Raw genomic sequence first — 57,671 nt, 5'->3', positions numbered from 1 at the left:
AAAAAGCGATAGTAAAGGCACGATTGAACCAGAAGTAAGTGTGACAGCTTATTTATTACCAGACAAGAATGACGGTGGTGTTAAATTAGCTGCAGAATTAGATGTAACGTTAACTGATATGACTCAGGAAGAAGCAGAAACTTATGTTGAAAAAGCGCATAACTATTGTCCATATTCTAAGGCTTTAAAAGAATCAATCGATATTGAAATTCAAGTCAGTGTCAACTAAATTAACGAAGATAGAAAAAGCTTATAACCCTTAAAGTACAAGGCGTTATAAGCTTTTTTGATTTATACAATTTGCGATTAGCTTTATTATTTATTTTTACTTATTAAATTTCTAATTGCTTTAACAATATAACCTACAGCTAAAGCTCTGAATACACGTTGAATAATATTTTTCATCCTAAGACCTCCCAAAATACAATTGAAATGTTTTAATTTGCGTTATTTTCTATTTACCCAATTTTAAGACAAAATATAGATGATTTTGCAAATTCATAAATTTTATAAGAGGTTAAAGTCTATTTCTCGAGGATAATCAATCCATCTTCATCAGCTTTGTTGAAAAATATTGTTAACAATCCACTAATAATCGCAATGATATAGGGGATACCAGTCCAAAAGAAAATAAGGTGAAGTATTCCTTGTAAAAGCTGATTTGAATAAAATTTGTGTATACCACACCAGCCTAAAATAAACGCAAGTACGACGTAAATGACTTTATTTACTTTCATTATTCCATATCCTTTCATAAATTATAGTTAATACGGTAATTATCTCTTATCTTTTACGATACAACAATTGATTTAAAAGAGAAAAATTAAATAGTATTAACTTCGAAATTTTAGATTTTATCATTTATAATTAAAATAAATAATTAATGAAGCTGAGGAGATTATATATGATTAGAAAAGCAAATCCAAACGATATTCAAAAAATTGCAGAATTGTGTTACATCATTTGGCAAGAACTAGAAGTTGATATGGTAAAAGGTATTGAAAAGGAACGTTTACTGAAAGTAATGGAGCAAAGTATGATTGAGGTACCTTACAGAGGTCATTATAGCAATACATGGATATATGAAATAGATGGAGAGGTAGCAGGGTGCTTAATTGCATATCCTGGCAATAAGGAATTAGAAATGGAACGTGCGTGGCTAGATATGACGTTAGACGATGATATTAGAGCATACGGATCGCCGATGCCGATGAAAGAAGCTAATGATGATGAATGGTATATAGAGACAGTCGCAACATTTCCACAATATCGTGGAAGAGGTGTTGCCACACAGTTAGTTAAACATGTGCTAAATGCATATAAAGATGGAAAATGGAGTTTAAATTGTGATGTAACTAATGAAGGCGCATTAAGTGTGTATAAAAAGTTGGGATTTGAAGCGAATAGTAAATTTGATCTATATGGTCATATACATTATCACATGGTTTATAAAGCGAATTAAAAAAGCCGAGACATGAATATATGTCTCGACTTAATTCAGCTTATTTACAGTGGTTAACAGGGAGGAAAATGTATACGTCCGAGTCATGGGAATGTGACACTAGCACGTTCTTAAATACCACCAAGTAATGCGCTAACATAAATACCTAATGCATATAGTAAACCAAAGAATGTATTGGTTTTACCTGTCGCTGCCATCGCTGGCATCATTGTTTGAGGTGTATCGTTTTTCTTGAATCTACGCACGGCTTTAATTGGCATTGGGAATGAAAGTAATGCTAATAAAAAGAAGATTGAACCACCAGGGATAAAGAAAGTGATATAAATAACAAGTACATAGGCAATAATATACATGAGGCCTAAGAAGCGTACTGAATTATTTTTGCCTAATAAGATTGGTAGTGTCTTTCGACCACTTTCTTTATCTTTAACACGATCTCGAATATTGTTGGCCATATTGATAAGACCAATAGTGATTACAATTGGAATGCTTATCCAAACAACAAAGCTTTGTAAATTGCCAGTTTGAATAAAGAATGCAATTAATATAATAATCATACCCATAAACACACCAGAAAACAGTTCGCCGAATGGTGTCCATGAGATTGGTAAAGGACCACCAGTATACAAATAACCAACTGCCATACAAACTAGACCAATTGGCAGTAACCAGAATGAGCTTTGTATTGCAATGAAAATACCTAATAACGCAGCTATAATATAGAATGCAATGGCTAAATTCATTACTAATTTGGGACTCATACCATTTCGAACAATGGCGCCTCCGATGCCAACTGAAGTATGGTCATCTAAGCCTTTTTTGAAATCATAGTATTCGTTAAACATGTTCGTTGCAGCTTGTATTAATAGACAGGCAATTAACATAGCTAATAAGAGACTTAGTTTTAAATGATCTTCACTCCCCAGTAAGAAGAGCTTAGCTGAAGCAGTACCAACGAGTACAGGTACGACAGCAGCAGTCAATGTATGTGGTCTCATTAACTGCCAGTACTTTTTGACAGTTGAATATTGTTGATATTGAGATGACATAATGATTTACCTCGAATTCTTTAAATTTATGATATTTTTTATCTAATATATTTTAATAGAATAAGGTGTAAAGGTCAAATTACGTAAAAATTTGTAGTAACGAAATAAGCTAGAAACCATACACACATTGTGAAAAGTGGTACAATATTATAATGAGTGTAAACTGATAAATGAAAGAAGTGAAATAGATGACATTAGACCTCAGGGAAAGTGAAATTGTCGAAGCGGTATACGAAAGTAATCATACTTGGGTTTCAGTAGAAGCAAAAATAGACTATGAATTAGATCCTACAGTATTATTCCATTTGACTGAAGAAAATGCTGGAGACCGTTTTTATTACAAGAAAAATGACAACAAAACTTCATTCTTTGGCTATCATGCTATTACTAGATTTAAAAATGATTTTGAAAATAAACAATCTATTTTTCGAGAATGGCAAAAATACAAAAGTGATATTGAATTAATACATCCGAGCTCCGATAAACATCATCTGAAGATTTGCGGAGGTTTCCAATTCTCAATGCATAAATCTGGTGATGAGTGGCGAGAATTTGGTATTAATCATTTTATACTACCAGAAGTATTAATAACTATGGAAAATGGTGTTTCTTATATTACTTATACTGTAAAAGCAGAACAATTTGAAATTGAACAATTTAAAGCGTTGATTGCACATTTAACTCAAAATACAATAGATTCTGAGTTTGAAATTGGTAATATTAAACGCATTGAAGATATATATAAAGATGAATGGCGTGATTTAGTTAAGGATACAATTGATGTATTAGATGAACATAAAAAAATTGTATTAGCGAGAAAACGTTTGGTTATGTTTGATAAAAATATCAATATACCGTATATCTTACAAAAAGCATCACAAGGTGAACATAATAGTTACTTATTTGTCTTAGAGTCACAGGATAGTATATTCTTCTCGCAAACACCGGAACAATTAATGGAAGTTAACAATGGTATATTATCTACCAAGGCTGTTGCTGGAACAATCAAACGTACACATCAAGATGAAGTAGATAAAGAAAATATACAGGCTTTCTTAAATGATGATAAAAATTTAAACGAACATCGTTTCGTAGTAGAAAGTATATTAAACGATATAGCACCTTATGTTAGAGATATTACTTTTAACGAAACACCGCAGATATTAACCAATGATCATTTATATCACCTATATACAAAAATTAAGGGTCAATTAGAAAATGATTCATATATTGGATTGTTAGACAATTTACATCCAACACCAGCGCTTGGAGGCTATCCAAAAGCTGAAGCAATTGAATACATTGAACAAAATGAATTCGGTACGCGTGGATTATATGGTGCACCTGTTGGATATATAGATATGAATGATGATTGCGAGTTTATTGTAGCAATTAGATCCATGCTAATTAAGAAAAACCAGGCCACATTATTTGCTGGTTGTGGCATTGTGAAAAATTCTGATGCGGATAGTGAAGTCGAAGAAACTGCAGTTAAATTTAACCCTATGATGAAAGCTTTAGGAGTCGAGGAATATGAATAATCATACAGATGCATTAACAAAGCAGGTCTTTACAATTGTTTCTGAATTATATGCTTATGGCATTAGAGAAGTAGTTATAAGTCCTGGATCGCGTTCTACACCACTAGCAATTGCTATAGAAGCGCATCCCAAATTGAAATCGTGGATTCATCCAGATGAAAGAAGTGCAGCCTTTTTTGCAATGGGTTTGATGAAAGGTAGTGAAAAACCAGTCGCTATCCTTTGTACATCAGGAAGTGCAGCTGCTAACTATACACCTGCGATTTCCGAAAGCAGTTTGAGTCACTTACCATTAGTTGTACTTACAAGTGATCGACCTCATGAATTAAGAGGCATTGGTGCACCTCAGGCAATAAATCAAACGAATATGTTTGCTAATTATGTGCAGTATCAGTTTGATTTTCCAATTGCTGAAAAGAATGATAATGAAGATATAATGGCGAATACAATTAAATTCCAATTGCAAAAAGCGAGTCAATTTCTTTATGGCCCACATCGAGGACCCATACATCTTAATTTACCTTTTAGAGAACCATTAACACCAAATACTGAAAAAGTAGAATGGTTAACTTCAGATACAAAGATATTGCCACACTATCAAAAAACAACGAGTTTAAATGAAATTAGTGCAATGATGAAAAAAAGAAAAGGTTTAATCATTGTTGGTGATATGCAACATCAAGATGTGGATCAAATTCTTACATTTTCAACAATCCATGATATGCCAATTTTAGCTGATCCATTGAGTCAATTAAGACGTGAACACCATCCGAATGTGGTTACGACTTATGATCTATTGTTGAGATCAGGTTTAGAATTAGAGGCTGATTTTGTCATTCGTGTTGGTAAACCTGTAATTTCGAAAAAATTAAATCAATGGTTAAAAGTAACAGAAGCATTCCAAATATTAGTACAAAATAATGATCGTCCGGATGCATTTCCGATCACCCCACACGTATCATATGAAATGTCTGCTAATGATTTCTTTAGACAATTATCAGAGATGCCAACAGTTGAGCGTAAGCAATGGTTAGAGAAATGGCAAACAGTGGAAAAACATGCAATAGTAGAAATCAAAGATCATTTAAGAACTGCTACAGATGAAGCTGCTTATGTGGGTAATGTATTAGATAAATTAACCAAGGATGATGCTATATTTGTGAGCAATAGTATGCCAATTCGTGATGTTGATAATCTATTTATTGATTGTGAGGCAGAAGTATTCGCGAATCGTGGTGCGAACGGTATAGATGGTGTCACATCTACGGCGTTAGGTATGGCCGTGCATAAAAAGATTACATTGTTGATTGGAGATTTAGCATTTTACCATGATATGAATGGCTTATTAATGTCTAAATTGAATGATATACAACTCAATATCGTCTTACTTAATAATGATGGTGGCGGTATCTTTTCATATTTACCTCAAAAAAATGAGGCAGATGCATATTTTGAAAGATTGTTCGGTACACCAACTGGATTGAATTTTGAACATACGGCGTTATTATATGATTTTGCATTTGATCGATTTGATACGATTGAAGCCTTTAAATATGCAGATTTATCGCAATTTGGTTCACATATTTACGAAATCATGACACATCGAGAAGATAACAAACAGCAACATCTTAAACTCTATAAAAAGTTGAGTGATATTATCGATGTTACATTATAAATTTCATCAATCAACCGTACCAACAGACAAATTGTTAGTCATGTTGCATGGCTTTATTAGTGATCAACAGACATTTGATCAACATATTCATAGTCTAAATAAAAATATAAATATTTTAACTATTGATTTACCGGGTCATGGTGCAGATCAGTCTGATTTAGAGCATAAATGGGATTTTCCTTTTATAAGTCATGAGTTAGATCAAACGTTGCGATTATTTACAAATTATCAAATTTACTTACATGGTTATTCTATGGGTGGTAGAATTGGACTTTACTATGCTTTATATGGTCAAGCGCAATTAACAGGGCTTATACTAGAAAGTACATCTCCTGGAATTGAAAACAGTGATGAGCGACAAGAAAGACAGCTAGTTGATCAAGCTAGAGCAAAAGTGCTTGAAATAGCTGGCTTAGAGGTGTTTGTGAATGATTGGGAAAAATTACCGTTGTTTTATACGCAGTATGAGTTAGATAAATCAACAAGAAACGCAATTCGTGATATGAGATTACGTCAAAATCCAATGCGTTTAGCCAAAGCTTTGCGTGATTATGGAACTGGACAAATGCCGAACTTATGGCCACAATTAAATCAAATTCAAATACCGACGTGTATCATAGTAGGTGAATTAGATGGTAAGTTCTGTAAAATAGCTAAAAATATCGTTTCAGTTATGCCAAATTTTGAAATGCATGTTGTTGCTAATAGTGGACATACAATTCATGTGGAAGAAATGGCAGAATTTGATAGAATAGTAATAGGTTTTATTAATAAGGAGGAGCAAAATGACTAGACAGTGGGAAACAATTAGAGAATATAAAGAAATTAAATATGAATTATATGATGGTATTGCAAAAGTTACAATTAATCGTCCTGAAGTACGTAATGCATTCACACCAAATACGGTACAAGAAATGATTGATGCATTTACAAGAGCACGTGACGACCAACGTATTTCTGTCATTATTTTGACAGGTGAAGGAGATAAAGCGTTTTGTTCTGGCGGAGACCAAAAAGTCCGTGGCCATGGTGGTTATGTAGGCGATGATCAAATTCCACGTTTGAACGTTTTAGATTTACAAAGACTTATTCGTGTAATCCCTAAACCTGTAGTTGCAATGGTTAGAGGTTATGCTATCGGTGGCGGTAACGTATTGAACGTTGTATGTGATTTAACAATTGCTGCAGATAATGCTATCTTTGGCCAAACAGGACCTAAAGTAGGTTCGTTTGATGCTGGCTATGGTTCAGGTTATTTAGCTCGTATCGTAGGACATAAAAAAGCACGTGAAATTTGGTACTTATGTCGTCAATATAATGCTCAGGAAGCATTGGACATGGGCTTAGTCAATACGGTTGTTCCTTTAGATCAAGTTGAAGATGAAACAGTACAATGGTGTCAAGAAATGAAACAACATTCTCCTACAGCATTAAGATTCTTAAAAGCAGCTATGAATGCTGATACGGATGGATTAGCTGGTTTACAACAAATGGCAGGAGACGCTACTTTACTTTATTACACAACGGATGAAGCTAAAGAAGGTAGAGATGCATTTAAAGAAAAACGTGATCCTGATTTTGATCAATTCCCTAAATTCCCATAAAAATTTAGGATGTGAAAGTATTGTAATAGGATTACCTGAGCTAAAGCTCAAGCATAAGAACTACTTATTCACATATAATGTGAAAGTAGTTCTAAGTTGTACTTTATATCTACTGGTAATTAAGAAAAGAGTCTGGACATTTTGACATGTGCCAGGCTCTTTTTTATTAATTTTAGAATATCAATTGTATTTAATAATTAATAATAATATTAATATTCAAGCGTACTAATATTGGTAGATTATGATTTGTTATTGTGAGTTAGTTAAAAATTTTAGAATGTAAATTCAAAATATTTACCTTAATGTTTTAGTTTTTCTTTTCAAAATAATAAATGGTGGTATATCTTTATATGTGAAAACTTTTTTACAATTAATTATTAAATTTGACTATTATTAAAACATCTATTAATATTATTATTAATAGATTGGGGGAGACAGATGACTTCAAACGATTATGATCAAATGAGAAAAGAAATGTGCTATTTATTTTATATTACTAGTAAAGAAGTAGTAAATAGATTTAATAAGTATTTAAAGCAATTTGATATTAGCTTTCCGAATTATATTGTCTTACTTTATATTGAAAATGATAAACCTATATATATTAAAACCTTATGTGATGAACTTTATTTAGATTCAGGTACAATCAGTCCAATTATTAAACGTTTAGAAAAAAAATCACTTATTGAGCGTATGAGAACGGAAGAAGATGAGCGCAGAGTGAAGGTTCGATTAACTGAAAAAGGATTAGAATTGAAAGATCATTTTCCAAAAATATCAGAGGATGTCATTCAACAGTTTAATATGAAGAGGGAAGATTCTCTTGCTTATTATGAAATTTTAAAAACGTTCGCTGAACAAAATATATATATAAATGATGAAGAAAGATAAATATAACAAGATTGAATAGCTGACGAGCAGCACTTGTTTATAAAAAAACCGAGTAAAAGTTATTAATAGACATAACTTTTACTCGGTTTTTAATTTAATTATATTTATTTTTAAGGTAATCTTCTAATCTTCTCATGGCTTCTTTTAAAGCATCAAGTTCGTATGCGTAAGATATACGAACATGCCCCTTTCCAATATCAGTAAAAGATGAACCAGGTACAATTGCAACATGAGCATTTTCCAGAACATCTACACAAAAGTCAAAATCGTTTTCTGTAAAGCGTTGAATACTTGGGAAAATATAAAAAGCACCTTCAGGTTTGGCATCGAGTTCAAAACCTAATGATTCAAGTTTTTGTATAAGGAAATTACGGCGTTCAATATATGCTTGGTTCATATATTGTGGTGCTTCAAGTCCTTCGTTCAATGCAGCGATACAAGCAATTTGTGCTGGTACATTTGCACAAATACAATTGTAGGCATGCATAAAAGTTAATTTTTCAATAAGATATTCTGGACCTATTAAGAATCCAATGCGAATACCTGTAGCAGAGTGAGATTTACTTAAACCACCAACTAATAATAATTGTTCTCTAATAGATGGGAATTCAGCGAATGATGTATGTTTGCCAGTAAAAGTGTTTTCAGCATATATCTCATCACTAATAACAAATATAGGCATATGCTTTAAAGTTTCAGTTAGTGCTTGAACCTCATTGTGGTTCAAAATGACGCCCGTTGGATTAGTAGGGTAGTTTAGTAATATGGCTTTGGTCTTCGCAGTTAAATGTGCCTCTATAGCTTCAGGTGTGACTTTATAATTCGTCTCTGTGGTATCAATATAAACCGGCACGCCACCTAATGTTTTGATAAGTGGAATATAGCCAGAATATACTGGACCTGGTATTAATATTTCATCACCTTCATCAATGATGCTTCTTAATGCAGTATCTAATGCTTCACTAGCACCGTTGGTAATAATAATTTCTTCGGAACTATATTTAAATCCATAACGTTGATGGAAATATTGGCTAACTGCATTTCTTGTTTCCACTAGACCTTTATTATGTGAATAGCTTGTTTGATTTTCATTTATTGCCTGGATATAAGCAGATTTAACAACATCAGGCATTGGAAAATCTGGTTGACCAATTGTTAAATTAATACAGTCTTTTATACCGCTAATACGGCTTGAAAATTGACGAATACTTGGTGCACTTAAATGTTTTGAATTATTATTTAATGATAGTTTCATTGTATAAATCACCTCAAGATTTAAAAATACCAAATTTAATTTTATATGTAGAGTTAGAGCGAGAATCAAAGATAGCTTTGGCTTTTGATTCTCGCTCCACAAGCATGTCGATATAAAGTTATAATGGATAGCAAAAATTTATATCATGCTTATTTTTTAATGATACTTGCTATAAAGCGATTGCGTTAATTAATGGTTACGCATCATTACTTTAAATATATCATATCGCGTTTCACAGTACCTTTATTCTTTGAATTTAGAAGGGGATTGTAGATTAATAATTGGATTTGTCCATTTTGATACAAAACGTGTTGATAATGCATAGACAATAATCGTCGTAAAGAGCAGTAAATAGACATAAGTTAATATCGATACTGAATCTTTAAATGGATAAATACCGAATCCACGTATAACCCCGATGACTAAACCATGTAATAAATAAACATACATTGTTCTACGTCCAATATAAGTGTAAAACTTTTCTTTTTCTGGTATTAGATTTAAGAAAGAGAAAAGTGTTATTAAAATTATGAAATAAAGTAATAACCTTTTAATAGGACTGTATAAGTCTTGTTTACCTTCGAGTGACATATAGGGTGAGTCACCTAATAACCTATCTGCATTAATAGGATGATATGTATAAGTAACATAAAATACAATCAAAATGATGATAGAGATTGGAACAAGTTTTTTATTTTTTAAAGTTTGGATATGCTTATTCGTAAACAGATAACCTAAATAAAATATTGGAAAGAACATGATGGTTCTTGAAAAGCTTAGATAATTATCGATATTTGATGAATAACCCGCAAATAATGAGATAATTATAGCAATCGGTAAAACATAGTATGGTTTATAATCCTTCACGATTACTAATATAACGTGGAAAAAGAATAATGTAAGTAAAAACCATAATGCAAATACTGGATCGAATGGATCAAATTTCACACTATCTTCTTTACCAGTTAAATAATAGTAAAAAGAGAAAAAGCCAAAGAAAATAACGTAAGGAATTAATAGTTTTTTAGAGACTTTTTCTAAATAACCAGCTTGGCCTGCTTTTTTTGCAAAATAACCAGAAATAAATAAAAAGCCCGGCATATGAAAGCTGTATATTGTTAAATACAATGAAGAAAGATGTTTACTGGCTTCTGTATATGGCTGTAATAAATGGCCAAACACAACAAGAAAGATTAACATTGCTCTAGCATTATCGAAAAAGTAATCTCTCTCTTTCAATTGTGACATTATTTTGCTCCTTTTATATATGCGATAAATTTTATATGCGCTACTTCTAATTTATTATAAAACATATGAGAAATGCAACAAAATAGTACAATTTGTCTTTTATTATTGTATATTAGGAAGAATACTATTATAATATTAGAAAATAAAATAGTGTATTTAACCTCTTAAGAATTTAATTTAAAGTAGTGGAGATGACCAACATGTATAAACAACTAGAACAATTAATTACACTGACGAGCAATGATCTTAATTTAGTAAGTAGACGATTTGGACAACGTACAGATTTAACTTCAGAGCAATTGGAGATGCTAAGAATTTTATATAATTATAAAAAGTTATCTCAATATGATTTAACAATGAAGATTAATAAAGAACAATCTATCGTATCACGTTGGATCAAGAAGTTATGTCAAATGGGTTATATCACGAGCAAACAATCCAATAAGGATATGAGATGCAAAGATTTAATGGTGACAGAGAAGTCAAAAGCTTTAGTCGAACAAATAAATGAAGTTAGGATAGCGCTAATCGAAGCACGATGTCAAAATTTAACAGCTAAAGATATTGAAAGCTTAAATCAGTTATTAAAAAAATTAAATGCACATCATACATATTTTATTAAATGAAATATAAAATAAACGAAGCGTAGGTGATATATAGCACTTTTTTGAAAAGTGATGTATTACCTACGTTTCGTTTAATATCTTTTGTTATTTATAAAGCATAAAGTGATTTTTACTTTTTAGTCATCAAATACCAAAAATTGGGATACAGGTAAAGCTGATAAACATTTAATAATGTCTCTAAAAAGTAGTACGATTATTTATAAGTATCTACGTCGAAGTATTTACCTAATTTACCCATTGAATCATAAAACCCTTTAATACGTGTAGCATTATGTGCTGCCCATGCTACATCTGTTGCATATTGATGAACACCTGGATTTTCAGGGTTCCAACGCATTTTGTAAAGTGTGTTTTGACCTTGATTGATATATGAGCCAGCGATGAATTTAGCACCACCAACAATTGCTTTTTTAACAGTATTCCAACCATTATTCTTGGCTGTAGCGAAACCTTGTTTAACAGCATCGCTATCAACAGCACCAATACCAAACATATTATAGTATTTATCTTTGCCATTAGTTACGACTTTACCGTTAACAACATCTCCGCCATTAGCTAGTTTAGATGTACCATTACCAGTTTCAAGTAGGGCATGTGAAATTAAATATACTTCATTGATATTATAAGCTTTGGCAGCTTCGCTAAATGCTTCACCTTGGCCTTCTAAAATACCTTTACCAACTAATAGTTTATCCAAATCAGCTGAAGAAATATTTTGTGATTTATCTAAACGTAAGAATTGATATTTTTGAGTTGGATCTTTAATTAATTTGCTAGAATCCATAGCATTTTTAATTTCAGTTGCAGAAGCATCTTCCCATTTACCAGCTGTATGTTGAATTTGTGGTTTGAATTTCAATCCTTTTTGGATAGCAACTGCTTGATCAAGTGTAAGACCTGATTTGTAATATTTCACTAATTCTTTACGTAAGTCATCTTCTTTTACCCAAACAACTTTACCATTAGCTAATTTACCATGGTACCAAGTGACACCATTAATGACTTGTTTTTCATATACAGTGAAAATACCTTCATAAAAGTCTTTCAATGAACCAGCAGCTTTTCCTGTTAATGGATCAATATAATAACTACCTTTTTGGTTATGAATGATGTAATCATATTTTATAGGTGTTACAGCTGATTTTGTAACGCTAGGTGTCTTCGTGGTACTATTTAAATCTTTTGCAGCAATCCAACCAGTTTTATTATTAACAATACCGTAGATATATTCATCTTTGTCAACGTAGACTGATTTTGATGCATTAAATTGATTGTTTTTTACATTTTTTAAAGTATCTAGTTGTTGTGATTTTGTACCCCAAGGGACAGCATAAAGACCATTATTTGTAGCTTTAACAGTATATTGACCATTTTTAGCCGTTGTCTTACTTAAGTTACGTGTATTGATATCTTTTGTATTAACCCAACCGATTGGTGTGTTTTGATTTGTATTTTGGATTAAGACATATGTGTTATTGCCTTGTGTACGTTGTTTAGTAACAGTAAATGTTTTACCTGAGAATTTAGATGCATCTTTACCTTTTGGATCATAAACTGTTGTTTTAATTCCAGAATTAGTAGCATTTAATTGACCAATCTTACTTACAGTTTGTGTTTGAGTTGCTGCTGGTTTCTTAGCAGTCTCTTTAACTGTTATATCTCCAGTTTGCATCCAACCTAAATTAGTATTGGTTTTATTATCAGTAATTAAATAAAATGCATTGCTACCTAAAGTTGCTTTTTTACTTAATTTGTATGTTTGACCATTCACATATGATTTTTGTACACCTTGCTTATCATATACAGATGTATATACACCATGATTAGATTTAGCAACTGTACCTTGTTGATTAGTTAAATTAGATACAACTAACTTGGCAGTCGTAGACGGCTTGCTTGGCGTCGTAGATGGTGCTGTTAATTTACTTAAGCTAACCCATCCAGTTAAATTATTTACAGTACCATAAATATAGTTTGTTTTACCAATTTGTTGTTGCTTAGTTGCTTTAAATGTTTGAGCTGATTTACCTGAAACAGAACCTGCTTTTTGACTACTTGTTCCCCAAGGAACTGTATAAATCACTTCTCCAGGATTAATTTTATAAGTTTTATTGATTTTTGCAGCGGCTTTAGCGGCGTTATAACTCACATCACCTTGATGTACCCAACCAATTAAAGTGCCTTTGTTATAGTCAGAAACTAAATAGTATTGTTCTTTACCTAAAGTAGCAGATTTAGTAACTTTAAGTGTTTGGTTTACACGATCAGTCTTTTTACCTTTTTGGTCATAAACGGTTGTGTATAAACCATCATTTTTTGAGTTGATACGGCCTACGCCATTATTTTCAGTAACTTTAACGGTACCTGATTTTGATGGGGGAGTTGTGCCTGTGTTTCCAGAACCAGTGCTACCACCAGTACCACCTGTACTGCCAGAAGAAGTAGTACCCCATGCTGCTGCTTGACCAGTTTTAATTAAATATTTTTCATAAATTAAATCGTAAAGTTCATCATAGCTATAATTATGTGCTGCTAAGTAACCATGAGGGTCAGAGTGGTCAGAACCACCTAGATAATTGCTGACTGCTTGGTGAGTCCATACCGTACCAACACCATCATATTCAGCACTGTCTGGGACTAAACCATAATATTGTAGGTTAGTTGCTGCGTAGTCTGCATAATTATTTATTGAACGTGCAAAAGAGTCATAGTCATGCGTATGAACTAATTCAACATGTATAAAACGATCATTTGCTTGTGGACCGGCACCCCATGCTAAGTAGTCAGTATTTGCAGTTTCAATAATACGATCACCATCTACATATGCATGAACAAAAGCGCTCGTGTAATTATTCTTCATATAGTTAATCTCACCAGTGATAGTTGAATTATCATTAGCAGTATCATGCATTACAATACCTTCAGGTTTGCCATAACGGTAATTATATTGAGGTAAGTAATTTGCTATATCTTGTTCGTAATTTGGTGCTTTAAAATTATTTTTACGAATATAGTTATTAATTGATGAATTAACTTTTGGTGAATATTTAGGTAATGCCGCACGTGTTGTTGCTTCTTTAGTTACTGCAGAACGTGTTGCTACTGCAGTATTAGCACTAGTAGTAGCTACTCTAAGCTTAGGTGTTACTTTTGCACTAAATGTAGCTGGCTGTACTTTGTTTTCTGCTGTAGAAGCTTCTTTAGATGATGTAGATACTTTGGCATTATCTTGCTTGTCATTAGAAATAACGTCATCTTCTTTAGAAGTTGCTTTGTCATCTTGAGTGGCAGATTCATTTTGATCTGCTATATCAGAAGCGTTAGCGTCACTATAAGTGTCGTCTTGTTTATCACTAGAAGCAACGTCTTCATTAGAAGTTTCTGCTTTATCATTTTGAGCAACAGATTCGTTTTGATCTGCTATATCAGAAGCGTTAGCGTCACTATGAGTGTCGTCTTGCTTAACATCAGAAGAAGCAACGTCATCTTCATTAGAAGTTTCTGCTTTATCATTTTGAGTTTCAGATTCGTTTTGATCTTTCACATCATCAGAAGCGTTAGCGTCACTATGAGTGTCGTCTTGATTAACGTCAGAAGAAGCAACGTCATCTTCATTAGAAGTTTCTGCTTTGTCATCTTGAGTTTCAGATTCATTTTGATCTGCTACATCAGAAGTGTTAGCGTCACTATGAGTGTCGTCTTGCTTAACATCAGAAGAAGCAACGTCATCTTCATTAGAAGATTCTGCTTTATCATTTTGAGTCTCAGATTCGTTTTGATCTTTTACATCATCAGAAGCGTTATCGTCACTTTGAGTGTCGTCTTGTTTAAAGTACGAAGAAGCAACGTCTTCATTAGAAGTTTCTGCTTTGTCATCTTGAGTTTCAGATTCATTTTTATCTGCTACATCAGAAGTGTTAGCGTCACTATGAGTGCCGTCTTGCTTAACGTCAGAAGAAGCAACGTCTTCATTAGAAGTTTCTGCTTTGTCATTTTGAGCAACAGGTTCATTTTGATTTGCTACATCAGACGAATTTTCATCTGTATTTGTTTCTTCAGCATTCGAACTCACATCATTAGATGTCTGTGATGCTTCATTAGTTGAATTTGTTTCTGATTGTATTGAGTCAGTGTTGTTTTCTTCATTCTCTTGGTTGTTATCTTCAACAGAAGTTTGCTCAGTATCTAAAGATTTCGTGTCATTATCTGATGAAACATCTTGTTGATCTTCTTGAACGTCTGTTTCCTGATTATATGTATCTTGATTTGATGTTTGTTCAGAAGTTTGATCATTCAACTCATCTAACTGCGCATCATAATTTGTATCTTCATTTGAAGATGCATCTTTTACTTGTGTAGGGTCTTGGTATGTTTGTGTACCTGAAATGTTAGTTGTTGGTTTGCTAATTTCAGATTTAATTTGTTCACTTTGGTTAAGTGCTTTTTCGTCATCCAATACATTTTTATTCGGAGTTTGATCTTGTGTATTACTTGCTGCTTGAGCATGATGAGTTGTCAAAGCTGTACCTGCTAATGTAAGTGCTACAATCGAAGGTACCTTATAAGTGTTCTTTTTCTTAGCCATTTAACTGCCCCTTTAACTATATATATTTGTATCCTATTATAATACGACGAAAGACCTAGAGGCTGGTTTTTACTGTTTTGTAATATAAAATTAATCTAAAGCCAGTATTAAAAAATTATAAAGCTAATAGAAAAGCGTTATAACGCCTAATTTACATTATATTAAAATATTACACTTTCTGAAATATTACAAAATTTAAATGAAGAATAACTGTAATATTCGGATGAAAAATTTTTAAATTATTTTTGTCATAGCAATGTGTTCGATATTTTCTTCCATAAAGATATCACCAATAGATTTATAACCAAGCGCTTCATAAAAGGACTTGGCATGATATTGTGCATTTAACGCCAATTTACTATAACCTTGTTGTTTTGCAGATGTTTCAAGAAATTGCATAAGTAATTGACCATATCCTGATTTACGGTGCGTCGCTCTAACAGCTACACGTTCTATTTTTACACTATCATTTACAGGACGAAATCTTCCAGTAGCAAAAGGTATATGATTTGAATCATAACCAATGACATGAGTGGCAACGTCTTCAAATTGATCAATTTCATTTTCTAATGGAACACCTTGTTCTTTCACAAATACTTCTTTACGAATTTCTAATGCATCGTCCATCATTTTAGGTGTAGTCACAATATTAAACATATATTTACCTCTTTTCTCATTTTAGATATTAAAAATACCCTACCATAAAATAGATGGTAGGGTAGAGTTATTTGAATTTATTGTGCTTCTTTTCTTACGATTGCTGTATACTGCCAAAAAATACGCATTTGTGCAATATTCCAGTTATTCATTCCCATGGTAAAGCCAGAAGGTTTGAATAGGTTTACATCGGTTACTTCTAACGCTGCAGCAATCAAGTATTGGATAGGTACACTGATTTGCTTCATAGTATCAGTGATACCATTTTGATCATATACCCAAGTAAATGGTAACTCAGATTCAAAAACATCAACTTTTTCAAATATTTCTGGGAGTGCAACGATGTAACACGCACCATCAACTACAGGATTAAGGTCACTATCTTTATAGTAAATGCGTAAGGCCTCATAATTCTCACGATGTTCATGATTAACGTAGAAAAATTCATTTCTGAATAGCGCCATATCTTTGCTGTGAATCAATTGCTGCTCTAAAACATTAAACATGCCATTCACATGTGCTAGTTTTTCATAAGTTTTGCGTGACATATTACGAGCTCCTTTCTAGATTAATATTGATTCGTTGGTACTTCTTGAGCGTTCTGTTGTTGGTTTGGATCAATTTGCTGTTGGTTAGGATCATTTTGTTGTTGATTAGAATCGTTCTGGGGTTGATTCACGTTATTTTGTTCGTTACCAAACTGATCCGTTTGTTGCTGATTATTATAATCTTCAGCGTTATTTGTTTCTGAGTTGCTATTGTCATTCTCATTTGATTGATTTTCATTACTATTTTCATCTTCCGAGCTATCTTTTTGTGATTTCGTTAGAAGACTATCATCTAACTCGGTTAATGGTACGAGTGTACCATAATAATCAATCACGCGTTGATTTAATAATTCATCTTTATCTTTAATTTTAGGTAAATCTAAGTCACTTCGCAACATATTTGTCGTTGACAGGATATTTTTTATATCTGGATTATAGTAATAAATGCCATTTAAATAATCATCGTCACCTTCAAGTTGTGAACTTTTTATTTTTATATCATCTTTTAAATAAGAAGTAGCAAGTACTTTTATTTCATCATAACTTAAATTATGTTTGGCATTTTTTCCGACAATTTCAACAACATCATCTAGTTTATTAAATGAGTCTGCTTTTTGTGCTTTTGCAAATAGTTTTTTAATTAAATCCATTTGTCTCTGACCACGTTTTAAATCTGAGTCTTGATGACGTGTTCTAGCTACAGCCAATGCTTCATCGCCATTAAGATTTTGATAGCCTTTTTTGACTTTAATTTTACCAGTATCGTTTGTATTTGGTTCATTAATGTTGTAAGGGACGTCATATTTAATGCCGCCCAATTCATCAACTGCATCAACAAACGCTTCCATATTAATTCTGACATAGTAATCGACTGGTAAATCTAATGTAGCCTCTACTGAGTCCATTGAAGCAGTAGGGCCTCCGTATGCATGTGCATGCGTAATTTTATCATAATAACCAACTTTTGGTATGTAGCTGATTGTATCACGCGGAATACTTAACATTCTAATTTGTTCCTTATCTGCATTAAAAGTAGATAATATCATTGCATCGGTTCTAGATTTTTCAGCTGTTTGTCCATTTTTTTCACGGCCACTATTATCATCAATTCCCAAAAATAGGATAGATATAGGATCTTTTGAAGGATTTACTTTAGAGTCACGTATATTTGACTTCCTAGAGGAATCACTATCATTAAAGGAAGACTCAAAAGCGCCTTGAGAAGATTTTAGCAATATGATCGCAAAAATAATTGGAACAACGACAAGAACTAATGAAAGAAATATTAAGAAATATTTTAAAAATTTATTCATGTTTGAAGCTCCCAAATTATTAGATTTTTTGTACATGTAACTATATTTATATTTTGATTTTACTTCTTTTTAACTTTGTAAATTATTTGTAAAGAAGAAAATGCACTATAAATTATAATTTTATTACTATCACTAAAAAATATCAACTATGAAGTTGTTAATTGTAATTTTATTGGCAATGTGTAATAAAATGATGAAACAATATGCACGCAGAAGTTATGTGTTAATCATAAATATACAATGCACTTGTCATGTATGATTAAGTAAATATGATTGTATTTAATCAAATCATCATTTATGAAATGATTTAAATCATTGAAAGTGGAAAGGTTAATAAATATAAAAATAGTATTACAATAATGTCATTTGATAAAATATGATTTATTTAAAGACATAGGATATAATATATATTGGAAATATCATCTTGTAGATGATTATAATTAAAAGATGTTAGAAATTTTAGATTGCCTTTATACTTAATTATAGCAAGTGTTGAAACAAATTTAATCATATTCCAGCATAAAGATATAATAAACGTACTAGGAATGAATGATTTGAGGAGGAAATATTATAGTGAAAGCACTTTGGTTAGAAAATATAAATGAAAGTTTAGTAAAGGATTTTTACGAAACACAAACAGAAGAAGAACAGAATGCTGGTTTTGAAGGGGTCTTATCATTTGGTACTGCAGGTATTAGAAGTACATTTGGTTTAGGACCAGCAAGGTTAAATGCTTTTACAGTCCGCAAAGTAGCGCTAGGTTTAGCTCAATATTTAAATCATAATGTTGATGACGCATCTGTTGTCATACATTTTGATACAAGATTTTTATCAAAAGCATTTTCACAAGAGATGGCAAGTGTGTTGGCAAATAATGGTATCACAGCTATTATTTCAGACAATTATAAATCGACACCAGAATTATCCTTTGCCGTAAGACATCTACAAGTAAATGCAGGCATCATGATTACAGCAAGTCATAATCCTAAAAATTATAATGGTATAAAGATTTATAATGAAAAGGGTGGACAATTATTACCTGAAGCTTCAGAGCAATTAAGTGAATATATAAATTCAATTGAAACACCATTAAATATTGAAAAAGGTGATTTTAATGCGTTCGTAGAAAACGGTAAAATAAAATATATGTCGAATGAAGTAACAGAAAGTTATAAAAAAGAAGTTAAGTCATTAGTAGGATCAATAGATGCACATGACGCAAAAGTCATATTGACGAGTTTACATGGTACGAGCCTACCTTTGGTATCTGACATTTTAACTGAATTAGATTATCATAATTTTGTTATAGAAAAAGAACAGTCAGAACCTAATGGTAATTTTCCAACAGTAGCTATTGCTAATCCTGAAGATGAAGCAGCTTTTACACTTGGCAAACAGCTAGCAGATAAAACAGATGCACAGCTTATTATTGCAACTGATCCTGATGCGGATCGATTAGGATTTATAGAACGTTATGGTGATAATGATTTTAGATATTTTAATGGCAATGAAATAGGGCTATTATTAATGAAATTAAGGTTCCAAGATTTAACTGAAGATAGTACGCCGCAATATATGATCAAATCAATAGTTACGAGCGAGCTAGCAGAAAGGTTAGCAACATCTCTCAATGTAGAAGTTAACGATGTTCTGACAGGTTTTAAATTCATTTCAGATTTAATAGAACACAAACAGAAAGATGATGATAAGCAATTACTGCTTGCATTTGAAGAAAGTCATGGGTACTTAGCACAACCTATTTCAAGAGATAAAGATGCTATACAAATGGTACCATTATTAGTTAAATATAAGAATTTACTTGATAAAAACGGTATAACATTTAAGGAAACAATTGAAGATATTTACGAAAATATCGGTTATTTCAAGGACAGAACACTTGCGCCTACATTTGAAGGAAAAGCCGGTGTTAAAAAAATAGAAAGTATTATGTCGCAATTTAGAAATGAACAGGTATTTTCTATATGTGGTATGGATGTACTAAAAATTGAGGACTATCATGTTGGAGAAGTTAGAGACATGATAACAGGTCATACTGAGAAATTAACATTACCAAAGACAAATTTAATTAGATTTATTTTTGAAAATGGTTTTATTGCGTTAAGACCTTCTGGTACAGAGCCAAAAATTAAATTATATTTTTCACTTGAAGTTGAAAATATTGATGAAATTACACAACAGTTTGAAGCAAACTATATTAATAATATAGTTTAAACAAATATAGAGGCAACATTATGACAACAAAGATACTCAAAAAAATAACAATCATTTTAATTATATTATTAATAGTAATTATTATTACAATCGCCTATAAGCTATATCATCGTAGTCATCAAGAAACGCCAATGGTACAAAATGAGACGAAACAAGAAACTACGAATAAACAAATGGGACATTTACAGACTATTGTCGATAATCAAAATCCACAGATGATGCAGATTAATCAATATCTTGAACAAGTTAAATTTAACGGTACTGCAGCTGTGTTCGAAAATGGTCAACTCAAATTAAATAAAGGATACGGTTTGCAAAACATTCAAGAAAATAAACAGAATCAAGCAGATACTTTATATTTAATTGGATCTTCTCAAAAGTTTGCAACAGGATTAATGTTGAAACAATTAGAAAGCGAAAATAAAATTAACATGAACGATTCTGTAACTAAATATTTGCCATGGTTTAAAATGAAGCAGCCAATTACTTTAAATCAACTCATGTTGCATAAAAGTGGATTGTTTAAATATAAAGCTTCTCCAAATTATAAAAATTTAAACGAAGCGGTACATGCAGTTCAACAAAAAGGCATTGAGCCTAAATTTTACAATAAAAATAGGTACAACGACGGAAATTATTTAGTATTATCGCGTGTGATTGAAGAAGTGACAAACAAGTCGTATAAGAAAAATTTTGAGGATAGAATTTCAAAACCGCAACATTTAAATTTCACTGCATTTTTCGATAATTCAAATTTTCAAGCATATATGGCTAAGGGTTATAAAAAGGATGGTAAATCTGGCAAACCACTACAACAGTATCCCAACGTTTTAGAACAGTATTATGGGGCGGGTAATTTGTACATGACGCCGAGTGATATGGGAAAATTGATTTTAGGATTACAAAATAATAGAATATTAAACAGCCATATATCAAAACCACTGATACATGAGAGTAAGACGTCTAAATATCCTCAACCTTATCGCTATGGGTTTTATTCCTTTGCAGATAAAAATAGAATTAATGGTGGTTTTTTTGGTCAAGTTTTTACGTCATATTTTAATGACAAGTATATTGTAATCCTAGGAACTAATTATGAAAATAGTGACGTGAATAATGAACAGAAAATCCAACATATTTACAATCAGATTTTAAAACAGGGTGGACCTTATAATCATGTGGGTAAATCATATTAATTGAAATTTTAAAACACACGCCATGGAAATGGGCGTGTGTTTTTTACTAAGATTATATACAGTATTTTAAAGCTTCAATAAATAGTTTTTTGAAATCGTTTGTTTCGATAGACATAACAACTGAGCAGTTAGGGAAGTGCGTGTTAAAATCTGTGACAGTTGCACCTTTTGTAAGTGTTCCAGTGGTCTCAATTTGTACATCTGCCTCTTTCACATCAAATTTTTCAGGATGTAATAAATAAAGTATCGTATATGCATCATAGACATTGATTCCTTTTTCAAAATCGTCGCCTTTATAATGTTTGAAAAGTTGATGCAACATGTCACCGGTTTTGTTTAAACTTTGTAATTCATTCACCGTTGCGTGACTAAGTGTAGAACTTCTAGCTACATCTAAGCCAACCATTGTAATTGGTAATCCAGAGTTAAATACAATGTGTGCTGCTTCTGGATCACAATAAATATTAAATTCTGCTAATGGTGTGACATTGCCTCGAGCTGCCGAACCACCCATTAATACAATTTCTTTAATATAATCTTTTACTTCTGGATAGGTTGAGAGTAATAGGGCAATATTTGTTAAAGGTCCTATTGGTATTAAAGTAATAGGGTCTTCACTTGATTGAAGTTCTTTGCGCATGGCTTCTACAGCATGAGTGGATGATAAATCATTGTAATTAATCTTAGGAAAATCATATCCTTCCATCCCAGATTCACCATGTACTGCACTAGCATCTACGATTTCTGATAATAATGGTTGAGAGGAACCTCTATGTACAGGAACGGTACTCGAGAAAAAACGTTTAAGTTTCAAAGCGTTCGCAGTTGTTTTTTCAATACCTACATTTCCATTAACTGTAGTAATCATTCGCAAATCAAAATTAGGATGATTTAATGCAATGCTAATCGCAGCAGCATCATCAATTCCAGGATCTGAATCTATGATAATAGGTTGTTTCATAATTGAATTTCCTCCTAAAAATAAATAATCATTTAAATATAGTGTACATTGTTTTACCTAGAAAATGTTGTATAGCAATTGAAAAATTAAGCGACTATTGATAGAAATATGAGGAAATAATGTTGTAAAGACATTCCATAGAGCCTAAGTTTAGTTTATTAGTATTTATTTTGAATAATCTAGGTTAGTTTTTAATATTCGTGAAGTATTTTTTTTAGAAATCGGCGTCATCTAATGAAAATACTATTTGAAAATAGGGGGGATATGAAGAAGGAAAAGTGACGGTCAGTTGCATGTTTGATTTACCATAGTTAATATAAACGATTAATTTAGTGCTTTCTTTTCATACGAAAAATTTATAACAACAAAACATACATATTTTGAAATTAACGAAATCAATATATAAAGAGACCCCCCTACACAAATAAATGCGTAGGGGGGTCTCTTTGTTCTAAGGCTTCTCAGAAGAGAAGTCTATATTGATTATAAGTGGCTTGAGTGTCCACCTTGCATTACCCAATAAGTACCGATAACAGTAATTAAAGTAATGATAATCGCAAATAAAACTTTAAAGGTTTGTAAATTACCATCTTTACTTTCAGTTAAGTGCATGAACATTAATAATTGAACTGCAGCTTGTATAAAAGCAAAACCAAAGATGATGGTAATCTTAGCATTAAGTGCCATAGATGTGTATAAAGTTACAAATACAGCTAAGATCGTTAAAACGATTGAGGCGATAAAACCTACAGTATGTTTTACTATTGTATTCATCCGCTAAACACCATCCCTATCATATATACGGCAGTGAAGATGAAAATCCATACAACATCTAAAAAGTGCCAGTATAAACTAACTATAAATAATTTAGGAGCATTGTCTTTATTTAATCCGCGCATTGCTACTTGAATTAATAGGCAAATAATCCAAACAATACCTAATGACACGTGGGCACCATGTGTTCCTAATAGAATAAAGAAACTAGACCAATAAGAACCGATAGTTAGATTAACACCTTCATGTACGTAGTGCGCAAACTCATAAATCTCGAAGCCTACGAATACCATACCAAGTAATACAGTGATAATCATCCAAATCAGCATTAATTTTTCTTTTTCTTTTCTCATATAGTAAATTGCAATACCACATGTATAAGAACTAATTAATAATGCAAATGTCATAATTAAAACTAATGGTAATTCAAACAATTCAGTCGTCATTTTTCCAGCATAATCGCCACCGTGTTGAAGTGTTAATAATGTTGCGAATAACGTACCGAATAATGAGAATTCTGCTGTAAGGAATACCCAAAAGCCAAGTTTATTTAAATTACCTTCATGCGAACGTTGATCAATTGTGTTTGCATCATGACTCATGACTTACAGCCTCCCTTTCTTTTATACGTGCATCACGTAAACGTTTTTCAGTTTCAGCAACTTCAGACGCTGGTATATGATAACCATGGTCGATTTGGAAACTGCGGTAAACCATAGTTGCGAAGATACCAATTAAACAAATAATAGCTGGAACGAGTGTTTCAAAGATAAGGAAGAATCCACCAATAGTGAAGAGAATTCCCATCCAGAATCCAACAGGAGTATTATTTGGCATATGGATATCTGTATAGTTATGGTTGTCTAAATAATGACGACCATGTTCTTTCATATCTACAAATGTGTCATAGTCATTCCAGTCTGGTGTGATAGCAAAGTTGTATTTAGGTGGCATTGCTCCAGCAGTTGCCCATTCTAAAGTACGTCCTAAACCATCCCAGTTGTCGCCAGTTGCTTCACGTGGTGCTTTGAAGAAGCTGTATACGATACTTGCAACTAAGAACATAAATCCTAATGCCATTAATAGGGCACCGACAGTTGAGATTGCGTTTAGTAACCACCAACCATCTTCTGGCATATAAGTGTATAAACGACGTGGCATACCATCTAATCCAAGGATGAATTGTGGTATGAAACAAACGTTAAATCCGATCATGAATAACCAGAAACACCATTTGTTTAATGTTTCGTTTAACTTGAAGCCAGTCATCTTAGGCCACCAGAATATTAAAGCTCCAAGACAGGCAAATACTACACCAGCTACTAGCGTATAGTGGAAATGCGCTACTAAGAAGTAAGTATTATGATATTGATAATCTGCTGCCGCCATTGAAAGCATAACACCTGTTACCCCACCGATTAAGAAGTTCGGTATGAACCCTAATGCGAATAGCATTGGAGATTCGAAGGTAACACGCCCTTTATAAAGCGTGAACAACCAGTTAAAGATTTTAACACCAGTTGGTATACCAATTAACATGGTTGAAATTGAGAAGAATGAGTTAATTAATGCACCATTACCCATTGTGAAGAAATGGTGAACCCAAACTAAGAAACTTAAGAATGCGATACCTGCAGTCGCCCAGACCATGCTTTGATGTCCGAATAGGCGTTTACGTGCAAATGTCGGAATAATTTCAGAGTAGATACCGAATGCTGGCAAGATAACGATATACACTTCAGGGTGCCCCCATACCCAGAAGAAGTTAGCCCAAAGCATTGGCATACCACCATTTGCAACTGAGAAGAATGCTGTGTCGAAAATTCTATCAGTTGTAAATAGCGCTAATGTAACTGTTAATACTGGGAAAGCCAAGATAACGATTAATGCTGTAATGAAAGTCGTAACCGTAAACATTGGCATTTCCATAAATTTCATTGTTGGTGTTTTACATCTAAGTATAGTAACAAAGAAGTTAATACCAGTCATCAGTGTACCAATACCGGAAATTTGTATCGCTATTAAGTAATAGTTGACACCAGGTCCTGGACTGAATTCTCCTGCGAGTGGTGCGTAGTTTGTCCAACCAGCTGCAGGTGAGCCTCCGACTATAAATGAAAGGTTGAATAAAATCATACCTGAGAAGAATAACCAGAAACTTACGTTATTTAATACAGGGAATGCAACGTCACGCGCACCAATTTGTAGTGGTACGACAACATTCCATAAACCAAAGATGAAAGGCATAGCCATAAAGATAATCATTATTACGCCGTGCGTACTAAAGACTTCATTATAATGGTTTCCTTCTAAAAATGTATTGTCTGGAATGGCTAATTGCGTACGCATCATTAGCGCGTCAATACCACCACGTACGAACATTAATACCGCACAGATTAAGTACATTGCACCAATTTTTTTATGGTCAATAGATGTGAACCATTCTCTGTATAGATATTTCCATAATTTGAAATAGCTAATTACTGCGATTACGGCAATAACTGCGAAAGGAGCACCAATTTGTCCCATTGTTATCATCCAGTTACCTTGAACGAGTAATTGATCCCATGGAAAATTCATTAATGTCCACCTCCATTTTCATGGTCTTTTTTCTCAATTTTAGATGCTTTTTCATCTTTAGCACCTTCAGAGATTTTTTCCATTTCATCCATATTATGTGATTCTTCATCTTTGAATTCACTATCATATGGTTCATTATTGCCTAAAATCATGGCTTTCATTCCATGACGTTCGTAGTTAGCATTTGTGATTTGCGGCTTACGTGCAGGTTGATCTGGTTTATCTAACACATCTGCTGTACGTTCTTCTTCAGTGTTAAAGTTTGGATCTTTTTGAACGAAATTATAACGATCATAAGCATAGAAAATATACTCAGGGTCTGCTGCAGGATCAACAAATGCTAAATGCGTACCACTGAAAGTTAAATTTTTGTTTTCAGTAGTTGGTAAAAGTTGCTTATCAAATGTATCTTGATCCAATACTTTTTGTTTTTTGGCATCTTTTACCCAATCCTCGAATTTGCTTTGGCTTACTGAATTCACATCAAATGTCTGACGACTGAAGCCTTCACCATTGAAGTTTGAGTTACGTCCACGGAACGTACCTTCTTCACTAGCTGTTAAAGTCCAGTCCATAGTCATACCTGTCATCGCATATTTTTGACCACCTAATTGTGGAATCCAGAAACTTGTCATCATATCCATTGATTGGAGTTTGAAGACAACTGGGCGATCTTTCGGAATAGTTAAATGGTTAACTGTTTCGATTTTCTCTTCAGGATAACTAAAGAACCACTTATAACCAGCACTTGTAGCATAAACAACAAGTGGATCGTCTTCTTTCTGTGGTTTTTCCTCGTAATTATAAAGTGAATTAACTGTTGGAATAGCTAATGCAATTACAATAATTACTGGAATAATAAACCAAATTGTTTCTAATAAAGAATTGTGGTGCATCTTACCTGATTCATCAGTGTTTCCAATTCTATATTTATATAGAAAAACTGTGAATAGAATAAGAACAGCGGCAATAATAACAAGCATGAAGATAATTGAATACATAATCAAAAACTTCGAATCACTTGCCATCGGCCCTTTTGGGTTTAAAACTTCTACGTTAGAACAGCCACTAAGTAAAATTAGCGAGCCAAAGAGTAGAAGCAAAGACTTAAATTTTGACACTTTTTTGACCTCCTAATACTACAAATGTAGGGCTTAACATCAATTTTAAGATATTACGCAATATTTACAAGTGTTTGTGCGAAAAAAATATTGTAAAATTAAAAGAAACCCAACAAACTCAACGTCTGGTGGGCTTTCAAAGATTTGTTAAAATTATGTGTACATTTTGTGAAAAGTGTCATATTTAAGGCGAAAGGGTGATTTTATCAAAAAAGTAGTGATAAAGGTTATCATTTAGCTTGGTTTTTGCTATGTATGAAATTTTAATTTATTTAACTTCTATATAACGTATCGATTTACTTGATGCGCCGTTTGAATCTTCCACTTTATACTCAATTTTGTATTTTCCAGCTTGGTTGATATTAACATTACCATCAACTTTAATTTTATGTGTTAAATCGCCGTCTTCTTTATCGTATGCATGTACACCATTTAAAAGATTATATTCTTCACCTTTATCTATGATTGTATCATTCGTACCTTTAAGCTCTGGAATTGAATTGTCAGTGGCTTCTGCACTTAGGTTTGGGGATACAAGAGTTGCAGAAACGCCAATTGCTGATAACGATTGTATAAGTTTATTCATTTATTGACCTCCAAGAAGAGACTTTAATTGATTTATCTATACTATACTGTAATGCGCTGTGTATTACATCATACTATAGTCCTAATATACCTTATTTATTTAAATATAATTGTAATTTTTAGTTAAAATTAAGTAAAATGAACTTTTTGTGAATTTTATCACAAATTTGTTTTGAAATACAATAATTTGTAATAAAATAAAGTAGAAATGATAAATCTATATTTGAAGAAATGGAAGTGCTTATTATGTTGAATGAAAAAGAAAAAGCGATTATTAAAGAAACGGTTCCGGTATTGCAAGAAAGAGGGGTAGAAATCACATCGTTTTTCTATAATAGAATGTTTACACAGCACCCTGAATTAAAAAATATGTTTAATCAAACAAACCAAAAGAAAGGATTGCAATCAACGGCGTTAGCACAGAGTGTATTAGCTGCAGCGATGAATATTGATGATTTGACACGTATTTTACCAGTTGTGAAAGAAATTGCATTTAAACATTGTGCATTACAGGTGCCGCCAGCTGGTTATGATATTGTAGGTGAAAATTTATTAGCTGCCATCCAAAATGTTTTAAAATTATCGGATGATGATGCAATCTTAGACACTTGGGCTAAAGCATACGGAGAAATTGCTAAAGTATTTATTGAAGTTGAAAAAGATATTTATAAAACAATGGCATGGGATGGTTTCCAAGCATTTGTAATTAAAAATATAGAAACTGTAGCTACAGACATCAAAGCATTTACAGTTAAATCTGATGAAATAGACATGAGTAAATTTAAACCAGGTCAATATGTCACGGTCGATGTGAAGAGTGCGTCACTACCATACCGTGCTAAACGCCATTATTCAATTGTAGAAGGTGATAGTGAAACACTGACTTTTGCAGTTAAACATGATGTAACAACAACACATGAAGGGGAAGTGTCTACGATACTTCATAGTGAATACAAAGAAGGCGATACGATTCAATTATCAGCACCAGTAGGTCCGTTTTCCGTGGTCAACAGTGAGTCACCACAACTATTTATTGGATCCGGTATCGGGGTTACACCTTTAATTCCAATGTTTAATCAAGTGGCTAAGTCAGAAGCGCCAATTCAATTTATTCAAAATATTATTAATGATACAGATATACCATTCTCAAATAAACTAGAGGCAATAGCTGAAAGTAAAGAGAATAACGATTATATTATTTATGATAAGCATAAAATGGGTTATATGGATGCATCGTATTTGAATCAATTTATAACAAAAGATACTGAAATTTATGTTTGTGGTGGTGTTAATTTCCTTCAATCTATCATCACTACCTTAAAAGAAATGGAAGTTGATGAAACGAAAATTCATTTCGAATCGTTTATCCCTAAATTAAGTGTTGGTGTATAAAGTGTTATATGATTGAATGAAATAATATAAATTAACAAAAAACAAGACACGTTAAGTCGTATTGAACTTAACGTGTCTTGTTTTGTTAATGAAGCAGTAAAGCATTTTATTTATATAAATATCAAAAAAATTGATTCTTTATCTCGCGAGTTTATTCAATCCCTCTACGCATTTTTTCAGCTATAAGTGTGTTATTTAATACCATTGTAATTGTCATTGGGCCAACGCCACCAGGTACGGGTGTAATTGCACCTGCCACTTCTTTAACTTCATCGTATTCGATATCACCTTTTAATTTACCATTTTCATCAGGTGTATTCCCTACATCGATTACAACCGCGCCTTCTTTAACGTCTTCTTTTGTTACTAATCCAGGACGACCCACAGCACTAACAATGATGTCAGCATTTTTTAAATAACGCTTCATATCTTTAGTTCTTGAATGAAGAATCGTTACGGAAGCATTTTTTTGAAGTAATAATTTAGAAACTGGTTGACCTACAATGTGACTACGTCCGATAACAACAGCGTCTTTTCCTTCTAAATCAATATCGGCATGATTTAAAAGTTCCATGATACCTAATGGTGTACAAGGTACAAATGTTTGTTGATCAATATAAAGCTTACCAATATTTTCAGGATGGAAGCCATCGACATCTTTTGCTGGGTTAATAGATTCTAATACTTTTTGTTCACTTACTTGATCAGGAAGTGGTACTTGGACTAATATACCGCTCACACTATCATCTTCATTTAAGCGTTTTAATTCGTTTAAAACGTCTGCTTCAGAAGTAGATTCGTCGAGATGAACAATTTCTGAAATCATTCCAATCTTTTCCGCAGCTTTCTTTTTAGAGTTGACATAACTTTGACTTGCACCATCATTACCGACTAGAATGACAGATAATTTTGGTGTATACCCCTCAGCTTGTAAAGCTTCAACTTGATCTTTAAGTCCTTGTCTGTAATCTTTAGCGATTTGTTTACCGTCTAAAATTTTTGCGACCATGAAAAAATCCTCCTTGAATGTTTGAACTTTACTTAACATTAACACAAATGATGGGATAATTAACAACCAAAAGACGTAGATTAAACAAAAAAAAAGTATTAAAGTTCGATTTTTGATTGAAAAAGCATCATTTACTTGTTATGCTATATCTGTAATATACATCTAATAGTAGTATCATTTCAAATTTCTGAAAGGGTGTTCATTTTGAAAGTAGTAGTCATTATGGGAAGTTCTTCTGATTGGGAAACAATGAAAGAAAGTTGTTCGATGTTAGACCAATTTGAAATTCCGTATGATAAAAAAGTAGTTTCAGCACATCGTACGCCTCAATTAATGTTTGAATTTTCAAGAGAAGCGAGAGATGCAGGATATGATGTCATTATCGCTGGTGCAGGCGGTGCTGCGCATTTACCAGGTATGGTTGCGTCAATGACGACTTTACCAGTAATTGGCGTTCCTATTGAGTCTAAAAGTTTAAAAGGAATGGATTCGCTATTGTCAATTGTACAAATGCCAGGTGGTATTCCAGTAGCAACGACAGCAATAGGTAAAGCTGGCGCTAAAAATGCGGGTATCTTGGCTGCAAGAATACTTAGTATTGGTAATCAAACAGTGCAAAAGAATTTGGAAAATTATGAAAAATCTTTAGTTGAGAAAGTGAGTGATATGCAAGATGAACTTGAGTAAATTAAAATTCGGCTCAACCATAGGTATCATAGGAGGCGGTCAACTGGGCAAAATGATGGCGCAGTCTGCCCAACAAATGGGATACAAAGTGATTGTGTTAGATCCCAATTCATCATGTCCTTGCCAGTATGTTGCCAACGAGTTCATCAACGCTGCGTATGACGACCAAATAGCACTAGATCGACTTGGAGCATTATCAGATGTAATAACGTACGAATTTGAAAATATCTCGGCTAATCAATTACAAGCATTAGCTTCAAAATATAATATTCCTCAAGGCTATCAAGCGATTCAATTACTTCAAGATCGCCTGACGGAGAAACAAACTTTACAAGATTCTGGCAGTAATATAGCGCCGTTCCTCCAATTAACTGACTATGACGATTTAGTTAAAGCGGTTGATTCAATTGGATATCCTTTTATTGTTAAAACACGTTTCGGTGGATATGACGGTAAAGGTCAAGTGCTTGTTAAAGACGCCACTCATTTAGATGAAGCGCGTCAACTGATTCAAGCACAAGAATGTGTAGCAGAACAGTACCTAAACTTAAGTAAAGAAGTTTCTTTGACAGTAACCATCGGTACAAACAATCAGATCACATATTTCCCTCTACAAGAAAATGAACATCAAAATCAAATACTATTTAAAACAATCGTGCCTGCGCGAGTACAAGATAATAAAGAGCAAGAAGCGCGTAATGAAGTAAATAAAATAATTAAAGCCATACATTTTATAGGTACATTTACAGTTGAATTTTTTATAGATCAACAGAATCAACTATATGTAAATGAAATTGCGCCTAGACCGCATAATTCCGGACATTATTCAATTGAAGCTTGCGAATATTCTCAATTTGATACACATATTAAGGCAATAACAGGACAACAATTACCACAACAAGTAACACTATTGAAACCGGCGATTATGATGAACTTATTAGGCAGAGATTTAGATTTATTAGAAGATCAATTCGCAGAACACCCTGAATGGCATGTCCATATCTATGGCAAAAACGAACGTAAATTTAATCGTAAGATGGGACATTTAACGGTGTTAACTAATGATATAAATGAAACTGAACAAAAGTTGCTTAAACAATTTGAAGGGAGATAAATATATGTCTTTGTTATATGAAGGAAAGGCTAAAAGAATTTTTTCAACAGGAACGTCTGATGTACTAAGAGTTGAATATAAAGATGAAGTGACAGCTGGTAATGGTGCTAAAAAAGACTTCATTGAAGGGAAAGGACGCTTAAATAACCAAATTACCTCTCGTATATTTAATTATTTGAAAGCTAAAGGCTTGAATAGTCATTTTATTGAGCAAATATCTGAAACGGAACAATTAGTTAATTCGGTTGAAATCATTCCTTTAGAAGTTGTAGTTAGAAATATTGCAGCAGGCTCAATTACAAAAAGACTAGGTTTTGAAAAAGGACATACATTTGAAACACCATTAGTTGAATTTTTCTACAAGAATGATGATTTGAACGACCCCCTTATCACTGAAGACCATATTAAACTACTTCAAATTGCTAATGATGGTGAAATTGAAAAATTAAAAGAAGCAGCAACAGAAATTAATGAAGTATTAGTGAACTTAATGGACAAAATGAATTTAAGATTAGTCGATTTTAAAATTGAATTCGGACGCACAAATGAAGGTGAAATTTTATTGGCTGATGAAATTTCTCCAGATACATGTCGAATTTGGGATAAACAAAGTGATACAAATTTTGATAAAGATGTTTATCGAGAAGATACAGGATCAATTATCGAGACATATCAGACTTTTTTAAATAAATTGGAGGCACTCTAACAATGAAAACAATTGAATTGCATATTACATTACAACCACAAGTATTAGATACACAAGGACAAGCATTAAATCGAGCTGTACATGATTTAGGATATAAGCAAGTCAATGATATCAGAGTTGGTAAAGTACTCTATATGACTGTTGATGAAGCAACTGACGAAGCAGTTCATAATGTTGTAACTACGTTAAGTGAAAAACTTTTTGCTAATACTGTTATTGAAGAATATAGCTATAAAGTATTGGAAGAAGGAGAGAAGGCATAATGAAATTTGCAGTGCTGAAATTTCCAGGATCAAATTGCGACAGAGACATGTATAATGCTGCATTGAAATCAGATGTAGAAGCAGAATATGTAGATTATAGAAATACATCGTTGGACGGTTTTGATGGTGTACTGATACCAGGTGGTTTTTCTTTTGGTGATTATTTACGTTCTGGGGCAATGGCAAGTGTTGCACCAATTACAGAAGCAGTAAAACAATTTGCGAAAGAAGGTAAACCGGTACTTGGTGTGTGTAATGGGTTTCAAATTCTAACTGAAATTGGTTTACTTCCAGGTGCTTTACTACATAATGATTCTCATTTATTCGTGAGTCGAAATGAATCATTACGTGTGGTAAATCATAATACGGCATTCACAAATTTATATAATGAGGATGAAACTGTAGTTTATCCTGTTGCGCATGGTGAAGGACATTATTATTGTACTCAAGATATGTATGATCGTTTAGAGGCAAATAATCAAATTATATTAAAATATGTCAATAATCCGAATGGTTCTTTTAATGATATCGCAGGTATTATCAATGAACAGGGCAATGTGTGTGGTATGATGCCTCATCCGGAACGTGCTATTGAACCAATTCTTGGTACAGATAGCGGCGTAAAATTATTTCAAGCAATGGTAAATAGTTGGAGGGAACAAAATGTCTAAATTTATTGAACCAAGTTCTGAAGATATTAAAATTGAACAACTGTACAAGGATATGGGATTAAGTGATGAAGAATACGCAAAGGTTTGTGATATTTTAGGTCGTGAACCTAACTTTACGGAGATTGGTATTTTCTCAGTTATGTGGAGTGAACACTGTTCTTATAAACATTCCAAACCCTTTTTAACACAATTTCCAACTTCAGGTGAACATGTTTTAATGGGCCCAGGAGAAGGCGCAGGCGTTGTTGATATTGGTGATAACCAAGCGGTTGTGTTCAAGGTTGAGTCACACAATCACCCTTCTGCAGTTGAACCATACCAAGGCGCAGCTACTGGTGTGGGAGGCATTATTAGAGATATTGTTTCTATTGGTGCACGTCCAATTAATTTATTGAATAGTCTAAGGTTTGGTGAATTGACAGAAAAACAAAACCGTCGACTTTTACGTGGCGTTGTTGCAGGTATAGGTGGCTATGGTAACTGTATAGGAATTCCTACAACTGCTGGAGAAATAGAGTTTGATGATCGATATGATGGCAACCCACTCGTCAATGCGATGTGTGTAGGCATTATTGATCACGACATGGTTCAAAAAGGGACGGCTAAAGGCGTTGGAAACTCTGTTATTTATGTTGGTTTAAAAACTGGCCGCGATGGTATTCATGGTGCGACTTTTGCTTCTGAAGAATTAAGTGAAGATAGTGAAAGCAAACGACCATCTGTTCAAATTGGTGATCCATTTGTAGGTAAAAAATTAATGGAAGCCACGCTAGAAGCCATCACATTTGATGAACTCGTTGGTATCCAAGACATGGGGGCTGCAGGACTAACATCATCATCCTCAGAAATGGCAGCTAAAGGTGGTAGTGGCTTACATTTACGTTTAGAACAAGTCCCTACAAGAGAACAAGGTATTTCACCGTATGAAATGATGTTATCTGAAACTCAAGAACGTATGTTGCTTGTTGTAGAAAAGGGAACAGAACAAAAATTCTTAGACCTCTTTGATAAACATGAGTTAGACAGTGCAGTAATTGGAGAAGTAACTGACACGGATCGTTTCGTATTAACTTATGAAGATGAAGTATTTGCCGATATTCCAGTTCAACCTTTATCTGATGAAGCGCCAGTTTATGTACTTGAAGGTACGTCGCCAGAATACAATGAAACTAAAAATGACTATAGCAGTGTAGATGTTGAATCCGTATTTGATCAATTATTACAACACCCAACTATAGCTTCGAAGCGTTATTTATACGAACAATATGATCAACAAGTAGGTGCTAATACGATAGTTAAGCCAGGATTACAAGCCTCTGTTGTGCGCGTTGAAGGAACTGATAAAGCTATTGCGTCAACGATTGATGGAGAAGCCCGCTATGTATTTAACAATCCATATGAAGGTGGAAAGATAGTTGTTGCCGAAGCGTATAGAAATTTAATTTCTGTAGGTGCAACGCCTTTAGCTATGACGGATTGTTTAAATTATGGCTCACCTGAGAAGAAAGAAATATATCAACAATTAGCAGATTCAACAAAAGGTATGGCAGAAGCATGTGAGGTTTTAAGCACACCTGTCGTTTCGGGTAATGTGTCTTTATATAACGAAACGAGAGAAACATCTATATTCCCAACACCTGTAGTAGGTATGGTTGGTCTCATCGATGACATAAGTTATCTTAATCATTTTAATCCTTCTGTAGGAGATACATTATATGTTGTTGGTGATACAAATGATGATTTCGGTGGTAGTCAAATAGAGAAATTGTTGTATGGTCAAGTGAATCATGAATTTGAATCCATTGATTTATCGCAAGAAGTTCGTAAAGGTGAATCGATAAAACAAGCAATTCGAGAAGGGGTAGCTTCACATGTGCAAACAGTAGGTAAAGGTGGCTTATTGCTTACTTTAGCTCGTATCAGTGCACATTACCAACTTGGTTTACAGGCGAAACTAAGTGTTACGAATGCGCAACTGTTTAGTGAAACACAAGGACGTTATATTGTAATCGTAAAAAATGGTCAATCATTAAACTGCGATTATGCTGTTGAGATTGGTAAAGTGACTAATGATCAACAATTTAAAGTGACAAATGAACAGAGCGAAATTGTGCGTGATGTAAAACATTTAAATGATTTATGGGAAGGAGCTATACCTCAATGTATGACAGCAACGGATTAAATGAAGAATGTGGCGTGTTTGGCATATGGAATCATCCGGAATCTGCTCAATTAACCTATATGGGACTACACAGTTTGCAACATCGTGGTCAAGAAGGTGCTGGAATCGTTTGTTCAAATGGTGAAGTGCTTAAAGGTGAACGTGGTTTAGGTTTATTGACAGATGCGATATCAGATACACAAATGGAATCATTTAAAACATATCAACATGCAATTGGGCATGTGAGATACGCAACATCCGGGAATAAAGGTATAGAGAATATTCAACCGTTTTTATATCATTTTTATGATATGAGTGTTGCAGTTTGTCATAATGGTAATCTTATCAATGCGCAAAGTCTAAAAAAATCTTTAGAACATCAAGGCTCTATTTTTCACTCTTCTTCAGATACTGAAGTTATCATGCACTTGATACGCAGAAGTAAAGCACCTACATTTGAAGATGCTTTTCAAGAAAGTTTAAGAAAAATAAAAGGCGGATTTACTTTTGCGGTACTAACTAAAGACGCTTTATATGGTGCAGTTGACCCTAATGCGATTCGACCATTAGCTGTTGGTAAAATGAAAAATGGTTCATATATTATTGCCAGTGAAACATGTGCAATCGATGTCCTAGGTGCTGAATTTGTAAGAGATATTCATGCTGGAGAATATGTAGTCATCAATGATGATGGGATCAGAGTCGAATCTTATACGCGTCATACAACGACGGCTATTTCAGCTATGGAGTATATTTACTTTGCTAGACCTGATTCAACCATTGCCGGTAAAAATGTTCATGCTGTTAGAAAACAGTCTGGTAAGCAATTAGCGAAAGAAAGTCCAGCATCAAATGCGGACATGGTTATTGGTGTACCTAATTCTTCACTTTCAGCAGCATCTGGTTATGCCGAAGAGAGTAGACTGCCGTATGAAATGGGTCTTGTTAAAAATCAATATGTTGCAAGAACATTTATTCAACCGACACAAGAATTACGTGAACAAGGCGTCCGCGTAAAATTATCTGCTGTAAAAGATATTGTCTATGATAAAAATATTGTCTTAGTAGATGATTCGATTGTCAGAGGTACTACGAGTAAACGTATAGTACAAATGTTGAAAGACGCAGGCGCTAAGGAAGTTCATGTACGCATTGCTTCTCCTGAGTTTATGTTTCCAAGTTTTTATGGCATAGATGTTTCAACAACGGCAGAGCTTATTTCATCAAATAAATCGCCCGAGGAGATTAGTGATTATATTGGAGCAGATTCACTGGCTTATTTAACAGTCGAAGGTCTAATTGATTCTATTGGACTTGATTGCGATGCGCCTTATAGTGGACTTTGTGTTGAAAGTTTCACAGGTGATTATCCTGCAGGTTTATATGATTATGAGCAAGATTATGTAGCGCATTTAAGTGAACGTCAAAAAGCGTACTTAGCAAATCATCAACAATACTTTGATAGAGAGGGTAATTTAAATGTCTAAAGCATATCAACAAGCAGGCGTCGATATTAATGCAGGGTATGAAGCGGTAGAACGAATGACAAGTCATGTCCAAAGAACAATGCGCAAAGAAGTACTTGGTGGATTGGGTGGCTTTGGTGCTACATTTGATTTGTCACAGTTAAATATGAAAGCACCTTTACTTGTATCAGGTACAGATGGTGTAGGTACAAAATTAAAATTAGCCATCGATAACGATAAACATGACACGATTGGTATAGATGCTGTCGCAATGTGTGTCAATGATATTTTAACTACAGGTGCAGAACCACTTTACTTTTTAGATTATATTGCAACTAATAAAGTCGTTCCTGAAGTCATTGAGCAAATTGTCAAAGGGGTAAGTGATGGCTGTGAAGAGACCAATACAGCTTTAATCGGTGGAGAAACAGCTGAAATGGGAGAAATGTATCACGAGGGTGAATATGATTTAGCAGGCTTCGCAGTAGGTGCAGTAGAAAAGGATGACTATATTGATGGCTCATCTGTTGAACCTGGACAAGCAATTATAGGTCTTGAATCTAGTGGCATACATTCCAATGGTTATAGTTTAGTTAGAAAATTAATACAACAATCAGGTATTAAATTAAGTGAACCATTCAATCAAGAACAGACATTTTTAGATGCTTTTTTGAAACCCACACGTTTATATGTAAAACCCGTGTTAGCTGTTAAATCATCTATTAAGATATATGCCATGACCCATATTACAGGGGGCGGTTTTTATGAAAATATACCTAGAGCCTTACCTGAGGGGATAACAGCCAAGATTGATGTCACGCAATTTCCTACGCCAGCTATATTTGATTGGTTACAAGAACAAGGAAACATCTCAACTGATGAAATGTATAACATTTTTAACATGGGTATTGGCTTTACTTTAGTCGTTGATAATAACCAAGTTGAATCAACATTAGAAATACTTAATGGTCAAAATATCAAGGCATATAAAATTGGTGAAACTGTTAAAGGCAACGAACCAATCCAATTAACGGGGGTATAAAATTGACCAAAATAGCTATATTTGCTTCTGGTTCTGGAAGTAATTTTGAAAGTATTATGTCTAAAATCAAACAAGGGGAACTACCAAATATTGAAGTAACCTCACTTTATACAGATCAAGTAAATGCATATTGTATTGAACGCGCGCGCAAATATCATTTAGATGTTCATATTAATGAATTGAAAAATTTTGATTCTAAAGCGGATTATGAACGTAAAATTATAGAATGGTTAACGTCTGAAAAAGTAGAGTGGATTGTTCTAGCTGGCTATATGAAATTAATAGGTGAAAATATTTTAAGAGCTTATGATAAACGCATTTTAAATATTCACCCTTCATTATTACCAAAATATAAAGGGAAAGATGCTATAGGACAAGCGCTAGCAAGTGGCGATACAATAACTGGTTCAACAGTACATTATGTTGACAGTGGTATGGATACGGGAGAAATTATTGAACAACGTCAATGTGATATTTATCCGGACGATAATAAATCTGATCTTGAAGAAAGAATTAAAGCAATAGAGCATGAATTATATCCAGAAGTCATATCAAAAATCATTCAATAAGAGGTGCTAATTTAAATGAAGAAAGCAATATTAAGTGTGTCTAATAAAGCAGGTATTGTAACCTTTGGTCAATCATTAATAGAGCAAAATTATGAATTATATTCAACGGGCGGAACAATGCGTGAATTAGCCAATGGCGGGTTACCTGTGAAGTCGATTTCAGAGTTGACAGAGTTTGAAGAAATTATGGATGGCAGAGTTAAAACATTACATCCATCTGTACACGGCGGTATTTTAGCTGATAGAGATAAACCTGAACATTTAGAACAACTGCAAGCACAAGGTATTGATTTAATAGATATGGTAGTTGTCAATTTATATCCATTTAAAGAAACGGTTGCAAACCCTAATGTGACAGAAGAAGATGCAATTGAAAACATTGATATCGGTGGACCAACGATGCTGCGTGCTGCAGCAAAGAACTTCAAACATGTTATCACCGTTGTACATCCTGCTGATTATAATGAAGTGATTGATAAATTGAAAAATGGCACATTAGATGAAGCTTATCGCAAATCACTTATGATTAAAGTATTTGAACATACAAATGAATATGACGCAGCGATTGTAGACTATTTTAAAGATAATAAGGAAAGTTTACGTTATGGTGAAAATCCACAACAATCAGCTTATTTTGTTAGAACATCTGATGCCAAACATACTTTAGCAGGTGCCAAACAATTACATGGCAAGCAATTAAGCTATAACAATATCAAAGATGCGGATGCAGCGTTATCATTGGTGAAACAATTTGAACAACCTGCTGCTGTTGCTGTTAAGCATATGAATCCATGTGGCGTGGGCGTTGCTGAAACAATTGATGAGGCATATAAACATGCTTTCGATGCAGATAATCAGTCTATTTTTGGTGGTATTGTTGCTTTGAATAGAACTGTAGAAAAATCATTGGCAGAAGTATTGCATGGTATCTTTTTAGAAGTTGTTATTGCACCAAAATTTACACAAGAAGCTCTAGAAGTGTTAGGTAAAAAGAAAAATATTAGGCTTTTAGAGATTGATATGACAATTGATAATAGTGAACAAGAACTTGTCTCTGTATCAGGAGGTTATCTTGTACAAGATAAAGATAATGTCAAATTAAATAGAGAAGACATGACAGTCGTTACAGAAGTTGAGCCAACAGAAGCGCAATGGGATGCTATGCTTCTTGGATGGAAAGTTGTTGCATCAGTTAAAAGTAATGCTGTTATCTTAAGTAATGCAAAACAAACAGTGGGTATTGGTGCAGGTCAAATGAATAGAGTAGGTTCTGCTCAAATTGCAATTGAAAGAGCGATTGAAATAAACGATGACGTTGCTATGGTTTCAGATGGTTTCTTCCCTATGGATGACACGGTAGAATTAGCTGCAAATTCTGGTATTAAAGCAATTATTCAACCAGGTGGTTCTATCAAAGATCAAGAATCTATTGATATGGCAAATAAACATGGTATTGCAATGGTTACAACAGGCGTAAGACATTTTAAACATTAATTAATATTGGAGGAAATGTAGCTTATGAAAGTACTCGTAATTGGTGCAGGTGGTAGAGAGCATGTATTAGCATTTAAATTAAAACAGTCTCCACTTATTAATGAAATTCATGTGATACCAGGCAATGGCGCTATGAAAAATATAGCGACAGTACATACAGATATAGATGAAGCGAATCATGAAAAAATTGTAGATTTTGCTAAGACACAGAATGTTTCATGGGTAATTATTGGACCTGAACAGCCATTAACCGAAGGATTAACCGATAAATTGCAAACAGAAAATATAAAAGTATTTGGTCCAAATGAAGCTGCAGCACAAATTGAAGGTTCAAAATTATTTGCAAAACAACTCATGGAAAAGTATGACATTCCAACTGCAGCTTACAAAGAAACAAATAACAAAACAGATGCATTAGCCTATATTGACACATGTGAATTTCCAATTGTACTGAAAAAAGATGGATTAGCCGCAGGTAAAGGTGTTATTATTGCTAATAATATCGATGAAGCACGTGAAGGAATAGACATTTTATATTCTGAAGAAAATGGCACAGTTGTATTTGAACAATTTCTTGAAGGCGAGGAATTTTCACTTATGACATTTGTTAATCAAGATTATGCTGTGCCATTTGATTGTATTGCGCAAGATCATAAACGTGCGTTTGACAATGATGAAGGTCCTAATACTGGTGGTATGGGAGCATACTGTCCGGTACCTCATATTGATAAGGGTATGATAGAACGTACAAATAAAGAAATTGCTCAGCCAATTGCACAAGCAATGGCGAAAGAGGGCTATTCATTTTTTGGTGTGCTATATATAGGCGCAATTATAACAAAAGATGGTCCTAAGGTGATTGAGTTTAATGCAAGGTTTGGAGATCCAGAAGCGCAAGTGTTGTTGACTCGAATGGAAAGTGATTTGATGCAACACATTTTAGATTTAGAGGCGAAGCAACCGATTCAATTTAAGTGGAAAAAAGATGCGGTTGTAGGGGTTATGCTTGCGTCTAAAGGCTATCCAGGTACTTATAATAAAGGTGAGGTCGTTTCAGGGTTTACATTAGATGGAAGATACTTTGTAAGTGGTTTAAATAAAGTTGATCAACATTACGTAACTTCAGGAGGTCGTGTTATTCTCGCTTTAGGCGAAGGTAGCGACATTAGTGAAGCTAAAGCTAATGCTTATGAAGCGGTTGACCAAATTCAAAGTAATGCATTATTTTATCGTTCTGACATCAGTGACAAAGCGATAAAACAAAAATAGCAAAAAAGCGATGGAACAAACTGGTTTAGGTTTTGTTCCATCGCTTTTATTTTTTTGGATAAAAATGATTTCGAAAAGTTAGTTGAACTTTTTTAATAAATACTTGTTATACGGACATCGTCGATTCCAGTTATTGGGAAATATAGTGATAAGTAATAGGCACTTATTAATATGAGTCCCATAACTATAATTAACAGAATATCTTTATACGAGAAAGGTGCAGGATAATAATATGTTCGAGGTCCATCTTTGAAGCCTTTTTTTTCCATTGCTACTGAAAGCTGATGTGCCTTCCTGATGTTTTGACTTAATAACGGAATGATGAGGTGCTTGACTCTTTTTATACCTCGATAATTTTGGGCACTTATTAATTGATAACGTATTTTTAATGATTTTCTTAATTGTAAAAAAGACATAAACATTAATGGCACCATGCGTATTGCCGCCATAAAGGCATATGCTACTTTGGGTTTTACTTTTAAATGTTGCATTAAACTATAAAATACAAGAACGATTTGTGAAGTAAAAGCAATTAAGATTCCAAAAAATGAAACCGTTGTTGTACGCATCGCTAAATGTAAGCCACGATACAAACTTTCAGTTGTTATTTGTATAAACCCAAATTTGAATAGTAAGTGCGTCCCATCACCATAAAAAATCATGAATAATGCGGACACTAAACTGAAAAGTATCGTAAAAGTGATAAATACTAAGGTAATTTTAAATTGCAAGCCATTGAATATTAATAATAGAGCAAGCATTAAGCACGTAATATAAAACATATAATCGAATTGATGAACAAATATGACAAAGAAGAATAATATAACAGCAATCCCTAATTTAGTAATGATATTTACATCATCGATAAAGGAATGGTGTTTTTTCCACATATCAAACATACGTATCACCTGTCTTTTCTATTAAATGGTGATGTTCGAGATGTAGTCTTCGAGTTGGGTAACGTGCAATAATTTCTGGGTCATGTGTAACCATGATAATGGTTTGTCCTTGTTTAATTCTCTGTTGAAACAGCTTAATTAGGTTAAATGTATTGTGACTATCAAGTCCAAATGTAGGTTCGTCAAGTAAAATTAAATCAGAAGAAGCACTTAAAGCAATGGCAACACTTAAGCGTCGTTTTTGTCCCATAGATAATTCATAAGGGTGTTGTATTTGTACTGATGTTAAGTTAAGCGTTTTTAATAATGATTCAGTTTGCTGTTTAGCTTCATCCGTTGAATTAAATTTGTTTTTGTTTTGTATATGAATTTCGTCGTATACAGAATTTGTTATAAATTGTAATTCGGGATTTTGATACACAAGATACATAGATTTTGCTGCAGATTTAATTTTAGTGTAAATATGATGATTGATGTACATCTGACCTTCATATTTAATTAATTGCATCATTGATTCGAGCAGTGAAGTTTTACCTGAACCATTGGACCCGGTAATGGATATCCATTCTCCCGCATTGACATTTAACTTAGGAATGTTAATGAGTTGCTGCTTTCCACGTTTAATAACTGCATCTTGAATTTGGAAATTAAAATGAGATGAATCAGAATCTGAAAAATTTAGTGCTTTTGGTGCAGAATGCCAAGCTTTTGGATGCCAAACACCATATTCAGTTAATAGCGCTTCATAATAATTTAAAATTTGAGAAGGTGGGGCATCTGCAATGATGGCACCATCATAATTCATTAAAACGACACGATCGACATGTTGCCATATATGTTCGACTTTGTGTTCTACTATAAGTACAGTTTGGTCTCGCCACAATGATTGAATTTTTTGCCATAAATCAGCAGTTGACTCTACATCTAACATCGCGGTAGGTTCATCTAAAAATAGTGTCGTTGCTTGTTGTAAAATTGTCTCAGCAATCGCAAGTTTTTGTTTCATACCGCCACTTAATTCATTAATATATTGATTTTTGTCCACGTTTAATCCAACTGTCATTAGTGCTTCCTCAATACGATGATCCATTTCTTCCCGAGGAACTTGTTGATTTTCTAGTACAAATGCAAGTTCTTCATAAACTTTAGGCATACAAAATTGAGTATCTGGATCTTGGAATATGACACCACTTGAAGGATCGACTTCTAATGCATCATATTTTAACGGCAAATCTATCAAGTTTGGCACAATGCCACTAAGTACGTTTAATAAAGTACTTTTACCTGAACCAGAAGGACCTAATAATAATACCTTTTCTTTATCTTTTATTTGAATAGACAAATTGTCGAATATTTTTTTTTGACCATTTGGATATTTCAAGCGTAAATTTTTAGTAGCTATCAACATTATTACTCCTTATAGATTGTCATAATCACTCTGGGTTGCTGGTCTGAATAATTTTGTTACACCAGTTTGGTCAAGTGCTTTAACAATATAATAAGATAAGAGACCGGCAACGATAATACCGCTAATTAATCTAAATATGATGTATAAAGCAAGATTCCAACCCGCGACTTCTCCTAGATAACCATAGGCAAAATCTAAAGGTAGTGTTGCAACTGAAGCTAAAAATCCTGCTAGCATCGCAACCATTGCTGAACGTGATTTATATCGAAAAATAGCAAATATAATTTCGCAAGCTAAACCTTGTAATAATGCATAGACCATCGTTGCAATATCAAAACGACCCATTACAATTGTTTCACCAGCACCTGCAGCAAATTCTGCAAGCACAGCAATACCGGCTTTTGGAATTATGAGATAAGCTACGACTGCTGCCATAAACCAGGCACCATAAGTGAGTTCTTCAAAATGAAGTCCAGTTACCTGTACAGCTTTATAGACAAAATTCCAAATATTATAAATAATAGCGAAAACAACTGCGATAAGCACAGTTACAAGTATTTCGGATAGTTTTAAACCTTTTGACATCATTGTTCCTCCTAATATAAAAAACGCACAACCTTCTAGAAAGTTGCGCGTTTTTATATAGGCATACGGATACCAAAGTTACTCAGTGATATCGCAATACACTTTCCTACGCTAGTTTAATCTAGATCAGGTTCAAAGGGTTTGAGGGTATACCTCATCTCAGTCACAAAACACCCCTAGTGCGAATGATTTATTTAAATTTAATTATAATGTATGACTTTTCGTCGTTTATGTCAAGGTTATGCTAGAAATTGTTGGTTAATAGAGTGATTATTTTAAGGACAAACGTTGTTATTTAAGTTTATTACATGTAATCATGTTATAAAACCCTTAAAAATAGGAATGGACACAAACCTCATTTCGATAAGATTTGATGTCGCACTCCCATATCGGATTTACATTTATATTGAATTACTATTAATACCAAGTATCTATACTAGTCTAAAGTATCTTGAATATTTTGTTTAGTTTCTTCAGTGTTATCTTTTGCAGATTCTTTTTCTTCTTTTAATTTATCCTCTGCTTTTTTAGCTTTTTCAGCTGCTTCTTTATTTAATTCTTCTTTACTCATAATTAAAGCACTCCTTCATAGTTATGATTATCTATATTTAGTATATACCACAATTGAATAAAATATAAACACTTCAATATAATTACAATAGTTTGATATGAGATTAATGTTAATTAATGGATAATGTAAATAATGCATCGATAATGTACTTAATAAGTTAAATTTATAAAATTGTTTAAACATGAATTGTAAGTGGGAATTTGACTATAAGTCATTTTATATCATACTATGGACTTATTTATTAGATAATTAAAGACAAGAACTAAATGTTCATATATAATAACTTTTGAGGTGAATGGTATGTCTTTTTTGAAGAAACACGCTGAGATATTATATAGTTATGTTATAGGCATCGTTTCGCTTTTCACAGGTCTTATCATTTTAATTAATTTACCATTAATTAATAAATTAAATGGTAAAGGTAAAATTGATTTGCACATTCATAATGTATGGGATTTTATAAATGCATTTTTTAGTGAAATAATTAGAGTAATGAGTAATTACATAGGTAATTTCCCGATAATTAGTGCCATCATTATTGCTTTATTTGGTATTGGTGTCATTATGATTGGCTTTACTTTATATAGAACGACAAGATATGACTATGATATTTCAGTATTCTTTTTAGTTATTGGTATTCTTTTTTTCATCATAACACTGATATTGATGACTCAAGTTTATAGCTTTTTTGCTATTATTTTCGTAATACCATTTGCAATTCATATTGGTTATATCGTTTATAAGGACGAGTTAAATACAGAACATAGAAAATATCATTATTTATGGATTATTTTCAGTTATGGGATAAGTTACTTAATAACGCAAATTGTTTTATACGGAAGAATTGAAAGCGATGAAATCATTCCTATTGATATTTTGAGTGTTAACACATTCTTTATTATCATGTGGTTACTTGGACAAATGTCTATTTGGAACTTCTTATTTTTAAGAAGATCACTTCCTTTAACAAAACAAGAACTTGGGGAAGAAGAACCAGAATTATCAAGAACTAACAAAGGATCAGTAACAAATCAAACGAAAGAAACATGGAAGACACTACAAGATAAAACAACAGAATTTACACGTAAAACGCGCAGAAGTGTTGATATTCAAAAAGCTAGAGATAAAAAAGATAAATTTATTGCTAAATGGAAAGAAATTATCGATATTCAAGAGGATGATATTCCAAATTGGATGAAAAAACCTAAATGGATTAAACCTGCATATGTAGAGTTGTTCTGTGGAGCCATCTTATTATTCTTTACTTTAATTGAATTTAACAATAGGAATTCACTTTTTGTTTCAGGTAATTGGGAAATTTCCCAAACACAATATGTGATAGAATGGATTACGCTATTCTTTTTAATGATTATTATCATTATTTATATATTGACAACATTAACGAATTTCTTAAAAGATAGGTTCTATTATCTGCAAATGTTTATGGTCAGTTTATTATTCTTCAAATTACTGACTGAGTTTATGAACATTATGGTTCACGGATTATTATTATCCATCTTTATCACACCAATTTTAATCATTATGCTATTGGCTATATTTGTAGCATTTGTTATGAAGTTACGTGAACCAACTAAATATTAATTACTTTAATAGAAACAAGGAAGAAGTCTGGGACATGGCATTGTCTCAGGCTTTTTTTATTTGAAAGTAAAGGTAAAACACAACTTCTAAATAGAATTTCTTTCACATTTTATGTGGATTAGTCGCACTTATTCATGAGCATCGGCTGATGTCATTCACTATATTTGATAAGGTGAGGCGACCCAATCTTTATTGAAAAATTAAATTTCTATAAAAATACTTATGAAGTTTCAGATATAATATTTTGGTGAATTGTAGATAATTGATGTTACGATGTTAATGAGATGATAAAATGAATAAGCAAATAATAAATATAAATAAAAGTAGAAAGGCTGACATAAATTTATGAAAATTGCCACGTTAAATAGAGGAAAAGAAACGAAATATTTAAATGAATACCCATTAGTAGATGAAGAAGATATTTATGCACACGATCATTTAAAAGAGGGGGACCTATTTTATTTAATGAACGATAGAGATCAATATATAGCTACTGCTTATGTTGGTAGACAGCATAAAGGCGTTGGCTGGGTATTGAGCTATGACAAAGATGAAGTCATTAACACACAATTTTTTGAAACATTATTTAAAAATGCCAAAGCTGAACGTGAATATTTCTATAATATTGATGGGACGAATGCTTTTCGTGTTTTTAATGGTGAAGGCGATGGTATAGGTGGTTTAACCATAGATAACTATGATGGTCATTTCTTAATCCAATGGTATTCAAAAGGCATTTATAAATTCCGTTATAATGTATTATCAGCGTTAGAAAATGTATTCGAATATACGTCTATATTTGAAAAAATGAGATTTAAAGACGCAGAAATTCAAGGTGGATTTGTTGATGGTGAAGCACCTGAGTTTCCAATTATTATTGAAGAAAATTTCACATTCTATAATGTAGATTTAAATGATGGACCTATGACAGGCATATTTTTAGATCAAAAAGAAGTACGAAAAAAATTAAAAGATCATTATGCTGAAGATAAAGAAATATTAAATGTATTTAGTTATACGGGTGCATTTTCTGTTATAGCTGCCGAAAACGCAACAATGACAACAAGCGTAGATTTAGCAAACCGATCACGTGCACTTACAGAAGAAAATTTTGGCTTGAATGGTATTGATCCTAAGTCACAATATATTTATGTAATGGACACTTTTGATTACTTTAATTATGCGCGTCGTCATGACTTGTTTTACGATACGATTGTTATTGATCCACCAAGTTTTGCTAGAAACAAGAAAAAAACTTTTTCCGTATTAAAAGATTACGATAAATTAATTAAAGGTGCACTTGAAATATTAGGGCCTGACGGTACATTACTGTTATGCACAAATAATAGTACGTTTTCTTTGAAATCATTCAAAAATGTAATCAATCAAACATTAACAGAAGAAGAAGTAGATTATGAAATTGTAGAAGTAATGGGCTTGCCAAAAGATTTCAAAACACATCCACACTATAAACCTTCTAAATATTTAAAGGCTGTTTTTGTAAAAATAAAGTAAAATTATGAAAAAAGGGTATTCTTTTTAATACGAAGTAATTTACTAAGGAGTGAATAAAATGGGTTTTAAAAATAAAATCACAAATAATGTTACACAAAAAGTTGGTAATAAAGTATTAAAAATTGAAGATATCAAACAAAAAAGTAATATACCTACCACAAATATAGAAATTGAAGAACGACGTAAACGTGCACAGGCACTAGTTAGAAAAAAATCTGTTTTATCATCAAGTATCAGTATTGTGCCAATACCCGGTTTAGATTTTGGTGTCGATATTAAATTGATGAGAGATATTATTGAAGATGTTAATAAAATTTATGGATTAGATCATAAACAAGTGAATAACATGGGCGATGATATGAAAGAGCGTGTCTTAGCTGCCGCGGCGATTCAAGGTAGTCAATTTATAGGTAAAAAAATATCGAATGCGATATTAAAAGTTGTCGTTAGAGATGTTGCAAAACGTGTAGCTGCGAAACAAACGAAATGGTTCCCGGTTGTGGGGCAGGCTATTTCAGCATCAATTAGTTATTACTTTATGAAAAAAATTGGAGATGAACATATTCAAAAATGTGAAAAAGTTGTGAAAGAACTTGTTTAAAACTATAGCGTTTTCACAAATTAGCTAAAATTCTCTGAATATTGTCATGTCATGGGTGCAACGAATTGAATTTATAATAATAATTTGGTAATGTTATTATATAAAACTATGCTAGGTTTTATAATAAACCAACGATTCTAACTATACGAAGGAGAAATCATTTTATGGAACAAAAATCATATGTAATTATCGACGAAACAGGTATTCACGCTCGTCCAGCGACAATGCTTGTTCAAACTGCCTCAAAATTTGATTCTGATATTCAATTAGAATATAACGGTAAAAAAGTTAACTTGAAATCAATCATGGGTGTTATGAGTTTAGGTGTAGGTAAAGATGCTGAAATTACAATCTACGCTGACGGTAGCGATGAAAAAGATGCAATTGAAGCAATCACTGACATTTTATCTAAAGAAGGATTAACTAAATAATTATGTCTAATTATATAAATGGTATAGCTGCATCTGACGGTGTAGCTATAGCTAAAGCATACTTATTAGTTGAACCAGATTTATCATTTGATAGCGAAAAAGTGTCAGATGTAGATGCTGAGATTGCAAAGTTCAATAATGCTATTCAAACATCCAAAGTTGAATTAACTAAAATTAGAAATAATGCTGAACAAAATTTAGGTGCTGATAAAGCAGCAATTTTTGATGCGCATTTACTTGTTTTAGATGATCCTGAATTAATTCAACCAATCGAAGAAAAAATTAAGAATGAACAAGTTAACGCACCAACTGCATTATCTGATGTAACTGGACAATTCATTACTATTTTTGAATCAATGGATAATGAATATATGAAAGAACGTGCTGCTGATATCCGCGATGTTTCAAAACGTGTGTTAGCACATATTTTAGGTGTAGAATTACCAAATCCTAGTATGATTGATGAAAGCGTTGTTATAATCGGTAACGATTTAACACCTTCAGATACTGCTCAATTAAATAAAGAATTTGTACAAGGATTTGTAACTAATATAGGTGGTAGAACTTCACATTCAGCAATTATGAGTCGCTCATTAGAAATTGCTGCAGTTGTAGGTACTAAATCTATTACTCAAGAAGTTAAACAAGGTGACATGATTATTGTTGACGGTTTAACAGGTGAAGTCATCATTGATCCTACTGAAGATGAAGTCATTGCTTATCAAAACAAGCGTGAACGTTTCTTTGAAGACAAGCAAGAATTACAAAAATTACGCGATGAAGAGACAACTACAATTGATGGTAGACACGCTGAACTTACTGCCAATATCGGTACACCGAATGATTTAAAAGGTGTAATTGAAAATGGTGCAGAGGGCATTGGATTATACCGTACTGAATTTTTATATATGGGTAGAGACGAAATGCCAACTGAAGATGAGCAGTTCGAAGCTTATAAAAAAGTATTAGAAACGATGGAAGATAAACGCGTTGTTGTACGTACTTTAGATATTGGTGGAGATAAAGAACTACCTTATCTGAATTTACCTGAAGAAATGAATCCTTTCTTAGGTTACCGTGCTATCCGTTTATGCCTAGATCAACCTGATATTTTCAGACCACAGTTGCGTGCATTATTACGTGCATCTGCTTTTGGTAAATTGAATATCATGTTCCCTATGGTAGCTACAATCCAAGAGTTCCGTGATGCTAAAGCATTGTTACTTGAAGAAAAAGATAACTTAACAAATGAAGGCATTGAAGTTTCTGATGATATCGAACTTGGTATTATGGTAGAAATTCCTTCTACTGCTGCGTTGGCAGATGTATTTGCTAAAGAAGTTGATTTCTTCAGTATAGGAACGAATGATTTAATTCAATATACAATGGCTGCTGATAGAATGTCAGAACGTGTTTCTTACTTGTATCAACCATATAATCCTTCAATATTACGTTTAGTAAAACAAGTAATAGAAGCTTCTCATAAAGAAGGTAAATGGACTGGTATGTGTGGAGAAATGGCTGGCGATGAAATTGCAATTCCATTGTTATTAGGCTTAGGATTAGATGAGTTCTCAATGAGTGCTACCTCAGTACTTAAAGCACGTCGTCAAATCAAAGGTTTAAGTCAAAATGAAATGGAAGAATTAGCTCAAAGAGCAATTGATTGTGCTACTTCTGAAGAAGTTCAAGATTTAGTAAATCAATACGCTAAATAAAATGAGTACTTATTAAAAAATAAAGATATGTCTTGGATATAAACATCTGAGATTAACTAAAAACGCCGATTTCTATTGTAATTAAATAGAAATTGGCGTTTTTTATGTTTGGAAAGTGAATTTAAAGGCTGGAGGGTTTGCATAGAGTGTTTAATATTAATAAATTCTATTTAGAAATGGCTAAAGAAACACGAATGATTAATTTTTAATTTTGTAAAAAGTTACAAAATACGTTACTTTATAATTAGTACTTAATTAACTTTACAACATAATTAAATTGTTAACTTTGAGAATGCATCGCTTATTTAATATTTAATGTGCTATTTATTTTATCCATGTCAATTTGGTGCATTGGTTCACCATTTAATAAAATAAAAGGTGTTGCAAATGCATCATAATCAATCATTTCATTTCTATATTGTGTATTACTGATATTTTTTTCACGATATGCGACATCATTGTCAGCTAAGTAGTTTTTGATGAAAGTACAAGGTGGACAATCATTTTGTGTGTATATGATAATCTCGTTCATAATCGGTTTATCCTTTCTTTATTCAATTTACTATAATATAAGAGACTTTAGAATATATTTCAAGTCTTTTAAATTGTATGAAATTAGACATTAATTTGTCACTTTATTTTGAGAGAAATAAATTTAAAAAATATGTACACCGGTTTATAATGGAAAGACGTTGTGATTTTTGTCACAAATAAATAAAAAAGGTGATATTATGGATTCAGTTGAATTAGCACGGTTTTTAACTGCGATGACACTCGCAGTGCATATAATTTTTGCAACAATTGGTGTGGGGATGCCAGTCATGTTCGCTGTTGCCGAATTTATTGGTATTAAGAAAAATAATCCACTATACACAACATTAGCCAAAAGATGGTCCAAAGGTTATACGATAACAGTAGCTGTAGGTGTCGTGACAGGTACAATTATAGGTCTACAGTTGTCATTACTATGGCCAACATTTATGCAAATGGGTGGACATGTTATAGCATTACCATTATTTATGGAAACATTTGCTTTCTTCTTTGAAGCGATATTCTTGAGTATATATCTATATACATGGGATCGTTTTAAAGGAAAATGGACGCACTTTTTAATTAGTATACCAGTTATCCTTGGTGGATCATTCTCGGCGTTCTTTATTACTGCCGTTAACTCATTTATGAATACACCTGCTGGATTTGAAATGAAAAATGGCAAAATGGTTAATGTAGAACCATTAGCAGCAATGTTTAATGATTCGTTTTTAATTAGATCATTCCATGTGGTTGCAACTGCACTTATGACAATGGCGTTTGTATTAGCGGCTATCGCTGCTTTCAAATTACTCAAAAATAAATTTAAAAAAGATACAGAATATCATAAAAAAGCACTAAAACTAACTATGATCTTAGGTGTTGTTTTTACATTAGGATCTATGTTAGCAGGTGACTTATCTGCTAAGTTCTTACATCAAGAGCAACCAGAGAAATTAGCAGCTTATGAATGGCACTTTGATACGGAATCACATGCAGATTTAGTTTTATTTGGTTCCTTAGATGAAAAAACGCAAGAAGTAAATGGCGCAATTAAAATTCCTGGTCTCCTTAGCTTTTTAGCTGATAATAATACTAATACAGAAGTTAAAGGTCTGGATGAATTTCCAAAAGATTTACAACCACCAATGATTGTACATTATTACTTTGATCTCATGGTTTCGATGGGGGTATTTTGTTTAGTCGTTTCCGGTGCATATGTACTTACACTTATATTTAAAAAACTGCGGAAATTTACACATTCAAAACCTATGTTATATGGTGTACTATTGACTGGTCCAGCGGCTATGCTAGCAATCGAGTTTGGTTGGTTCTTAACAGAGCAAGGTCGTCAGCCATGGATTGTTCGTGGTTATCTTAAAGTAGCAGATGCTGCGACACAAGCAGGAGGATTAACCCTAGTTACAATTCTATTCGGCTTGTTATACCTTGTGTTAATGGTTACCTCTGCTTATGTATTAATTCGTATGTTTAAAGAGAAACCAGCTTATAAAGAAGTTGAAGCACTAGCTTCAGAAAGAGGTGATGCATAATGATATTCGCATATATTGGCATTTCCGTACTTTGGATTTTCTTATTCTGTTACATCATTATTGCATCCATAGATTTTGGTGCAGGTTTCTTTACATTACATGCCAAAATTACAAAGCAAGATAAGAAAATAAATCATTTAATAGCACGTTATTTAAACCCAGTTTGGGAAGTGACAAATGTTTTCTTTGTATTCTTCTTTGTTGGTGTGGTAGGTTTTTTCCCTGACACTGCAATGTATTTTGGAACAGTGTTACTATTGCCAGCCTCTATCGCTTTAATATTACTGTCTATTAGAGGTGCATTTTATGCCTTTGAAAATTATGGCCCAGATAGTAAATTAGTTTGGTTAGCAATGTATGGTATCGCTGGTTTATTAATACCAGCATCACTTGCTACGACATTAACGATTTCAGAAGGTGGATATATCACTGGAACAGAAAATAATTTGGATTTAAATTGGACAGAGTTATTATTAAGTCCATACTCTTGGTCAGTCGTATTCTTAGCGATTATCTCAGTTCTGTATATATCTTCAGGTTTCTTAACATATTATGCTTCGAAAGCAAAAGATAAACCAGCGTATAACTTATTAAGATATTGGTTCTTAATTTGGGGCCCACCAATGATAGCAATTTCATTATTTGTATTTTTATCATTGCGTTTACAAAATGAAGCACACTTCATCAATGCAGTATCTAATTATTGGTGGATATTCTTGTTAAGCTTTATTTGTTTTATTGGTGCAATGGTCTTAACATTAATGAAAAAAGGACATGGTTACGCATTTATATTAGTCATTTTACAAATGGGATTTGCATTTTTCGGATATGGTGCAAGTAAATTACCATATTTACTTTATCCGTTCATTCGTATAAATGAACACGTAGTAAATAGTAGTATGGCAATTGCGTTAATCATTGCTTTTATTTTAGGTTTACTTTTACTGATTCCATCGTTAATATTAATATTAAGATTATTTGTTTTCGACAAAAAATATGTGGAAGGCAAAAAATAGAAGATTTTCAAATGTGGTTATGATTGTTCTAAATAATACTTATGTGGTGTTGTTTAGAATGGTCATGCCACGATTTTTAAATTGGAGGACACACATGGATAAAGAGTATGTTGTAATTGGTTTAGGCCGATTTGGCGGTAGTATTGTAAGAGAATTAAATGCGCTTGATATGGATGTAATGGCAATTGATATGAATGAAGCACGTGTGAATGAATATAGTGATATTGCAACACATGCTGTAGTTGCTGACACTACAGACGAGGCAGTTATGAAGAGTCTGGGCATGAGAAATTTTGATCATGTGATCGTTGCAATTGGTGAAAATATTCAATCGAGTACCTTAACAACATTAATCTTAAAAGAATTAGGTGTGAAAAAAGTTACAGCAAAAGCTCAAAATGATTATCACGCTAAAATTTTAAATAAAATTGGTGCTGACACGGTAGTACACCCAGAAAGAGACATGGGGAGAAGAATCGCACATAATGTAGCAAGTGCCAGTGTTCTTGATTATTTAGAACTTGCAGATGAGCATTCTATAGTAGAAATTAAAGCTAGTGAAAAAATGGCTGGTCAAACTATAATTCAATTAGATATTCGTGCGCAATATGGAATAAGTATCATAGCGATTAAAAGAGGTAGAGACATTTTAGTATCTCCAGATCCTAATATTAGTATTGAAATAGGAGATATTTTAATCATGATTGGACACGATAATGATTTAAATCGTTTTGAGAAAAAAGTAGTAAGATAACTTATTTAAAAATGAGGCAGCAATATTAATATTTTTGATTAAAAATAAACGTCAATTTCTATTGAGATAGTATAGAAATTGACGTTTTTTGCATTTATGAAAGGTGGTAAATTAGCGAGATACTATCTTATTTTGTTAATCACAATTTGTTGTTAAAGTTATTGTTACTATTGTACTTTTTTACATTAGTAATTAAAACATATAACCCAATGATTAACATCAGTATTGGAAGAACTATTATTAAATATATAGAAAATGCACCAAATAAATTAGTAATCATCGCTAGTATTAGAATGATGAGCATAATTAAGATGACTAAATTCAGACTCAAAGTTTTCGACATGATAATCCTCCTATATACATAAAGTGATTCATTTACTCAATTTTATATAATTATGATTATTAAAGGTAGTAGAGAAGAAATAACAACTGATAAATTACTGTTTTTAATTACATATGGTATGACAATAGATGTTAAAATTGCCCAAGTAATTAATATGATAAATATATAACTTATCTGTGTAAATCAAATACTTCTCTTTAAATTAATGTCACATCACAGTTAATATAACATAGCATAAATGCTGTTCATATATTTTAAGTTGTATTAATGCTTGTTTTTTACAGATGTGTTGAATAATAAAATGAGTAAATATAAAGCGGCCTAATCCTTAATGAGGATTAGGCCGCTTACTGTGAGAATGAAGATTTAAGTCCATTCCTGTACTTTTTTAAGATTCTGAATTTTGGTTTTGATTCGATTGTTTTGGTTTTTCAACGGATTGATTGACTTTATTTGAGCCATTTTTATTACTTGATTTTTCTACATTTTGTTGATTTTTTGATGGTGATTTTGTGTTGTTTTTCTTCGGTTTCGTATTTTTGTTACTTGGTTTTTTAGTGGATGTTTGATTATTATCTTCATTCACTTTCATGATAACTGGTAATATCATTGGTTTACGTGCAGTTTTTTCGAATAAATAGGGTTGTAATGTTTCGATAATTGAAGATTTGATTTGGTGCCATTGAATATCTTGATTCTGATTCAACTTACCAATTACATCCGTTTTGATTCTACGTTGTGCATCATAAATCAATTGACCAGATTCACGCATATATACGAAACCTCGTGAAATAATATCTGGTCCTGAAAGAAGTTTATTCGTTTTAAAGTCAATACTTACTACTACTATGACTAAACCTTCTTCAGATAAAAGCTTTCTATCACGAATAACGACGTTACCAATATCACCAATACCACTACCATCAACTAAAACATTGCCAGAAGGAATTCTGCCGGCTTTTCTAGCTGAATCATGTGTTAATGCTAAAACATCACCAATATCAAAGATAAAGACATTGTCAGGATCAACACCACATTCGATACCTGATTGACCGTGTGCTTTTAGCATACGATACTCACCATGAATTGGTAAGAAAAATTTAGGACGTAGTAGGCGAAGCATTAATTGTTGATCGCCTTTAGAACCATGACCAGAAGTATGAATGTTAGATACTTTATTATGAATAACCTCGGCACCTGCACGGTAAAGGGAATTAATCGTACGATTAATGCTCTTTGTATTTCCTGGAATAGGTGAAGAGCTAAACACGACAGTGTCTTCTGGAATAATTTTGATTTGTTTATGTGTACCATTGGCAATTCTTGATAAAGCTGCCATTGGCTCACCTTGTGAACCAGTACATAAAATTAATAATTCATGTTTTGGAACAGTGTTTATTTTGTTAGGTTCCACAAATGTTTCTGGTGGTGCTTTGATGTAACCTAATTCCATACCAATTTTAATATTGTTTTCCATTGAACGACCGAATGTAACGATTTTACGATTATGTTTAATTGCAGCTTCAACAGCTTGTTGAACTCTGTAAATGTTTGAAGCAAATGTCGCGAAAATAATACGTCCACTGCAATTGCGGAAGATTTTTTCAACATTTTGTCCAACTTCACGTTCACTTAAAGTGAAATCTGGAACGAGTGAATTTGTTGAATCTGAAAGTAAACAAAGTACGCCTTCTTCACCAAGCTTTGCCATTTTTGCAATGTTTGCTGGTTCTCCAACTGGTGTGAAGTCAAATTTGAAATCTCCAGTATGCACAATATTACCTTCTGGTGTATTTACGATAACACCATAGGCTTCTGGAATACTGTGTGTTGTTAGATAGAAAGATACTTCAAAATGCTTCGATTTAATAACGCTACTTTCATCAATTTCAATTAATTCTGTAGTTCTTAATAAATGATGTTCTTCTAATTTGTTTCTAATCAAACCTAAAGCTAATGGACCGCCATATATAGGTACATTAATTTGCTTTAATAGGTAGGGCACACCACCTATATGGTCTTCATGTCCGTGAGTAATAAACAGACCTACAATTTTATCTTGGTTTTGTTCTAGGTATGTGATATCAGGAATAACATAATCGATACCTAATAAATTATCGTCAGGGAATTTAATACCTGCATCAATAATAACGATTTCATCCTGATACTCAACAGCGTAGGTATTTTTACCGATTTCACCTAAACCACCAAGTGCGTATACCGCAACTTCATTTTTGTGGATTTGTTTCATTATTCAGCTTGCTCCACGTTGAAGTGATCAGATTGTTTTTCATATTCTAAATGTGCGCCCTCTAATTTAGTAATAAATTCAATATTAAAATTACGATCCTTCAAATATCTTCTAACTTGTTCTTCAGTTTGTGCTTCAACATAAATA

General features: G+C 32.9%; 53 protein-coding genes and 1 riboswitch (2 of these 54 cut by a window edge). Of the genes, 30 read left to right on the top strand and 23 right to left on the bottom strand.

The features are described from left to right. A protein-coding gene (locus ACM6UH_RS09870) for an organic hydroperoxide resistance protein (RefSeq protein WP_002483731.1) crosses the window boundary here: on the top strand, positions 1 to 229 show its 3' portion. Its footprint begins 200 nt before the window's first position; the window shows 229 of its 429 coding nt (coding positions 201-429); its start codon lies off the left edge, out of view; its stop codon occupies positions 227 to 229. Positions 230 to 315: 86 nt separating this feature from the next. Here ACM6UH_RS09870 and ACM6UH_RS09865 read toward each other — a convergent pair whose 3' ends face one another. Together ACM6UH_RS09865 and ACM6UH_RS09860 are read right to left on the bottom strand one after the other, a co-directional pair. Beyond that, positions 316 to 405, bottom strand: coding sequence for an SAR1012 family small protein (locus ACM6UH_RS09865; RefSeq protein ID WP_011303463.1), 90 nt, complete (start codon positions 403 to 405; stop codon positions 316 to 318). Positions 406 to 524: 119 nt separating this feature from the next. After that, positions 525 to 737, bottom strand: a complete 213-nt coding sequence (locus ACM6UH_RS09860; RefSeq protein WP_011303462.1) for a TM2 domain-containing protein — start codon at positions 735 to 737, stop codon at positions 525 to 527. Between the two features lie 167 nt (positions 738 to 904). Here ACM6UH_RS09860 and ACM6UH_RS09855 point away from each other — a divergent pair, with 167 nt between their 5' ends. Beyond that, positions 905 to 1,462 (top strand): GNAT family N-acetyltransferase, encoded by a 558-nt coding sequence (locus tag ACM6UH_RS09855; RefSeq protein WP_011303461.1) that lies wholly within the window; start codon positions 905 to 907, stop codon positions 1,460 to 1,462. A 110-nt stretch (positions 1,463 to 1,572) separates the two neighbouring features. Here the strand turns inward: ACM6UH_RS09855 and ACM6UH_RS09850 are convergent, their stop codons facing one another. After that, positions 1,573 to 2,511 (bottom strand): 1,4-dihydroxy-2-naphthoate polyprenyltransferase, encoded by a 939-nt coding sequence (locus ACM6UH_RS09850; protein ID WP_011303460.1) that lies wholly within the window; start codon positions 2,509 to 2,511, stop codon positions 1,573 to 1,575. Positions 2,512 to 2,699: 188 nt separating this feature from the next. Between ACM6UH_RS09850 and ACM6UH_RS09845 the strand changes: the two genes are divergently transcribed. From ACM6UH_RS09845 to ACM6UH_RS09825, 5 genes are all read left to right on the top strand, one after another. Next, on the top strand, positions 2,700 to 4,052 hold the full coding sequence (locus ACM6UH_RS09845; RefSeq protein ID WP_011303459.1) for an isochorismate synthase: 1,353 nt from the start codon (positions 2,700 to 2,702) through the stop codon (positions 4,050 to 4,052). After that, on the top strand, positions 4,045 to 5,727 hold the full coding sequence (gene menD / locus ACM6UH_RS09840) for a 2-succinyl-5-enolpyruvyl-6-hydroxy-3-cyclohexene-1-carboxylic-acid synthase (RefSeq protein WP_011303458.1): 1,683 nt from the start codon (positions 4,045 to 4,047) through the stop codon (positions 5,725 to 5,727). The genes ACM6UH_RS09845 and menD overlap by 8 nt, the downstream gene beginning before the upstream one ends. Then, a complete protein-coding gene (menH, locus tag ACM6UH_RS09835; RefSeq protein ID WP_011303457.1) occupies positions 5,714 to 6,520 on the top strand; it encodes a 2-succinyl-6-hydroxy-2,4-cyclohexadiene-1-carboxylate synthase in 807 nt (268 codons plus the stop codon). Before menD ends, menH begins: the two co-directional genes overlap by 14 nt. Beyond that, positions 6,513 to 7,331, top strand: coding sequence for a 1,4-dihydroxy-2-naphthoyl-CoA synthase (gene menB / locus ACM6UH_RS09830; protein WP_002483725.1), 819 nt, complete (start codon positions 6,513 to 6,515; stop codon positions 7,329 to 7,331). Before menH ends, menB begins: the two co-directional genes overlap by 8 nt. Positions 7,332 to 7,769: 438 nt before the next feature. Then, positions 7,770 to 8,222, top strand: a complete 453-nt coding sequence (locus tag ACM6UH_RS09825) for a MarR family winged helix-turn-helix transcriptional regulator (RefSeq protein ID WP_011303456.1) — start codon at positions 7,770 to 7,772, stop codon at positions 8,220 to 8,222. 94 nt (positions 8,223 to 8,316) lie between these two features. Here ACM6UH_RS09825 and ACM6UH_RS09820 read toward each other — a convergent pair whose 3' ends face one another. Further along, on the bottom strand, positions 8,317 to 9,477 hold the full coding sequence (locus ACM6UH_RS09820) for an aminotransferase class I/II-fold pyridoxal phosphate-dependent enzyme (RefSeq protein WP_011303455.1): 1,161 nt from the start codon (positions 9,475 to 9,477) through the stop codon (positions 8,317 to 8,319). A 243-nt stretch (positions 9,478 to 9,720) separates the two neighbouring features. Continuing rightward, positions 9,721 to 10,725 carry an acyltransferase family protein gene (locus ACM6UH_RS09815; RefSeq protein WP_011303454.1) on the bottom strand — a complete coding sequence of 335 codons (1,005 nt, stop codon included), beginning with the start codon at positions 10,723 to 10,725 and terminating at the stop codon, positions 9,721 to 9,723. Positions 10,726 to 10,925: 200 nt separating this feature from the next. Here ACM6UH_RS09815 and ACM6UH_RS09810 point away from each other — a divergent pair, with 200 nt between their 5' ends. Further along, on the top strand, positions 10,926 to 11,351 hold the full coding sequence (locus ACM6UH_RS09810; protein WP_002483721.1) for a MarR family transcriptional regulator: 426 nt from the start codon (positions 10,926 to 10,928) through the stop codon (positions 11,349 to 11,351). 193 nt (positions 11,352 to 11,544) lie between these two features. On the opposite strand, the gene ACM6UH_RS09805 is transcribed toward ACM6UH_RS09810, so the two are convergent. From ACM6UH_RS09805 to ACM6UH_RS09790, 4 genes are all read right to left on the bottom strand, one after another. Continuing rightward, positions 11,545 to 15,936, bottom strand: coding sequence for a GW dipeptide domain-containing protein (locus tag ACM6UH_RS09805; RefSeq protein ID WP_069793627.1), 4,392 nt, complete (start codon positions 15,934 to 15,936; stop codon positions 11,545 to 11,547). A gap of 234 nt (positions 15,937 to 16,170) precedes the next feature. Then, positions 16,171 to 16,593, bottom strand: a complete 423-nt coding sequence (locus ACM6UH_RS09800; protein ID WP_011303452.1) for a GNAT family N-acetyltransferase — start codon at positions 16,591 to 16,593, stop codon at positions 16,171 to 16,173. Between the two features lie 77 nt (positions 16,594 to 16,670). Next, positions 16,671 to 17,141, bottom strand: a complete 471-nt coding sequence (locus tag ACM6UH_RS09795; RefSeq protein WP_011303451.1) for a DUF2538 family protein — start codon at positions 17,139 to 17,141, stop codon at positions 16,671 to 16,673. A gap of 20 nt (positions 17,142 to 17,161) precedes the next feature. After that, positions 17,162 to 18,454, bottom strand: a complete 1,293-nt coding sequence (locus ACM6UH_RS09790; RefSeq protein ID WP_011303450.1) for an LCP family protein — start codon at positions 18,452 to 18,454, stop codon at positions 17,162 to 17,164. A gap of 573 nt (positions 18,455 to 19,027) precedes the next feature. On the opposite strand from ACM6UH_RS09790, the gene ACM6UH_RS09785 reads away from it, so the two are divergent. Both ACM6UH_RS09785 and ACM6UH_RS09780 read left to right on the top strand, forming a co-directional pair. Further along, positions 19,028 to 20,686: a phospho-sugar mutase gene (locus ACM6UH_RS09785; RefSeq protein WP_011303449.1), complete on the top strand. Its 1,659-nt coding sequence runs from the start codon at positions 19,028 to 19,030 to the stop codon at positions 20,684 to 20,686. A gap of 20 nt (positions 20,687 to 20,706) precedes the next feature. Next, complete coding sequence (locus tag ACM6UH_RS09780) at positions 20,707 to 21,882, top strand: serine hydrolase domain-containing protein (RefSeq protein ID WP_011303448.1); 1,176 nt, start codon at positions 20,707 to 20,709, stop codon at positions 21,880 to 21,882. Positions 21,883 to 21,934: 52 nt separating this feature from the next. Here ACM6UH_RS09780 and rihC read toward each other — a convergent pair whose 3' ends face one another. The 6 genes from rihC to ACM6UH_RS09750 all read right to left on the bottom strand — a co-directional run bounded on the left by rihC (position 21,935) and on the right by ACM6UH_RS09750 (position 27,904). After that, positions 21,935 to 22,843: a ribonucleoside hydrolase RihC gene (gene rihC / locus ACM6UH_RS09775; RefSeq protein WP_011303447.1), complete on the bottom strand. Its 909-nt coding sequence runs from the start codon at positions 22,841 to 22,843 to the stop codon at positions 21,935 to 21,937. A gap of 483 nt (positions 22,844 to 23,326) precedes the next feature. Further along, complete coding sequence (gene qoxD, locus ACM6UH_RS09770) at positions 23,327 to 23,617, bottom strand: cytochrome aa3 quinol oxidase subunit IV (protein ID WP_011303445.1); 291 nt, start codon at positions 23,615 to 23,617, stop codon at positions 23,327 to 23,329. Then, complete coding sequence (gene qoxC / locus ACM6UH_RS09765; RefSeq protein WP_002483712.1) at positions 23,614 to 24,219, bottom strand: cytochrome aa3 quinol oxidase subunit III; 606 nt, start codon at positions 24,217 to 24,219, stop codon at positions 23,614 to 23,616. The genes qoxD and qoxC overlap by 4 nt, the downstream gene beginning before the upstream one ends. Further along, entirely contained in the window at positions 24,209 to 26,197 is a 1,989-nt protein-coding gene (gene qoxB, locus ACM6UH_RS09760) for a cytochrome aa3 quinol oxidase subunit I (RefSeq protein ID WP_011303444.1), read from the bottom strand. Before qoxB ends, qoxC begins: the two co-directional genes overlap by 11 nt. Further along, positions 26,197 to 27,318: a cytochrome aa3 quinol oxidase subunit II gene (qoxA, locus tag ACM6UH_RS09755; protein WP_037538850.1), complete on the bottom strand. Its 1,122-nt coding sequence runs from the start codon at positions 27,316 to 27,318 to the stop codon at positions 26,197 to 26,199. The genes qoxB and qoxA overlap by 1 nt, the downstream gene beginning before the upstream one ends. 268 nt (positions 27,319 to 27,586) lie before the next feature. Continuing rightward, positions 27,587 to 27,904 carry a DUF5011 domain-containing protein gene (locus ACM6UH_RS09750; RefSeq protein WP_002483709.1) on the bottom strand — a complete coding sequence of 106 codons (318 nt, stop codon included), beginning with the start codon at positions 27,902 to 27,904 and terminating at the stop codon, positions 27,587 to 27,589. 245 nt (positions 27,905 to 28,149) lie between these two features. Between ACM6UH_RS09750 and ACM6UH_RS09745 the strand changes: the two genes are divergently transcribed. Next, positions 28,150 to 29,295, top strand: a complete 1,146-nt coding sequence (locus tag ACM6UH_RS09745; protein ID WP_002483708.1) for a globin domain-containing protein — start codon at positions 28,150 to 28,152, stop codon at positions 29,293 to 29,295. Between the two features lie 151 nt (positions 29,296 to 29,446). On the opposite strand, the gene folD is transcribed toward ACM6UH_RS09745, so the two are convergent. Next, positions 29,447 to 30,304, bottom strand: a complete 858-nt coding sequence (folD, locus tag ACM6UH_RS09740; RefSeq protein ID WP_011303442.1) for a bifunctional methylenetetrahydrofolate dehydrogenase/methenyltetrahydrofolate cyclohydrolase FolD — start codon at positions 30,302 to 30,304, stop codon at positions 29,447 to 29,449. A 204-nt stretch (positions 30,305 to 30,508) separates the two neighbouring features. On the opposite strand from folD, the gene purE reads away from it, so the two are divergent. From purE to purD, 11 genes are read left to right on the top strand one after another with little or no spacing between them, the layout of a single operon-like run. After that, on the top strand, positions 30,509 to 30,991 hold the full coding sequence (purE, locus tag ACM6UH_RS09735; protein ID WP_011303441.1) for a 5-(carboxyamino)imidazole ribonucleotide mutase: 483 nt from the start codon (positions 30,509 to 30,511) through the stop codon (positions 30,989 to 30,991). After that, positions 30,978 to 32,105 (top strand): 5-(carboxyamino)imidazole ribonucleotide synthase, encoded by a 1,128-nt coding sequence (purK, locus tag ACM6UH_RS09730; RefSeq protein ID WP_011303440.1) that lies wholly within the window; start codon positions 30,978 to 30,980, stop codon positions 32,103 to 32,105. The genes purE and purK overlap by 14 nt, the downstream gene beginning before the upstream one ends. A 4-nt stretch (positions 32,106 to 32,109) precedes the next feature. Beyond that, positions 32,110 to 32,811, top strand: coding sequence for a phosphoribosylaminoimidazolesuccinocarboxamide synthase (purC, locus tag ACM6UH_RS09725; protein WP_011303439.1), 702 nt, complete (start codon positions 32,110 to 32,112; stop codon positions 32,809 to 32,811). A gap of 2 nt (positions 32,812 to 32,813) precedes the next feature. Continuing rightward, a complete protein-coding gene (gene purS / locus ACM6UH_RS09720) occupies positions 32,814 to 33,074 on the top strand; it encodes a phosphoribosylformylglycinamidine synthase subunit PurS (protein ID WP_011303438.1) in 261 nt (86 codons plus the stop codon). Next, positions 33,074 to 33,745, top strand: a complete 672-nt coding sequence (gene purQ, locus ACM6UH_RS09715) for a phosphoribosylformylglycinamidine synthase subunit PurQ (RefSeq protein WP_011303437.1) — start codon at positions 33,074 to 33,076, stop codon at positions 33,743 to 33,745. The genes purS and purQ overlap by 1 nt, the downstream gene beginning before the upstream one ends. Next, positions 33,738 to 35,927 (top strand): phosphoribosylformylglycinamidine synthase subunit PurL, encoded by a 2,190-nt coding sequence (gene purL / locus ACM6UH_RS09710; RefSeq protein WP_011303436.1) that lies wholly within the window; start codon positions 33,738 to 33,740, stop codon positions 35,925 to 35,927. The genes purQ and purL overlap by 8 nt, the downstream gene beginning before the upstream one ends. After that, positions 35,906 to 37,393 carry an amidophosphoribosyltransferase gene (gene purF, locus ACM6UH_RS09705; protein ID WP_011303435.1) on the top strand — a complete coding sequence of 496 codons (1,488 nt, stop codon included), beginning with the start codon at positions 35,906 to 35,908 and terminating at the stop codon, positions 37,391 to 37,393. Before purL ends, purF begins: the two co-directional genes overlap by 22 nt. Further along, positions 37,386 to 38,414, top strand: a complete 1,029-nt coding sequence (purM, locus tag ACM6UH_RS09700) for a phosphoribosylformylglycinamidine cyclo-ligase (protein WP_011303434.1) — start codon at positions 37,386 to 37,388, stop codon at positions 38,412 to 38,414. Before purF ends, purM begins: the two co-directional genes overlap by 8 nt. Positions 38,415 to 38,416: 2 nt before the next feature. Further along, positions 38,417 to 38,983, top strand: coding sequence for a phosphoribosylglycinamide formyltransferase (gene purN, locus ACM6UH_RS09695; protein ID WP_011303433.1), 567 nt, complete (start codon positions 38,417 to 38,419; stop codon positions 38,981 to 38,983). 15 nt (positions 38,984 to 38,998) lie between these two features. Next, positions 38,999 to 40,477 carry a bifunctional phosphoribosylaminoimidazolecarboxamide formyltransferase/IMP cyclohydrolase gene (purH, locus tag ACM6UH_RS09690; RefSeq protein WP_011303432.1) on the top strand — a complete coding sequence of 493 codons (1,479 nt, stop codon included), beginning with the start codon at positions 38,999 to 39,001 and terminating at the stop codon, positions 40,475 to 40,477. Positions 40,478 to 40,501: 24 nt separating this feature from the next. Continuing rightward, positions 40,502 to 41,746: a phosphoribosylamine--glycine ligase gene (gene purD / locus ACM6UH_RS09685; protein WP_011303431.1), complete on the top strand. Its 1,245-nt coding sequence runs from the start codon at positions 40,502 to 40,504 to the stop codon at positions 41,744 to 41,746. Positions 41,747 to 41,838: 92 nt separating this feature from the next. Here purD and ACM6UH_RS09680 read toward each other — a convergent pair whose 3' ends face one another. The 4 genes from ACM6UH_RS09680 to graF all read right to left on the bottom strand — a co-directional run bounded on the left by ACM6UH_RS09680 (position 41,839) and on the right by graF (position 45,209). Next, on the bottom strand, positions 41,839 to 42,645 hold the full coding sequence (locus ACM6UH_RS09680) for an energy-coupling factor transporter transmembrane component T family protein (protein WP_011303430.1): 807 nt from the start codon (positions 42,643 to 42,645) through the stop codon (positions 41,839 to 41,841). After that, positions 42,638 to 44,050, bottom strand: coding sequence for an ABC transporter ATP-binding protein (locus ACM6UH_RS09675; protein ID WP_041784911.1), 1,413 nt, complete (start codon positions 44,048 to 44,050; stop codon positions 42,638 to 42,640). Before ACM6UH_RS09675 ends, ACM6UH_RS09680 begins: the two co-directional genes overlap by 8 nt. Before the next feature lie 12 nt (positions 44,051 to 44,062). Then, positions 44,063 to 44,638, bottom strand: a complete 576-nt coding sequence (locus ACM6UH_RS09670; RefSeq protein ID WP_011303428.1) for an ECF transporter S component — start codon at positions 44,636 to 44,638, stop codon at positions 44,063 to 44,065. 86 nt (positions 44,639 to 44,724) lie between these two features. Further along, positions 44,725 to 44,826: riboswitch (TPP riboswitch) on the bottom strand. A 248-nt stretch (positions 44,827 to 45,074) separates the two neighbouring features. After that, complete coding sequence (graF, locus tag ACM6UH_RS09665) at positions 45,075 to 45,209, bottom strand: glycopeptide resistance-associated protein GraF (RefSeq protein WP_002483692.1); 135 nt, start codon at positions 45,207 to 45,209, stop codon at positions 45,075 to 45,077. 300 nt (positions 45,210 to 45,509) lie between these two features. Here graF and auxA point away from each other — a divergent pair, with 300 nt between their 5' ends. The 5 genes from auxA (at position 45,510) to ptsP (ending at position 51,076) form a co-directional block, all read left to right on the top strand. Further along, positions 45,510 to 46,811, top strand: a complete 1,302-nt coding sequence (gene auxA / locus ACM6UH_RS09660) for a lipoteichoic acid stability factor AuxA (RefSeq protein WP_011303427.1) — start codon at positions 45,510 to 45,512, stop codon at positions 46,809 to 46,811. A 345-nt stretch (positions 46,812 to 47,156) separates the two neighbouring features. Next, the gene (locus ACM6UH_RS09655; RefSeq protein WP_047502458.1) at positions 47,157 to 48,326 is read left to right on the top strand and encodes a class I SAM-dependent rRNA methyltransferase; all 1,170 of its coding nucleotides are present in this window, start codon (positions 47,157 to 47,159) and stop codon (positions 48,324 to 48,326) included. Between the two features lie 58 nt (positions 48,327 to 48,384). Then, entirely contained in the window at positions 48,385 to 48,927 is a 543-nt protein-coding gene (locus ACM6UH_RS09650) for a hypothetical protein (protein ID WP_002483689.1), read from the top strand. A gap of 164 nt (positions 48,928 to 49,091) precedes the next feature. Further along, the gene (locus ACM6UH_RS09645; protein ID WP_002483688.1) at positions 49,092 to 49,358 is read left to right on the top strand and encodes a phosphocarrier protein HPr; all 267 of its coding nucleotides are present in this window, start codon (positions 49,092 to 49,094) and stop codon (positions 49,356 to 49,358) included. A 2-nt stretch (positions 49,359 to 49,360) separates the two neighbouring features. After that, entirely contained in the window at positions 49,361 to 51,076 is a 1,716-nt protein-coding gene (gene ptsP, locus ACM6UH_RS09640) for a phosphoenolpyruvate--protein phosphotransferase (RefSeq protein WP_011303425.1), read from the top strand. Positions 51,077 to 51,377: 301 nt separating this feature from the next. Here ptsP and ACM6UH_RS09635 read toward each other — a convergent pair whose 3' ends face one another. Further along, on the bottom strand, positions 51,378 to 51,608 hold the full coding sequence (locus ACM6UH_RS09635; protein WP_002483686.1) for a glutaredoxin family protein: 231 nt from the start codon (positions 51,606 to 51,608) through the stop codon (positions 51,378 to 51,380). A 199-nt stretch (positions 51,609 to 51,807) separates the two neighbouring features. Here ACM6UH_RS09635 and ACM6UH_RS09630 point away from each other — a divergent pair, with 199 nt between their 5' ends. The 3 genes from ACM6UH_RS09630 to ACM6UH_RS09620 all read left to right on the top strand — a co-directional run bounded on the left by ACM6UH_RS09630 (position 51,808) and on the right by ACM6UH_RS09620 (position 54,930). After that, positions 51,808 to 53,160: a cytochrome ubiquinol oxidase subunit I gene (locus tag ACM6UH_RS09630; protein ID WP_011303424.1), complete on the top strand. Its 1,353-nt coding sequence runs from the start codon at positions 51,808 to 51,810 to the stop codon at positions 53,158 to 53,160. After that, on the top strand, positions 53,160 to 54,176 hold the full coding sequence (locus tag ACM6UH_RS09625; RefSeq protein WP_011303423.1) for a cytochrome d ubiquinol oxidase subunit II: 1,017 nt from the start codon (positions 53,160 to 53,162) through the stop codon (positions 54,174 to 54,176). Before ACM6UH_RS09630 ends, ACM6UH_RS09625 begins: the two co-directional genes overlap by 1 nt. A 94-nt stretch (positions 54,177 to 54,270) precedes the next feature. Continuing rightward, entirely contained in the window at positions 54,271 to 54,930 is a 660-nt protein-coding gene (locus ACM6UH_RS09620) for a potassium channel family protein (protein WP_011303422.1), read from the top strand. 731 nt (positions 54,931 to 55,661) lie between these two features. Here the strand turns inward: ACM6UH_RS09620 and rnjA are convergent. Continuing rightward, the gene (gene rnjA / locus ACM6UH_RS09615; protein ID WP_069793625.1) at positions 55,662 to 57,524 is read right to left on the bottom strand and encodes a ribonuclease J1; all 1,863 of its coding nucleotides are present in this window, start codon (positions 57,522 to 57,524) and stop codon (positions 55,662 to 55,664) included. Next, a protein-coding gene (locus tag ACM6UH_RS09610) for a DNA-dependent RNA polymerase subunit epsilon (RefSeq protein ID WP_002483681.1) crosses the window boundary here: on the bottom strand, positions 57,524 to 57,671 show its 3' portion. Its footprint extends 68 nt past the window's final position; 148 of the gene's 216 nt are visible here — the last part of the coding sequence; its start codon lies off the right edge, out of view; its stop codon occupies positions 57,524 to 57,526. Before ACM6UH_RS09610 ends, rnjA begins: the two co-directional genes overlap by 1 nt.

The sequence above is a fragment of the Staphylococcus sp. LKG4-2 genome (assembly GCF_050955665.1).
Lineage (GTDB): Bacteria > Bacillota > Bacilli > Staphylococcales > Staphylococcaceae > Staphylococcus > Staphylococcus saprophyticus.
The sequence above is the reverse complement of the archived record's forward strand: the minus strand, read 5'-3'. Positions and strand labels throughout refer to the sequence as shown.

Coding starts and splice junctions, on each gene's coding strand:
- ACM6UH_RS09825 (WP_011303456.1), top strand. CDS start 7,770: ATGACTTCAAACGATTATGATCAAATGAGAAAAGAAATGTGCTATTTA.
- qoxC (WP_002483712.1), bottom strand. CDS start 24,219: ATGAGTCATGATGCAAACACAATTGATCAACGTTCGCATGAAGGTAAT.
- menB (WP_002483725.1), top strand. CDS start 6,513: ATGACTAGACAGTGGGAAACAATTAGAGAATATAAAGAAATTAAATAT.
- ACM6UH_RS09845 (WP_011303459.1), top strand. CDS start 2,700: ATGACATTAGACCTCAGGGAAAGTGAAATTGTCGAAGCGGTATACGAA.
- ACM6UH_RS09815 (WP_011303454.1), bottom strand. CDS start 10,725: ATGTCACAATTGAAAGAGAGAGATTACTTTTTCGATAATGCTAGAGCA.
- menH (WP_011303457.1), top strand. CDS start 5,714: ATGTTACATTATAAATTTCATCAATCAACCGTACCAACAGACAAATTG.
- purF (WP_011303435.1), top strand. CDS start 35,906: ATGTATGACAGCAACGGATTAAATGAAGAATGTGGCGTGTTTGGCATA.
- ACM6UH_RS09800 (WP_011303452.1), bottom strand. CDS start 16,593: ATGTTTAATATTGTGACTACACCTAAAATGATGGACGATGCATTAGAA.
- ACM6UH_RS09670 (WP_011303428.1), bottom strand. CDS start 44,638: ATGTCAAAAGGTTTAAAACTATCCGAAATACTTGTAACTGTGCTTATC.
- purK (WP_011303440.1), top strand. CDS start 30,978: ATGAACTTGAGTAAATTAAAATTCGGCTCAACCATAGGTATCATAGGA.
- ptsP (WP_011303425.1), top strand. CDS start 49,361: ATGTCTAATTATATAAATGGTATAGCTGCATCTGACGGTGTAGCTATA.
- purH (WP_011303432.1), top strand. CDS start 38,999: ATGAAGAAAGCAATATTAAGTGTGTCTAATAAAGCAGGTATTGTAACC.
- rnjA (WP_069793625.1), bottom strand. CDS start 57,524: ATGAAACAAATCCACAAAAATGAAGTTGCGGTATACGCACTTGGTGGT.
- ACM6UH_RS09650 (WP_002483689.1), top strand. CDS start 48,385: ATGGGTTTTAAAAATAAAATCACAAATAATGTTACACAAAAAGTTGGT.
- ACM6UH_RS09625 (WP_011303423.1), top strand. CDS start 53,160: ATGATATTCGCATATATTGGCATTTCCGTACTTTGGATTTTCTTATTC.
- ACM6UH_RS09860 (WP_011303462.1), bottom strand. CDS start 737: ATGAAAGTAAATAAAGTCATTTACGTCGTACTTGCGTTTATTTTAGGC.
- menD (WP_011303458.1), top strand. CDS start 4,045: ATGAATAATCATACAGATGCATTAACAAAGCAGGTCTTTACAATTGTT.
- ACM6UH_RS09810 (WP_002483721.1), top strand. CDS start 10,926: ATGTATAAACAACTAGAACAATTAATTACACTGACGAGCAATGATCTT.
- ACM6UH_RS09850 (WP_011303460.1), bottom strand. CDS start 2,511: ATGTCATCTCAATATCAACAATATTCAACTGTCAAAAAGTACTGGCAG.
- ACM6UH_RS09780 (WP_011303448.1), top strand. CDS start 20,707: ATGACAACAAAGATACTCAAAAAAATAACAATCATTTTAATTATATTA.
- qoxD (WP_011303445.1), bottom strand. CDS start 23,617: ATGAATACAATAGTAAAACATACTGTAGGTTTTATCGCCTCAATCGTT.
- ACM6UH_RS09805 (WP_069793627.1), bottom strand. CDS start 15,936: ATGGCTAAGAAAAAGAACACTTATAAGGTACCTTCGATTGTAGCACTT.
- purS (WP_011303438.1), top strand. CDS start 32,814: ATGAAAACAATTGAATTGCATATTACATTACAACCACAAGTATTAGAT.
- ACM6UH_RS09645 (WP_002483688.1), top strand. CDS start 49,092: ATGGAACAAAAATCATATGTAATTATCGACGAAACAGGTATTCACGCT.
- ACM6UH_RS09865 (WP_011303463.1), bottom strand. CDS start 405: ATGAAAAATATTATTCAACGTGTATTCAGAGCTTTAGCTGTAGGTTAT.
- ACM6UH_RS09620 (WP_011303422.1), top strand. CDS start 54,271: ATGGATAAAGAGTATGTTGTAATTGGTTTAGGCCGATTTGGCGGTAGT.
- purD (WP_011303431.1), top strand. CDS start 40,502: ATGAAAGTACTCGTAATTGGTGCAGGTGGTAGAGAGCATGTATTAGCA.
- ACM6UH_RS09820 (WP_011303455.1), bottom strand. CDS start 9,477: ATGAAACTATCATTAAATAATAATTCAAAACATTTAAGTGCACCAAGT.
- ACM6UH_RS09655 (WP_047502458.1), top strand. CDS start 47,157: ATGAAAATTGCCACGTTAAATAGAGGAAAAGAAACGAAATATTTAAAT.
- ACM6UH_RS09680 (WP_011303430.1), bottom strand. CDS start 42,645: ATGTTTGATATGTGGAAAAAACACCATTCCTTTATCGATGATGTAAAT.
- ACM6UH_RS09790 (WP_011303450.1), bottom strand. CDS start 18,454: ATGAATAAATTTTTAAAATATTTCTTAATATTTCTTTCATTAGTTCTT.
- ACM6UH_RS09630 (WP_011303424.1), top strand. CDS start 51,808: ATGGATTCAGTTGAATTAGCACGGTTTTTAACTGCGATGACACTCGCA.
- purL (WP_011303436.1), top strand. CDS start 33,738: ATGTCTAAATTTATTGAACCAAGTTCTGAAGATATTAAAATTGAACAA.
- ACM6UH_RS09635 (WP_002483686.1), bottom strand. CDS start 51,608: ATGAACGAGATTATCATATACACACAAAATGATTGTCCACCTTGTACT.
- purM (WP_011303434.1), top strand. CDS start 37,386: ATGTCTAAAGCATATCAACAAGCAGGCGTCGATATTAATGCAGGGTAT.
- ACM6UH_RS09855 (WP_011303461.1), top strand. CDS start 905: ATGATTAGAAAAGCAAATCCAAACGATATTCAAAAAATTGCAGAATTG.
- rihC (WP_011303447.1), bottom strand. CDS start 22,843: ATGAAACAACCTATTATCATAGATTCAGATCCTGGAATTGATGATGCT.
- qoxB (WP_011303444.1), bottom strand. CDS start 26,197: ATGAATTTTCCATGGGATCAATTACTCGTTCAAGGTAACTGGATGATA.
- graF (WP_002483692.1), bottom strand. CDS start 45,209: ATGAGTAAAGAAGAATTAAATAAAGAAGCAGCTGAAAAAGCTAAAAAA.
- auxA (WP_011303427.1), top strand. CDS start 45,510: ATGTCTTTTTTGAAGAAACACGCTGAGATATTATATAGTTATGTTATA.
- ACM6UH_RS09795 (WP_011303451.1), bottom strand. CDS start 17,141: ATGTCACGCAAAACTTATGAAAAACTAGCACATGTGAATGGCATGTTT.
- folD (WP_011303442.1), bottom strand. CDS start 30,304: ATGGTCGCAAAAATTTTAGACGGTAAACAAATCGCTAAAGATTACAGA.
- purC (WP_011303439.1), top strand. CDS start 32,110: ATGTCTTTGTTATATGAAGGAAAGGCTAAAAGAATTTTTTCAACAGGA.
- ACM6UH_RS09750 (WP_002483709.1), bottom strand. CDS start 27,904: ATGAATAAACTTATACAATCGTTATCAGCAATTGGCGTTTCTGCAACT.
- purQ (WP_011303437.1), top strand. CDS start 33,074: ATGAAATTTGCAGTGCTGAAATTTCCAGGATCAAATTGCGACAGAGAC.
- ACM6UH_RS09745 (WP_002483708.1), top strand. CDS start 28,150: ATGTTGAATGAAAAAGAAAAAGCGATTATTAAAGAAACGGTTCCGGTA.